This is a genomic window from Noviherbaspirillum malthae (genome assembly GCF_015352985.1).
GTDB classification, from domain to species: Bacteria; Pseudomonadota; Gammaproteobacteria; order Burkholderiales; family Burkholderiaceae_D; genus Noviherbaspirillum; species Noviherbaspirillum malthae.
Window position 1 is genome coordinate 1 of record NZ_JACYXF010000034.1, and the last position, 55,314, is coordinate 55,314.

Annotated in this window: 58 protein-coding genes and 1 pseudogene (1 of these 59 only partly in view); 31 read left to right on the forward strand and 28 right to left on the reverse strand. The window is 63.0% G+C overall.

Annotated elements, in window-relative coordinates; genetic code table 11:
- A pseudogene (locus IGW03_RS38315) lies at positions 1–127 on the forward strand (IS630 family transposase); the annotation flags it as partial.
- Positions 128–136: 9 nt separating this feature from the next.
- Positions 137–1,147 carry a LysR family transcriptional regulator gene (locus tag IGW03_RS24820; RefSeq protein ID WP_194725220.1) on the forward strand — a complete coding sequence of 337 codons (1,011 nt, stop codon included), beginning with the start codon at positions 137–139 and terminating at the stop codon, positions 1,145–1,147.
- A gap of 260 nt (positions 1,148–1,407) precedes the next feature.
- Here the strand turns inward: IGW03_RS24820 and IGW03_RS24825 are convergent, their stop codons facing one another.
- The 16 genes from IGW03_RS24825 to IGW03_RS24900 all read right to left on the reverse strand — a co-directional run bounded on the left by IGW03_RS24825 (position 1,408) and on the right by IGW03_RS24900 (position 15,486).
- Entirely contained in the window at positions 1,408–2,826 is a 1,419-nt protein-coding gene (locus IGW03_RS24825) for a sigma-54 dependent transcriptional regulator (RefSeq protein WP_228536068.1), read from the reverse strand.
- A gap of 320 nt (positions 2,827–3,146) precedes the next feature.
- Positions 3,147–3,824, reverse strand: a complete 678-nt coding sequence (gene trmB / locus IGW03_RS24830; protein WP_194725222.1) for a tRNA (guanine(46)-N(7))-methyltransferase TrmB — start codon at positions 3,822–3,824, stop codon at positions 3,147–3,149.
- Positions 3,825–3,836: 12 nt separating this feature from the next.
- A complete protein-coding gene (locus tag IGW03_RS24835; RefSeq protein WP_194725223.1) occupies positions 3,837–4,739 on the reverse strand; it encodes a LysR family transcriptional regulator in 903 nt (300 codons plus the stop codon).
- Positions 4,740–4,965: 226 nt separating this feature from the next.
- Positions 4,966–5,223 (reverse strand): BTH_I0359 family protein, encoded by a 258-nt coding sequence (locus tag IGW03_RS24840; protein WP_194725224.1) that lies wholly within the window; start codon positions 5,221–5,223, stop codon positions 4,966–4,968.
- A gap of 152 nt (positions 5,224–5,375) precedes the next feature.
- Complete coding sequence (locus tag IGW03_RS24845) at positions 5,376–5,735, reverse strand: GTPase (protein WP_194725225.1); 360 nt, start codon at positions 5,733–5,735, stop codon at positions 5,376–5,378.
- A gap of 3 nt (positions 5,736–5,738) precedes the next feature.
- Positions 5,739–6,461 (reverse strand): response regulator, encoded by a 723-nt coding sequence (locus IGW03_RS24850; protein WP_194725226.1) that lies wholly within the window; start codon positions 6,459–6,461, stop codon positions 5,739–5,741.
- A 56-nt stretch (positions 6,462–6,517) separates the two neighbouring features.
- Positions 6,518–8,875, reverse strand: coding sequence for a sensor histidine kinase (locus IGW03_RS24855; RefSeq protein WP_194725227.1), 2,358 nt, complete (start codon positions 8,873–8,875; stop codon positions 6,518–6,520).
- A 2-nt stretch (positions 8,876–8,877) separates the two neighbouring features.
- The gene (locus tag IGW03_RS24860) at positions 8,878–9,456 is read right to left on the reverse strand and encodes a DUF4390 domain-containing protein (RefSeq protein ID WP_438943677.1); all 579 of its coding nucleotides are present in this window, start codon (positions 9,454–9,456) and stop codon (positions 8,878–8,880) included.
- A gap of 51 nt (positions 9,457–9,507) precedes the next feature.
- Positions 9,508–9,654 carry a hypothetical protein gene (locus IGW03_RS24865; RefSeq protein WP_194725228.1) on the reverse strand — a complete coding sequence of 49 codons (147 nt, stop codon included), beginning with the start codon at positions 9,652–9,654 and terminating at the stop codon, positions 9,508–9,510.
- Positions 9,655–9,694: 40 nt separating this feature from the next.
- The gene (gene rsmB / locus IGW03_RS24870) at positions 9,695–11,002 is read right to left on the reverse strand and encodes a 16S rRNA (cytosine(967)-C(5))-methyltransferase RsmB (RefSeq protein ID WP_194725229.1); all 1,308 of its coding nucleotides are present in this window, start codon (positions 11,000–11,002) and stop codon (positions 9,695–9,697) included.
- 82 nt (positions 11,003–11,084) lie between these two features.
- Positions 11,085–11,720, reverse strand: coding sequence for a LysE family translocator (locus tag IGW03_RS24875; RefSeq protein ID WP_194725274.1), 636 nt, complete (start codon positions 11,718–11,720; stop codon positions 11,085–11,087).
- A gap of 392 nt (positions 11,721–12,112) precedes the next feature.
- Complete coding sequence (locus tag IGW03_RS24880) at positions 12,113–12,457, reverse strand: DUF1840 domain-containing protein (protein WP_194725230.1); 345 nt, start codon at positions 12,455–12,457, stop codon at positions 12,113–12,115.
- A 147-nt stretch (positions 12,458–12,604) separates the two neighbouring features.
- Positions 12,605–13,132, reverse strand: a complete 528-nt coding sequence (locus tag IGW03_RS24885; protein WP_194725231.1) for a hypothetical protein — start codon at positions 13,130–13,132, stop codon at positions 12,605–12,607.
- A gap of 57 nt (positions 13,133–13,189) precedes the next feature.
- Positions 13,190–14,161, reverse strand: a complete 972-nt coding sequence (locus IGW03_RS24890; RefSeq protein ID WP_194725232.1) for a DMT family transporter — start codon at positions 14,159–14,161, stop codon at positions 13,190–13,192.
- A 35-nt stretch (positions 14,162–14,196) separates the two neighbouring features.
- Positions 14,197–15,054 carry an AraC family transcriptional regulator gene (locus IGW03_RS24895; protein ID WP_194725233.1) on the reverse strand — a complete coding sequence of 286 codons (858 nt, stop codon included), beginning with the start codon at positions 15,052–15,054 and terminating at the stop codon, positions 14,197–14,199.
- 96 nt (positions 15,055–15,150) lie between these two features.
- On the reverse strand, positions 15,151–15,486 hold the full coding sequence (locus IGW03_RS24900) for a hypothetical protein (protein ID WP_194725234.1): 336 nt from the start codon (positions 15,484–15,486) through the stop codon (positions 15,151–15,153).
- 178 nt (positions 15,487–15,664) lie between these two features.
- Here IGW03_RS24900 and IGW03_RS24905 point away from each other — a divergent pair, with 178 nt between their 5' ends.
- Complete coding sequence (locus IGW03_RS24905; RefSeq protein ID WP_194725235.1) at positions 15,665–17,113, forward strand: aminotransferase-like domain-containing protein; 1,449 nt, start codon at positions 15,665–15,667, stop codon at positions 17,111–17,113.
- Positions 17,114–17,127: 14 nt separating this feature from the next.
- On the opposite strand, the gene IGW03_RS24910 is transcribed toward IGW03_RS24905, so the two are convergent.
- Both IGW03_RS24910 and IGW03_RS24915 read right to left on the reverse strand, forming a co-directional pair.
- Positions 17,128–18,651, reverse strand: coding sequence for a YifB family Mg chelatase-like AAA ATPase (locus tag IGW03_RS24910; protein ID WP_194725236.1), 1,524 nt, complete (start codon positions 18,649–18,651; stop codon positions 17,128–17,130).
- Between the two features lie 4 nt (positions 18,652–18,655).
- Entirely contained in the window at positions 18,656–18,901 is a 246-nt protein-coding gene (locus IGW03_RS24915) for an accessory factor UbiK family protein (protein WP_194725275.1), read from the reverse strand.
- On the opposite strand from IGW03_RS24915, the gene IGW03_RS24920 reads away from it, so the two are divergent.
- The 9 genes from IGW03_RS24920 to ptsP all read left to right on the forward strand — a co-directional run bounded on the left by IGW03_RS24920 (position 18,894) and on the right by ptsP (position 27,148).
- Positions 18,894–19,058 (forward strand): hypothetical protein, encoded by a 165-nt coding sequence (locus IGW03_RS24920; protein ID WP_194725237.1) that lies wholly within the window; start codon positions 18,894–18,896, stop codon positions 19,056–19,058. The genes IGW03_RS24915 and IGW03_RS24920 overlap by 8 nt on opposite strands.
- Before the next feature lie 81 nt (positions 19,059–19,139).
- Positions 19,140–19,889, forward strand: coding sequence for a TorF family putative porin (locus IGW03_RS24925; RefSeq protein WP_194725238.1), 750 nt, complete (start codon positions 19,140–19,142; stop codon positions 19,887–19,889).
- Positions 19,890–19,907: 18 nt separating this feature from the next.
- Entirely contained in the window at positions 19,908–20,246 is a 339-nt protein-coding gene (locus IGW03_RS24930; protein ID WP_194725239.1) for a P-II family nitrogen regulator, read from the forward strand.
- Between the two features lie 18 nt (positions 20,247–20,264).
- A complete protein-coding gene (locus IGW03_RS24935; protein WP_194725240.1) occupies positions 20,265–21,812 on the forward strand; it encodes an ammonium transporter in 1,548 nt (515 codons plus the stop codon).
- A gap of 507 nt (positions 21,813–22,319) precedes the next feature.
- A complete protein-coding gene (gene gshA / locus IGW03_RS24940) occupies positions 22,320–23,618 on the forward strand; it encodes a glutamate--cysteine ligase (RefSeq protein WP_194725241.1) in 1,299 nt (432 codons plus the stop codon).
- Positions 23,618–24,553, forward strand: coding sequence for a glutathione synthase (gene gshB / locus IGW03_RS24945; protein ID WP_194725242.1), 936 nt, complete (start codon positions 23,618–23,620; stop codon positions 24,551–24,553). The genes gshA and gshB overlap by 1 nt, the downstream gene beginning before the upstream one ends.
- Before the next feature lie 97 nt (positions 24,554–24,650).
- The gene (locus tag IGW03_RS24950) at positions 24,651–25,058 is read left to right on the forward strand and encodes a PTS sugar transporter subunit IIA (protein ID WP_194725243.1); all 408 of its coding nucleotides are present in this window, start codon (positions 24,651–24,653) and stop codon (positions 25,056–25,058) included.
- A gap of 32 nt (positions 25,059–25,090) precedes the next feature.
- Positions 25,091–25,360 (forward strand): HPr family phosphocarrier protein, encoded by a 270-nt coding sequence (locus IGW03_RS24955; RefSeq protein WP_194725244.1) that lies wholly within the window; start codon positions 25,091–25,093, stop codon positions 25,358–25,360.
- Positions 25,361–25,399: 39 nt separating this feature from the next.
- A complete protein-coding gene (ptsP, locus tag IGW03_RS24960; protein ID WP_194725245.1) occupies positions 25,400–27,148 on the forward strand; it encodes a phosphoenolpyruvate--protein phosphotransferase in 1,749 nt (582 codons plus the stop codon).
- A gap of 164 nt (positions 27,149–27,312) precedes the next feature.
- On the opposite strand, the gene IGW03_RS24965 is transcribed toward ptsP, so the two are convergent.
- From IGW03_RS24965 to IGW03_RS24975, 3 genes are all read right to left on the reverse strand, one after another.
- Positions 27,313–28,845 (reverse strand): tripartite tricarboxylate transporter permease, encoded by a 1,533-nt coding sequence (locus IGW03_RS24965; protein WP_194725246.1) that lies wholly within the window; start codon positions 28,843–28,845, stop codon positions 27,313–27,315.
- A 2-nt stretch (positions 28,846–28,847) separates the two neighbouring features.
- Positions 28,848–29,339, reverse strand: a complete 492-nt coding sequence (locus IGW03_RS24970; RefSeq protein WP_194725247.1) for a tripartite tricarboxylate transporter TctB family protein — start codon at positions 29,337–29,339, stop codon at positions 28,848–28,850.
- A 402-nt stretch (positions 29,340–29,741) separates the two neighbouring features.
- Positions 29,742–30,719, reverse strand: a complete 978-nt coding sequence (locus tag IGW03_RS24975) for a Bug family tripartite tricarboxylate transporter substrate binding protein (RefSeq protein WP_194725248.1) — start codon at positions 30,717–30,719, stop codon at positions 29,742–29,744.
- 438 nt (positions 30,720–31,157) lie between these two features.
- On the opposite strand from IGW03_RS24975, the gene metX reads away from it, so the two are divergent.
- Genes metX through IGW03_RS24995 form a run of 4 tightly spaced genes read left to right on the forward strand, consistent with a single transcriptional unit; the run spans position 31,158 to position 35,312 of the window.
- Positions 31,158–32,303: a homoserine O-succinyltransferase MetX gene (gene metX / locus IGW03_RS24980; protein WP_194725249.1), complete on the forward strand. Its 1,146-nt coding sequence runs from the start codon at positions 31,158–31,160 to the stop codon at positions 32,301–32,303.
- Positions 32,300–32,911 (forward strand): methionine biosynthesis protein MetW, encoded by a 612-nt coding sequence (gene metW, locus IGW03_RS24985; protein ID WP_194725250.1) that lies wholly within the window; start codon positions 32,300–32,302, stop codon positions 32,909–32,911. The genes metX and metW overlap by 4 nt, the downstream gene beginning before the upstream one ends.
- The gene (locus IGW03_RS24990) at positions 32,908–34,419 is read left to right on the forward strand and encodes an MFS transporter (protein WP_194725251.1); all 1,512 of its coding nucleotides are present in this window, start codon (positions 32,908–32,910) and stop codon (positions 34,417–34,419) included. Before metW ends, IGW03_RS24990 begins: the two co-directional genes overlap by 4 nt.
- Positions 34,416–35,312: a M48 family metallopeptidase gene (locus tag IGW03_RS24995; protein WP_194725252.1), complete on the forward strand. Its 897-nt coding sequence runs from the start codon at positions 34,416–34,418 to the stop codon at positions 35,310–35,312. Before IGW03_RS24990 ends, IGW03_RS24995 begins: the two co-directional genes overlap by 4 nt.
- Before the next feature lie 30 nt (positions 35,313–35,342).
- On the opposite strand, the gene IGW03_RS25000 is transcribed toward IGW03_RS24995, so the two are convergent.
- Entirely contained in the window at positions 35,343–36,140 is a 798-nt protein-coding gene (locus IGW03_RS25000; RefSeq protein WP_194725253.1) for an exodeoxyribonuclease III, read from the reverse strand.
- A gap of 142 nt (positions 36,141–36,282) precedes the next feature.
- Between IGW03_RS25000 and pyrE the strand changes: the two genes are divergently transcribed.
- Positions 36,283–36,948, forward strand: coding sequence for an orotate phosphoribosyltransferase (gene pyrE, locus IGW03_RS25005; protein ID WP_194725254.1), 666 nt, complete (start codon positions 36,283–36,285; stop codon positions 36,946–36,948).
- Between the two features lie 137 nt (positions 36,949–37,085).
- On the opposite strand, the gene gatB is transcribed toward pyrE, so the two are convergent.
- The 4 genes from gatB to gatC form a co-directional block, all read right to left on the reverse strand.
- A complete protein-coding gene (gene gatB / locus IGW03_RS25010; protein WP_194725255.1) occupies positions 37,086–38,546 on the reverse strand; it encodes an Asp-tRNA(Asn)/Glu-tRNA(Gln) amidotransferase subunit GatB in 1,461 nt (486 codons plus the stop codon).
- Between the two features lie 94 nt (positions 38,547–38,640).
- Positions 38,641–39,144, reverse strand: a complete 504-nt coding sequence (locus tag IGW03_RS25015) for a hypothetical protein (RefSeq protein WP_228536069.1) — start codon at positions 39,142–39,144, stop codon at positions 38,641–38,643.
- Positions 39,141–40,601 carry an Asp-tRNA(Asn)/Glu-tRNA(Gln) amidotransferase subunit GatA gene (gene gatA, locus IGW03_RS25020; protein WP_194725256.1) on the reverse strand — a complete coding sequence of 487 codons (1,461 nt, stop codon included), beginning with the start codon at positions 40,599–40,601 and terminating at the stop codon, positions 39,141–39,143. The genes IGW03_RS25015 and gatA overlap by 4 nt, the downstream gene beginning before the upstream one ends.
- Before the next feature lie 47 nt (positions 40,602–40,648).
- On the reverse strand, positions 40,649–40,951 hold the full coding sequence (gene gatC / locus IGW03_RS25025) for an Asp-tRNA(Asn)/Glu-tRNA(Gln) amidotransferase subunit GatC (RefSeq protein ID WP_194725257.1): 303 nt from the start codon (positions 40,949–40,951) through the stop codon (positions 40,649–40,651).
- On the opposite strand from gatC, the gene IGW03_RS38705 reads away from it, so the two are divergent.
- From IGW03_RS38705 to IGW03_RS25055, 7 genes are all read left to right on the forward strand, one after another.
- The gene (locus tag IGW03_RS38705) at positions 40,950–41,072 is read left to right on the forward strand and encodes a hypothetical protein (protein WP_267253610.1); all 123 of its coding nucleotides are present in this window, start codon (positions 40,950–40,952) and stop codon (positions 41,070–41,072) included. The genes gatC and IGW03_RS38705 overlap by 2 nt on opposite strands.
- Positions 41,073–41,213: 141 nt before the next feature.
- Positions 41,214–42,257, forward strand: a complete 1,044-nt coding sequence (locus IGW03_RS25030) for a rod shape-determining protein (RefSeq protein ID WP_151631771.1) — start codon at positions 41,214–41,216, stop codon at positions 42,255–42,257.
- 98 nt (positions 42,258–42,355) lie between these two features.
- Entirely contained in the window at positions 42,356–43,744 is a 1,389-nt protein-coding gene (gene mreC, locus IGW03_RS25035) for a rod shape-determining protein MreC (RefSeq protein ID WP_194725258.1), read from the forward strand.
- Positions 43,741–44,253 (forward strand): rod shape-determining protein MreD, encoded by a 513-nt coding sequence (gene mreD, locus IGW03_RS25040; protein WP_194725259.1) that lies wholly within the window; start codon positions 43,741–43,743, stop codon positions 44,251–44,253. Before mreC ends, mreD begins: the two co-directional genes overlap by 4 nt.
- Positions 44,254–44,422: 169 nt before the next feature.
- Positions 44,423–46,432, forward strand: a complete 2,010-nt coding sequence (mrdA, locus tag IGW03_RS25045) for a penicillin-binding protein 2 (protein ID WP_194725260.1) — start codon at positions 44,423–44,425, stop codon at positions 46,430–46,432.
- 8 nt (positions 46,433–46,440) lie between these two features.
- Positions 46,441–47,556 carry a rod shape-determining protein RodA gene (rodA, locus tag IGW03_RS25050; RefSeq protein WP_194725261.1) on the forward strand — a complete coding sequence of 372 codons (1,116 nt, stop codon included), beginning with the start codon at positions 46,441–46,443 and terminating at the stop codon, positions 47,554–47,556.
- Positions 47,557–47,824: 268 nt separating this feature from the next.
- Entirely contained in the window at positions 47,825–48,985 is a 1,161-nt protein-coding gene (locus IGW03_RS25055; RefSeq protein WP_194725262.1) for a septal ring lytic transglycosylase RlpA family protein, read from the forward strand.
- A gap of 30 nt (positions 48,986–49,015) precedes the next feature.
- Here IGW03_RS25055 and rsmI read toward each other — a convergent pair whose 3' ends face one another.
- A complete protein-coding gene (gene rsmI, locus IGW03_RS25060) occupies positions 49,016–49,924 on the reverse strand; it encodes a 16S rRNA (cytidine(1402)-2'-O)-methyltransferase (RefSeq protein ID WP_228536070.1) in 909 nt (302 codons plus the stop codon).
- Positions 49,925–49,933: 9 nt separating this feature from the next.
- Here rsmI and IGW03_RS25065 point away from each other — a divergent pair, with 9 nt between their 5' ends.
- The 7 genes from IGW03_RS25065 to IGW03_RS25095 all read left to right on the forward strand — a co-directional run bounded on the left by IGW03_RS25065 (position 49,934) and on the right by IGW03_RS25095 (position 54,827).
- Complete coding sequence (locus IGW03_RS25065; RefSeq protein ID WP_194725263.1) at positions 49,934–51,271, forward strand: penicillin-binding protein activator; 1,338 nt, start codon at positions 49,934–49,936, stop codon at positions 51,269–51,271.
- Positions 51,271–51,642 carry a YraN family protein gene (locus tag IGW03_RS25070; RefSeq protein ID WP_194725264.1) on the forward strand — a complete coding sequence of 124 codons (372 nt, stop codon included), beginning with the start codon at positions 51,271–51,273 and terminating at the stop codon, positions 51,640–51,642. Before IGW03_RS25065 ends, IGW03_RS25070 begins: the two co-directional genes overlap by 1 nt.
- 111 nt (positions 51,643–51,753) lie before the next feature.
- Positions 51,754–52,350 (forward strand): phosphoheptose isomerase, encoded by a 597-nt coding sequence (locus IGW03_RS25075; protein WP_194725265.1) that lies wholly within the window; start codon positions 51,754–51,756, stop codon positions 52,348–52,350.
- Entirely contained in the window at positions 52,343–52,984 is a 642-nt protein-coding gene (locus IGW03_RS25080; protein WP_194725266.1) for a BON domain-containing protein, read from the forward strand. The genes IGW03_RS25075 and IGW03_RS25080 overlap by 8 nt, the downstream gene beginning before the upstream one ends.
- Positions 52,985–53,075: 91 nt before the next feature.
- Positions 53,076–53,642, forward strand: coding sequence for a LemA family protein (locus IGW03_RS25085; protein ID WP_194725267.1), 567 nt, complete (start codon positions 53,076–53,078; stop codon positions 53,640–53,642).
- Positions 53,643–53,792: 150 nt separating this feature from the next.
- Positions 53,793–54,227 (forward strand): DsrE family protein, encoded by a 435-nt coding sequence (locus IGW03_RS25090; protein WP_194725278.1) that lies wholly within the window; start codon positions 53,793–53,795, stop codon positions 54,225–54,227.
- 72 nt (positions 54,228–54,299) lie between these two features.
- The gene (locus IGW03_RS25095) at positions 54,300–54,827 is read left to right on the forward strand and encodes a peroxiredoxin family protein (RefSeq protein WP_194725268.1); all 528 of its coding nucleotides are present in this window, start codon (positions 54,300–54,302) and stop codon (positions 54,825–54,827) included.
- Between the two features lie 98 nt (positions 54,828–54,925).
- Here IGW03_RS25095 and IGW03_RS25100 read toward each other — a convergent pair whose 3' ends face one another.
- Positions 54,926–55,314, reverse strand: the 3' portion of a protein-coding gene (locus IGW03_RS25100; protein WP_194725269.1) for a phosphatase PAP2 family protein. Its footprint extends 274 nt past the window's final position; only the last 389 of its 663 coding nucleotides appear in the window; its start codon lies off the right edge, out of view; its stop codon occupies positions 54,926–54,928.

Below are 55,314 nucleotides of genomic sequence, written 5' to 3' on the forward strand. Positions count from 1 at the left end.
CAAGATCGACAGCTTTGTTGAGCAGTACAACGCCCACTCGCGACCGTTCGTCTGGACTGCAACCGCCGACTCAATACTGCAAAAAGTTGAGCGACTTTGTAAAGTTATTTGCGGGACACCACACTAGATGACGCAATTGAGAACACAGCCCCTGAGTCAGCCGGCCCGGCCGGATGCGCCGCGGGCAACCTTTCGTTCACGGCCACATGACATTCACAATATCTACGTCAGCTTGAAGCAGTGGCGCATCTTCCACGCGGTCATTGATTGCGGCGGATTCGCCGAAGCCGCGAAGTCCCTGCATCTGAGCCAGTCCACTATCAGCTATACCGTCTCCAAGCTGCAGGAGCAGCTTGGCACGTCCCTGTTGCGGATCGAAGGCCGCAAGGCCAACCTGACGCCGGAGGGAAGGGCGCTGCTGGACCGCTCCCGCCACGTGCTCAAGGAAGCCATCGAACTGGAAAACTTCGCCAAGAACCTGGGCCAGGGTTATGGCGGCGAAGTGCGCCTGGTGGTGGACCACAACTTTCCGCCGCATCTGCTGATGCGCGCGCTCAGCGATTTCTCCAAGATCGGAAGAGCGGCAAGCCATGTCAAGCTCAGCGAGGTCGATACCCTGCAGGCAGAAGACGTGCTGCGCGATCTGAACGTGGATCTCGCCATCAGCGAACGCGTGCCGCTGGGCTTCCTGGGCGAGCCGCTGGTCGAGGTCGAACATCTGCCGGTCGCTCATCCGGATCATCCTCTCCTTCGCCTCGGGCGCGACGTCACGGCCGCCGATCTCGCCCAGCATGTCCATGTCGGCATCGGCCATGCCTTCGAACGCGACCGAGGCGCCAGCGCCTCCAAGCCGACGCGGCGCTGGGCAATGAGCAGTCTCGACACCGTCGTTCAGGCGGTCACGGAAAAGCTAGGATATGCATGGCTGCCGGAACACCGCATCCGCCGCTGGCTGGATGAAGGTACGCTGGTACGCTTGCCGTTGGGTGATAAACGCGCCTACAGGACCATGCTATATCTGATACATGGGCGGCCATGGGCTTCGACTGCGGCAGCGGGACGGCTGGCTGAAGTGCTGCGCGGACTGGCCGCAGAAGCACATGGCGGCGCAGGCAGCCATTCATCGGCTGCGAGCCGCGCCATGTAATGCCTTGACTTGATTATCGGAAGCCGGATTGGGCAGGTTCCTTATGCTCTGCGGTCGAAGCTTCCGATTGACTTCCACTTGACTGCCGCAGGTGCATGCACTTCGCAGGCTTAACCCCTGCATTCCATATCGATGGCCGCATCGCGTGATCCAGCCATCATCTAGGCGCCCTGTCATCAGGCCGCCATTCAATTCAATGCGCTGATTGCCTTGCGTGCCGCGAGACCTTACCGGCCTGCGGCAACCGTGGTGCTGCCGGATTATTTATGGAGCTCGAGGTCGGGCTTCGGTCCGCCGACAAAAGGCGGCCTGCCCGCAGCGATGACTTCCGGACGGATGTTGTACTTCTCGATCAGCCGGTAAAGGGTGACCCGCGACACGCCGAGCAGTGTCGCTGCACGCGAGATCTGGTTGCGGGACTGCGATAGCGCACGGCGTATCATGGTGCGCTCCGCAGCGGCACGCGCATCTTCCAGAGACATGAGGGGCGTCTGCTCCGAGCTGCGTTCAAAGCCGAGGTCTTCCGGCTGGATGAAGCGCCCTTCGGCCATGACGGTGGCGCGCTGAACGCGATTGACCAGTTCCCGCACATTGCCCGGCCATGCATGGCTGAGCATGGCATTCATCGCCGCCTTGGAAAAACCGCGCAGGCTGCGGTTGTGCATGACGGCGAATTTCTTGAAGTAGTACTTCGCGATGTCTTCGATGTCCTGTCCGCGATCGGCGAGCTGCGGCATCGAGATGCAGACCACGTTGATGCGGTAATAAAGATCTTCGCGGAAACGGCCCTGGCGCACCGCTTCGCTCAAGTCGACATGGGTTGCAGCGATGACGCGAACATCGATTTCCAGGCTTTCGGTCCCGCCGACTCGCTCGATGGTCTTTTCCTGCAGGAAGCGCAGCAGATTGACCTGCATGTCGAACGGCATGTCGCCGATCTCGTCGAGGAACAGCGTGCCTCCCTGCGCGGCTTCGATCCGCCCGATCTTGCGCTGGCCGGCCCCGGTAAAGGCGCCCTTCTCGTAGCCGAACAGTTCTGACTGGAACAGCTGCGGCGCAATCGCGCCGCAATTGACGGCGACGAAGGGCGCGTTCTTGCGTGCCGACTGCCGGTGTATCGACAATGCGGCCAGCTCCTTGCCGGTGCCGGAAGGACCGGTGACCAGCACGGAAGCATCGGTGCGCGCCACCTTTTGCAACTGGCCGAACAGCTGCAGCATCTGCGGCGTCTTGCCGACCATCGCGAAATCACCGTCGGCAAGAAGCTGCGGCGGCGGGAGCGCTTCCTGGCTGACATCGCGCAGATAAGCCATGCCCCACGCATGACGCAGCGTCAGCACGATGTGGTCGAGCTGGGCCGGCAGCGTGATGAAGTTGAATAGATGTTCGCCGATGAAACTGCGCATGCGCGGCTGCGAAATCAGGTCCTGGGCAACCAGGGCGACCCAGGTGATGCGGTTGTTGCTGATGAAGGGTTCGCACTTGTCGAGAGAGTGCAGGTCGGTTTGCTGGTTGAGAATGAGCAGGCCGACGCGGCATCCGGCCTTCATCGCATCCTGCGCGGCGCCGAAGTCGAAGCACTCGACCAGATTGAGCCCTTGTTTCCTGAGTGTTTCCGAGTAATAGCACGGCTGCCCGTTGCGGCTGGTCAGTCGCAGTACGAGGACCGGTTGGGCCATGGGTGCAGAATTGGACGCGTAAAGCATTTCACAATACCTTCTTGTTGATGCTTGTCGAGGCGTCTGACCAGCGCAGAAATGTTTTGCGTGTCATGCACGCCTGTATGCGACCACACAGCAAACAATTTCAGGGAAGGCCTCGACGACTGTCGTTGGCAAAGGGTCTATTCAAAGCTTTTATCGGTCGAGCTTAGCGTCTTTTATGTGGCCGAACAATGCCATAAATAGGGGATTTCCACAGAACCGGATAGCCGTTTGTTTTCTGTCAAAATAAACTTAAACGGGTGTGATCGCCCCTTTTCAAAGCGAATTTTGCGATGTCATATCCTGCCCGGGAGCGAAGCGCGGCAACGCCAGAGACGATGTCCCGACAGCAGGTATTTCTGTTCGAACGGGGTGATCGGGCTCTGCGGTTCGAAGGTTTCGCAGGCCACCGGAAGGCCGGTCAGGCGGTTGAGTGCAACAGAGAGTTCATCGATATAGATCTGCCAGTTGCTTCGGCACTCCAGTTCGCCGCCGAGCGCCGCGATGGTCGGGAATACCGCATGGCCATGCCAGCGCCGGGCCACATGTCCGATCTTCGGCCATGGATTGGGATAAAGAATGTAGTGGCGTGCCGGCCGTATGCCTTCCAAGTACATCAAGCGCCAGTAGTCGACGAGATCGGCGCGCACCCACATCAGGTTGAAGGGTATCTCGCCTTGCCATGCGGTCATGCGCGCGAGGCGGTCTGCTGATTGGTCGACGCCGATCACGAAATAATCGGGATAGCGTGCAGCCAGGTGCAGCGTGGACAGGCCGACGCCGCATCCGGCATCAAGGATGAGCGGCGCTTCGCCGGCCTGCTTCCAGGTGGACATGCTGAGCTCGAAAGCCTCGCGGTTGTAGTCAAGTATCGGCTTCAGAAATTGCGAGCGGGCGTGCTTGTCGACGAGCGTGAGCAATTGCTCGTGCCTGGCGGTCTGGGCGCTGGTAATGGGGCTGGAATTGGCGTACATCGGAAAGTGAAATTAACTCCAGGCTGGCTGGCGGTAGATATCGGCGGCGAATTCGACGAATGCCTTTACCTTCGCGGACACATGGTGGCTTTGCGGGTAGACGGCATACAGGCTGCGGGAACGCATGGGATATCCGGGCAGCACCTGCACCAGGCTTCCCTGGGCAAGGTCGTTCTGCACGATGAAGGATGCGGTGGTCGCAATGCCTACTCCGCCCAGCGCCGCGAGCCGCAGCGCCACGCCGGTGTTGGCCTGCAGGCTGCCGCGCACGGTGACGGTCTGCAGGTCGCCGTCGGGCAGGGTGAACGTCCATTCCTGCGGGCGGGGAACGATGGTATAGGTCAGGCAGTTATACCGCGCCAGATCGGCAGGTGCCGCCGGCATCCCATGGCGCTGCAGATATTCCGGAGAAGCGACCAGCATGGTGGTCATGCTGGCCAGCTTCCTTGCAACCAGCGTGGAATCGGGCATGTCGCGGGCCAGCCGGATGCCGACGTCGAAGCCGTCCTCGATGAGATCGACATGGCGGTCGTTGCACACCAGTTCGACGTGCAGTTGCGGATAGCGCTCCATGAAGCGCGGCAGCCATACCGCAAGATCGATCGTGCCGAAGGCCATGGGTGCATTGATGCGCAGGCGTCCCGCGGGAGTGGCGTGATGCTGCGCAATGGCAAGATCGGCATCCTGCAGGTCGTCCAGGATGCGCCGCGCCCGCTCGTAGTAGCCGTGTCCTGCTTCGGTCAGCGCGAGCTTGCGCGTGGTGCGGTTGAGCAGTTGCACGCCCAGCCGGTCCTCAAGCTGCCTTACCTGCCTGGAAAAGGCCGTGTGCGACATGTTGACCGCTGCTGCCGCAGCCGTAAAACTGCCGGCTTCCACCACGCGGCAAAATGCCCTCAATTCGCTGAGCTGATCCATTCCCGTCCCGAAGTGACATCCCGCCAATCGAGCAAAAGAAGACCGCACCGCACGGTCGGCGGCGAGGCGAGTTGTAGTTTCTCGATTGGAGGGGTGTCGTTTGAAATGCCGCCATCATGCCATATGGCAGCATTCAGGCACAGGGTCAGGAAAGGCTGGGCGGCGGATGGCCAGGCCACCGGCACGCCAGAGAATGCAGGCATCTCATGGCATGCCCTTGTCCGGTTTAATGCAGAGTCACCGGCTGGCGCATCAGCTCATCATATTTACCGAGGAAGTCGTCGATTTCTTCAACGCTCGGTTCAGTTGCAATCAGGTTTTCCACTTCTTCGCGGAATGATCTTGCCAGCGTACCGCCGATGAAGATCTCACGTTTGCCGGATTTATCCATGATTTCGTATCCGCCAAAGCGCAAGGCATCACGACCGTCGTCAGCACCAAACTCCACGACGCTATACTGCTCGCTGTTGTAGATTAAGTTCATGTTGCGCTCCTTGTTAGGGGAATTATTCTGGTCACCCAGTTCCCTTCAATGCAAAAATGGGGCCACCCCATTTCTTTTCAAGTCATCGGCCCATGAAGTTTGCGCCGGCCGCGGAATCGGTAAATTTCGCGGTGCCGGTGCAGGTAAGTTTTTCATGCGGCGATGTCAGGCGTCAACTTAATAAGCGAGGCGTAGGGAGGCTGTTGCAGGAATGCGCGGATCTGCGCGAGATGCTCGGATGTCGACAGGCCGATATACAGCCGTTCCGGCTTGCGGCGTAGCATGCGGTTGAGCGTCACGCGCATGGTGAGGTTGCCCGTGCAGCAGAGGCAGCCGGGCGCGATGCGGGCGACATGAAGGTCGGACCGGGCATGAAGGTCTTCCAGAGGCTGCATGCCGTCCGGGAGTCCTTCGAGAATGACGGCGACGCTGGACGCGTTGTCCAGTGCTTCGGCGATGGCGGCTTCACGCCGGGAAGAGGTGGATCCGGTGACGAGGGTAGCGGCGATCACCCGTCATTGCCCCTTGCGAGCCGCCTTGCTGGGTTCGACGCCCAGCTGCTTGAGTTTGCGGTAAAGGTGGGTGCGTTCCAGCCCTGTCTTTTCTGCAACGCGCGTCATGCTGCCGCCTTCGCGAACCAGATGATGTTCGAAGTAGGCGCGTTCGAAGGCGTCGCGGGCTTCACGCAGCGGCATGTCGAAGGACACGCCGAACAGCGGCGTTTCCACCGGCGGCGCCGGCTGTGCCAGCGGTGCGGCAGTCACGACTCCGGCCGTCATGGCTTGCGCGTAGGGCGCTGCCACCGCGACTTCCTCCACCGGCGCCAGCACCGGACGGGGCTGATAGACCGGGGGGACGGGCCGGACGGCTTCCGGAGTCCGCGTCAGGCCTTGTTGTACCGCTTTCAGTAATTTTTGCAAGGCGATCGGCTTTTCAAGGAAGTTGAGTGCGCCGATGCGCGTTGCCTCGACGGCGGTATCGATCGTGGCATGCCCGGACATCATGATCACCGGCATGGTCAGCATGCCGTCGCGTTGCCACTCCTTGAGCAGGGTGACGCCGTCGGTGTCGGGCATCCAGATATCGAGGAGGACCAGATCCGGCGTTGCCTGCGCCCGCGCTTCGCGCGCCTGCTGCGCATTCTCCGCCGTAATCACGACATGACCTTCATCGCCCAGGATTTCCGAGAGCAATTCCCGGATGCCCATTTCGTCATCGACCACCAGAATATTTGCCATATGCTTACCTTATCTGCTTACACATTGTCGCTGAATATTGTTGCCCGCATGGCGACTCATGCTGCCGTACCTGCCGGCAAGTTTTCAATGAGGCTGTCTGAACTGGGGGCTAACTTTAACAGCAAAATTGACACTTTGGCACCATTTCCGCCTGTTCGGTTTTTGATGTCGATTTTTCCGCCGTGTTCATCGACAATCTTCTTTACCATCGCCAAACCGAGTCCCGTACCGCGCGCCTTTGAGGTGACGTAAGGTTCGAAGGCGCGTGACATGATCTTCGCGGAGAAGCCTGGACCATTGTCGGTGACCGAGATGCGCACCGCGGTTTGCCGGCCGCCGTCGGAATCCTCGTAATGGACCGTTTCCGTGACGACTTCGATGCGCGGCGCTTCTTCCGCCGGCCCGCGGTCCGCGATGGCGTCCTGGGCGTTCTGGAGCAGGTTGTGAATCACCTGCCGCAGCTGGGTTTCGTCACCCATGACGCCCGGCAACTCCGTCGCCAGCGAGGCATGAATGACATCGCGCTCGTCGCCGTTCATGTAGAGATGCAGGATTTCCTCGACCAGCTCATTGAGGTTGAGCGGCGACAGCACGGCCGGCGGCGTCTTTGCATAGTCGCGGAAATCGTCGACCATGCGCTTCATCGCCGCGACCTGGTTGACGATGGTGGTGGTGCTTCTCGTCAGCATCGCGGCATCGGTTTCGCCCAGCTTGGCCTCGAGCTTCATCTGCAGGCGCTCGGCCGACAGCTGGATCGGCGTCAGCGGATTCTTGATTTCATGCGCCAGGCGCCGCGCAACCTCGCCCCAGGCGATGGAGCGCTGCGCGGAGATCACTTCCGAGATGTCGTCGAAGACGACGATGTAGCCCTTGCCGCCGGTGATCGGCAGGTAGGAGCCGCGCGTCAGCAGCGTGATGTCGCTATCGGCCTCCGACACCCCGGCGCGGCGCGGCACCTCGATCTGCTTCTGCCAGTGCAGCTCGCCCGCATGCTCGGCGGCCCCCGCCAGCTGCGCGCGCCGCTCCGAGAACGACTTGGTGATCGCATTGGCCATCGGCTCCAGTCCTTCGATTGCCGACAGCGGCTTGCCGATATGCGTATTGAAATCCTGGTGCAGGATGCGTTCCACCGATTCATTGCAGGTCACCAGCCTGAACTGCCCGTCGAGCACCATCACGCCCGCCGACATGTTGGCCAGCACCGATTCCAGGTAGGCTTTCGCGTTTTCCAGCGCCGCGCGGTTGCGTTCGACCGAGGCGCGCGCTTCGGACAGCTGGCGCGTCATGGTATTGAAGGACTGGGTCAGCGTGCCGAGCTCATCGGATGTGGCCACGATGGGACGCGGCGAGAGATTGCCCTCGGCGACCGCCTTGGTGCCTTCGGCCAGCACCAGCAGCGGCTGGGCCAGGTCGCCGGCGATCAGGAATGCCGCCGCGATGGCGCCGAAGATCGCCAGCAGCAGGGTAAGCGTCAGCGTGACGATATAGATCTTGCGCAGGCCGGTGCGGGCCAGCGAGCGTTCCTGGTATTCGCTGTAGGCGGCGCGCAGGGCCTCGGCGTTGGTCGCCAGGTGCGTGGGGGCCGGCTGCAGCAGCTGCAGATAGCGCGACTCGGACTGCAGACTCATTCCTTCGCTGGAGGAAGGCAGGGCGACGACCACGCGCAGGCGCAGGTCGCCGGCCGCGCCGGCTGAATTCGAGTTTGCGTCCGGTTGCTGTGCATTGCCGCTCTGGTTTTCCTTGGCCGTGGGATCGTGCAGGTCGGGGCCGCCCTCGATGGCGGTGTAACCCCGCGTGATGCGCGCCTGGCGCAGCATCGCGGCAGTGGGCAGGTCCGGGATCAATGCGCCGATGCGTCCGCCGACAGTCGCGACGATTTGACCGCTGGAGGTAACGATGGTTGCTTCCTGGGTTTGCGTTTGGTCACGCAGACGCGACAATTGGGTCACCTGGGTGGCTTCCGACATTTCGGACAGTTCCAGCGCCATGCTGCGCGCCTTGGCATGCAGGTCGGTAAGCGAGGCATCGAGGGCGGTGCGGCCCAGGGTGAGTCCGGCTTCCAGCGCCGATTCCACCCGCACGTCGAACCAGGATTCGATGGAGCGCGACACGAACTGCACCGACACCGTATAGATCACCGCGCCGGGCAGGATGCCGATGACGGCAAACAGCAGCACCAGCCGGGCCATCAGGCGCGAGCCGAACTCGCGCCGCTTGTATCCCTTGTAGAGGCGCATCAGCAGCAGCGCAACCAGCACCAGAAGGGAAACCGCGATGACGCCGTTGAGTACGAGCAACTCCGGATAGTGGCGATCGAAGAATGCCGAGTTTTCCGACGCGGATGCGAGCAGGAACAGCAGGATGCTGACGATCGCGCCGCCAACTACCAAGAAATATCGAAGAAAACGCTGCACGCTTATTCAGCCTTGAAAGTGAACTGATGCCAGTCCGAGGAGAAGCGCCAGTCGGAGCTGTTGAGCGCATGCACCTGGAACGGCTTGGGCAGGCGGGCCACGTCCAAGCCCATGCGGACCGCGACATGGTAGACCTCGCCCGGCTTGAGCGCGCCTTTCTCCGCGATGATCCAGCGGCTGGGACGCCGCACCAGCGACAGCGCATCGTCGAGCGTGCTGAAGCTTTGCTGCAGGAGCCCGCTGATCGAGGCATGGTACTGGTGCGTCAGTACATTGTAGGAGATGCGGATGGTCTGCGAGGCATTGATGGTTTTTTCATCAAACCAGTACCAGCGCGGGCGCGTCAGCTGAACGTCGGTCGTGAAATACAGGGGAATGCCGCGCGTGACCGCATCTTCGAGCCCGCGCGTCAGCTCGAAGGAAAACGCCAGCGACAGGCGATAGCCGTCTTCGGTGCTTTCGAGGCTGGCGCGGGTGATGTCGACGCCCTCCGCCGCGTGCACGGAAGGAAATGCAAGCGGCGACAGCAGCAGTAGGGCAATGCACCAGCCGGCCAGGAGTCGGAAGAAGCGATGAGTCACTCGAATTGCGCCGCAGTCAGAAATGGAAGGGAAAACGCATGCCTGTCGCCATCAGCGCAGGTCTGGCATTGTAGCAACGCCGGGCGTCCGCCATGTTTCCCGGAGCATCCTGCCTGCCTGTTCCCTAGCGGCGCCGGTTTCCGCGCCAATGCCGTCAAAGCTGCCAAAGCCGCCGAAGCCGCAATTGTTTGTATTCATGCATCCTTCCGGGAAAGACCATTTCTTGTCAAAGAGTCTATCAGAGGCCACTCTTTTGGAATAGCGCATAGAACAAGCCGTCGTGATCCTGCCCTTCCTGCGCAACAGGCAGCAGCTGTCCCGGCGCGTCGAGCCGCTGCGCTCCGTTTCTCTTGGCAAAGGCGGCCGCCTGCATTTCCGACTCCTGCGGCCACAGCGAGCACGTCACGAACAGCAGCTTGCCGTCCGGGCGCAGCATGCTCCAGAGATTGTCGAGGATGCGCGCCGACAGCGTGGCCAGCTGCAGGGCATCGCCCTTGCGCCGCAGCCAGCGAATGTCCGGGTGCCGGCGCACGATGCCGGACGCGGTGCAGGGCACGTCGGCCAGGATGCGGTCAAACGGCTGGCCGTTCCACCACTGCCGGCCCGCGGCATCGCCTTGCTGCAGCGCTGCCCTGAGCTGCAGGCGCTGCAGATTCTCGTCGATGCGCTTGAGGCGCAGGGCGTCGCTGTCGAGCGCGAGCAGATCGATGTCGGCCTGTTCCAGCAGATGGCCGGTCTTGCCGCCCGGCGCGGCGCAGGCATCCAGCACGCGCATGCCGTCCTGCACATCCAGCAGCGGCGCGGCCAGCTGGGCCGCCGCGTCCTGCACCGACACCATGCCCTCGGCAAAACCCGGGATCTGCGCCACGGGCACGGGGCGTTCAAGCTTCACCGCCCAAGGGCCGAGCGCACTCGCGGCGATGCCTTGTTCGGCGAGCATTCGCAGGTAGTCGTCCCGCCCGGTCTTGCGGCGGTTGACGCGCAGGGTCAGCGGCGGCGCGCTGTTGCCGGCGGCGAGTATGGCTTCCCATTGCGAAGGATAGGCTTGCCGGACCGTCTCGATCCACCAGTTCGGATAATTCCATCGTGCCGCCGGCTGGTTGCCGATCTGCTGCAGCAGGCCGGCGCGCTCGCGCAGGAAACGGCGCAGCACCGCATTCACCATGCCTTTCGCATGAGCGATGGCGGGGTCGGAGTCGGCGGCGGTCACGGCCTGGTCGACCACGGTAAAGTCTTCATACGGCGCATCGGCATCGTCATTGAGCATCAAGGCCAGCGCGCAGCAGAGCAGGCCGTGGAGTTCGGCCGGCGACGGCGGCTTGCTGGCCAGGATCGAGAGGAGGGCCTCGGCCTGGCCGAGGCGGCGCATCGTGCGGTAAGCGATGTCCTGCATTGCGCCCCGGGCCTGCAGCGGCGGATTGAGCTGGCCGAAGATCGCGGCGAGGGCCTGCGGCAGGGCGTTACCGGCCTTCACCTTGGCGACCGCGCGCGCGGCGCCGAGCAGGCTATAGGCAAGGGAATCGTTTTTCAGAGAGGATTTCGGCACGAATGTACAGGCAATGGCAAAAACAATAAGAAAGGCGATGGCGCAGCAGTTTGCGCGCTGCGCGTGGTTCGAGTAAGCGGCTTTACTGGCGCGTCAAGGCCAGCTTGACGCCGAGTCCGACGAAGGCGGCGCCGACGGTGCGTTCCAGCCAGAGCCGCATTCGCGGGCTGCGGCCAGCGCGGCGTGCCAGCGTTCCGGCGAGGAAAGCGGTTCCGCTGTTCCATACCGTGCTGATCAGCGTGAACACGATCCCCAGCAGCAGGAATCCCCAGGTCTTCTGGCTTGCATCGGCCCGCACGAACTGCGGAATGAATGCCAGGAAAAACAGGACTACCTTGGGGTTGAGCACATTGGTGAGCATGGCTTGCCAGAAGATGGTGCTCAGCGAACGGGTGTTCTCGGGCATCGTTTCGCCGGCGGTTTCGGCGCCGGATCTGCTCAGCATCATGCGCAGGCCGAGATAGACGAGATAAGCGCCGCCCGCCAGCTTGACCGCGGTGAAGGCGGTGGCCGACGCCGCGATGATGGCGCTCAGTCCGATCGCCGAAGCCAGCGCATGGACGCAGCAGCCCGCGGAAATGCCGAGCGCCGACAGGAGCCCGGCGGTGCGTCCCTGTGCAATGCTGCGCCCGACGATATAGGCGGTGTCAGGGCCGGGTGTTGCATTGAGAAGCAGCACGGCCATGATAAACAGGCCGAAATTGTAAATGCCGAACAGATCCATGATGGGGGTGCGCCTTGCCTGATGTCGAAGGAATAAGACGTTTGCGATGCCGAAGGAAGAATTGTAGCCGCAATGGCGGCGGGCGCCGGAAAGGCTTAGCTCAGGGGATGTTCATGACGCCTTCGGGACCGGGGCCGATAGAAGGCATGCTCACCGGAGGCTGGACGTCGGAAGGCAAACGCCGGCTCCAACCGGAACGGCTTGCCGTTTTCGCAAGGCCGCATGCGATCGCATGAATCTTCATGCGGCAGCAGGCGGTCGTGCGACAGCGCGTAACGTGGCGTTACGTGTTGTCATGCAGGCGCCGGCAGTCTGCCATCAAACGACGCACGCCATCGCAAGCCGGATGGCGGCATCTTGTCTTGTTCCTGGATACATATCAGCCCCTATACACCCCACATGACATCCTGCTTCTCCTGCTTGGCCGCGCGCAGCATGGCCAGCAAGGGATAAGCCCGTGTTGCGAAGGTGACAAATTCGACGGGTTCATGCTCGTTGTCGTCGCCCTTCTCGTTGTGATGAGCGGCAACATCGCGCTGCACCTCCTCCGTCATCGGATGCAGCCGGCTTTCCGCAATTTCCGCCTCGAGCTTGGCGACGGCCTGCGGCGCTTCCTCGGCGGTAATGACGCCACGCTTGACGTCCTTGTGGAACAAATCAAGTATGCGCTTTGCATGCTCTTCATACATCAGCACTTCGGCGGCGGCCTTTGATTTGAATGTCACCAGCATGGAACCTCCATTGTTCGTACGTTCTTACGATTAAAACATAGCATGAGTTTTTTCTTTTGCTATCTGCCAAATCAGACTGCCTTCAGATTGCGCGGTTCATTTTGCGCTTTTTCATGACTCCGGCGCATGGCGCGAAAGGAATCACGATCAGCCCGGCTTGAACGACGTAAGAAAGGTATCGATGGCCTCGCGGGAAACGTCCTTTTCCTTGCCGACCACGACGGCCTGGTACACCCTGCGGTCGCGCGCGGCGAAGCGCGCCACCATCAGGCGGCCCTGGCCGGCGACTTCGATTTCCGACATGACCGGGACGGCAGGCGCGGCAAGCTGCCGTTCCTGCTTGATCGAGCCGCCAAGGTTGCGCACCATCGCGGTTTTCATCGCGGCCAGTGCGGTCGCCGCCTGCGCTGCATCAGGCAATTCCGCGGTGCCGACGGCGAAGGTGACGCCGTCGACCTCCGCGGCGGTCATGGTCATGGTGACCTTGATGCCGTCGAGATCGATCGGGCGCGAATGCGAGGAGGGCTTGGCCGGCATCAGCACCACGTAGGGCGCATCCGGTCCGCGCGTCTCGCGCCAGTTGTAGGTGGGATTGCAAGCCTGCAGCAAGGCCAGGCTTGCAAGAAGAAGCGCCTTGCGCGCCAGTGACAGAGGAAAAAATGAAATGAATGCCATGAGCGACATGGTAACAGGTCGGCCATGCCGGCCCTGCACCTTGCCGCCCGACAAAATCTATCCCGCGACCGCTTCCGCGGCGGCACCGCCGCGTGCCTGCTGGAAAGTCCGCACGCCCAGCATCACGCCGATGCAAAGCAGGGCAATGCCCGTCAGCACCGCCGCGCCCGGCGCCGCACCGCGCCAGATGAAGGCATACAGCAAGGCCGACAGCGTCTCGAACACGATCAGCTGTCCGGCTAGCGAGGTCGGCAGGCGCTGGCTGGCCTTGTTCCACAACATGGTGCCGAGCCAGGAAGCGCAGAAGCCGAGCGTGAGCATGAGGCCGATGAAGGGCAGCGGACGCGGGCCGAGGGGGAAGTCGTAGCCCTGGCCCTGCACCGCATTGAAGATGCCGTAGCCGATGAAGCCCGCCAGCGCCAGCGGCAATGTGGCCAGGCCCTGCGCGGTCGACCAGGTCGAGGAACGGATGTGCGGATGCCGTTTCATGTGACGCGCATTCATGATCGGATACCAGGTCCACGAGGCCAGCGCGATCAGCGCGATCAGGCAGCCCAGCGCATAGTCCGCCGTCGACCGGGAGCCGTCGAGATGCGCGAGTTCGCTGGCATTGACCAGCATGAGGCCGGCGAAGATGATCACCAGCGAAGGCGCGAGGCGGCGCCATGCCACCGCTTCCGAAGGATGGCCGGGCGACCAGTTGGAGAAGATCGAGATGATCACCGGCAGGGTGCCGATCAGCATCGCCGGCAGCGGCGCATCGGCCAGCTGGATCGCAGTGGCCAGCGCCGCGTAATACAGGATGTTGCCGACCAGGGACAGCTTGAGCGCCGCGGTCCAGTCGGCCCTGGTCAGGGACAGGATGCGCGCGCGGTCGAACCAGGCCGGCACCAGCGCGATCAGGCCGAAGCCGAGATAGCGTCCGAAGGAAAGGATCAGGCCGGGATAATCGCCCAGCATCAGGGGAGCGACGAAGACCAGGCCCCACAACAGCCCGGCGCCGAGCGCGCACAGCAAACCGATGAACATGATACGAGTGACAGCAGGATGACAGGAGCCGTCGATTATCGTCGCGCCGCCGCCTGCGGTCTTGTACCGATTTGCTGTTGATACTGCGCCGGCGTGACGCCGTAGGTGCGCTTGAACCAGCGGTTGAGATGGCTCTGGTCGGTCAGCCCGGCCGCCGCCGCGGCTTCCGACGGCGATACGCGGCGCGCCAGCAGCTGCTTGGCGCGCGCGGCCCGGCGCGCCTGCACATACTGATGCGGCGTGACATGAAAGGCCGCCGTGAAGCTGCGCACGAAGTGGAATACCGACAGGCCCGCTTCCGCCGCCAGCGTCTCGACGCTCAGCGTTTCATCCAGCCTGTCCTCGATGCAGTCGAGCACGCGCCGCATCGACGCCATGCGCTGCCGCTCGCGTGCCGACACCTGCTGCTCGTTGCGCACATTGCACGCGTTGCGACCGTAGCGGGCGACGATGGCATCGACCAGCGGCGTGAAGCCCGATACGAAGGCGAGGTCGTCGGTTGCGGTCCACATCTGCCGGAAGACCCGATGAAACGCATCCGCCAGCGCCGGGTCGTGCACCGCGGCGTCAGGGAAAAAGGCTTCGCTGCCGGCCAGCGCATGCAGCGCGTCCGGCTCGATGTAGAGCATCTGGTAAGTCCAGCCGGCCTCGATCTCGGCTTCGCCGGTGTGCATCTCATCTGGATTGAGCATCACCAGCGTCCCGGCCGGCGCCAGATGCTCCGTGCCCTGATAGCGGAAACGCTCGACCCCGGCTTCGATGGCGCCGATCGAATAGCCGTCGTGCACGTGCGGCGCAAACGCATGGTCGATCAGGCGTGCGGAATACAGCTCCACGCCCGGAAGATGCGGGCTTGCCTTGAAGGTAACGAATTCGGAGGGATGCTGGAACATGGCGGAGTCCTTGCTGCATCCGCATTGCAGGCCTGCAATGCGGATGCAGCACGATATCACGCGATGATAAATCTTTGTCCGTCCCCATGCCGGAGTTCATGCGCGGCGTCCGGAAAGGCGGCGCCATAGTCCGAGCGCGGCCGCCATGTGCCGCGGCAACGCCAGCCATGCCGGCATGCGGCGTCTGCGCGGCAGGGCGATGATCTCGGCCGGCGCCAGCGCGGTCAGGCTGATCCAGCCGCCATCGTCGATCGCATGCGCCTGTCCTTCCGTCAATGCGATCGAAGACGACAGCAGCTGCTCTCCCAGCCATTGCGGCGCTTGCGTCAATGAAAGCCTGCCGCCGGCAATGACGATGGCGGCGGCCTGGCCGGCGTGCAGGTGCAGGGTTTGCCCGCGTTGCAGGCAATATCGTTCGGCGGCGCGTTCCATGATGGCTGTCCTTTCCTGGCTGTTGAACTGCCTCCATCGTAGGCGCCGAGGCTTGGCCGCAACAGGCACAGGAAACGCCGCGGTGCATCGTAACAGGGAAGCGCTTGCGCATCTGTTATCGTACGATTTGTCGACATCTATATCTGTTCAGGCAGCGCCTGGCGGATCATCATGCGGTATGGACGTCCCACCTCTCTATCGCCGGCTGGCAGACCATTATCTCGGCGCCATCAAGGCCGGTACGCTGCCGCGCGGCGAGCGCATGCCTTCGGTGCGCGCGATGATGCGCCTGCATCAGGTCAGCCTGTCGACGGCGCTGCAGACCTGCCGCGTGCTGGAAAGCGAGGGCTGGATAGAAGCGCGGCCGCGCTCCGGCTACTTCGTGCGCCAGCCGCAGCGCGCCGCCATCCTGCCGCTGGAGGAACCCAGCATCCTGAAGCCGCCGGACCCGGCGCAGTATGTCGGCATGCATGCGCGCGTCTCCGAATTCATCGCGCGCGGCCGCAGCCATCCCGTCGCCGTCAATTTTTCCGGTGCGCGCGCCGCGCCGGAATACTATCCGGCCGAGCAGCTGAAGAATGCGGCGATCCGCGCGGTGCGCCGCCATCCCGAAATGCTGGTGCGGGCATCGCCTCCCGGGGGCAACGCCTATTTCCGCGCCGTGCTCGCCAAGCGTGCGATGGCCGGCGGCATGGTGCTGTCGGCAGATGAAATCACCATCACCCACGGCTGCATCGAGGCACTCAATCTGGCGCTGCGCGCCGTCACCCAGCCCGGCGACACGGTGGCCGTCGAATCCCCGACCTTCTACGGCCTGCTGCAGATACTGGAAAGCCTCGGGCTGCGAGCACTCGAAATTCCGACCAGCGCCACGCGCGGCATCTCGGTCGATGCGCTCGACATGGCGATACAGGCGTATGGCAACATCAGGGCGGTGGTGGTGGTGCCGCACCTGCAGAATCCGCTCGGCAGCATCATGTCGGATGCCGACAAGGAGCGGCTGGTGCTGCTGTGCGAGCGGCACGGCATTCCGCTCATCGAGGACGACACCTATACCTCGCTTGCCGACGGCGATGCGCCGCTGCAGGCGCTCAAGGCATGGGACCGCAGCGGCAACGTGATTCACTGCGCCTCGCTGCACAAGATACTTGCACCCGGCATGCGGCTGGGATGGATGGTGGCGGGCAAGTGGCAGGCGCGGGTGGCAATGCTCAAGTATGCGCAGACGCGCGACAACGAGGAATGGTCGCAGATCGCGGCAGCGGAGTTTCTGTCTTCGCCCGACTACGACAGGCACTTGCGGAAACTGCGCGCCGCATTGCGGCCGCAACGAGAACGCATCGCCGAAACCATCGCCGCCAGCTTCCCGGCCGGGACGCGGCTCACGGTGCCGCAGGGAGGCATCACGATGTGGCTGGAACTGCCCGGCGGCCTGCCTTCATCTTTGCTGTTCGACGCGGCACTGAGGCAGGGCATACTGATCGCGCCGGGTTCGATGTTTTCCAACTCCGGCCGCTTCGATGCCTTCGTGCGCCTGAGCTGCGGCGCGCGGCATACGCCGGAGGTGGAGAATGCCGTGCGCAGCCTCGGGCAGATTGTGGGCGGCTTGCTGCGCGAGGCGGCTTAACGGGTTGTTTAGATTTACTGCTCGCGCAGCGCACGTCGATACTGGATCGCCTCGGCCACATGCGGCTGCGCAATCGCATCCGCTCCCGCCAGGTCGGCAATCGTGCGCGCCACTTTCAGCACCCGGTGGTACGCCCGCGCCGACCAGTTCAGCCGCGTCATCGCGGTGCGCAGCAATTGTTCGCCGCCGGCATCGGGCCGGCACAGCTCATCGATCTCTGATGTGGTCAGCGCCTGGTTGTATTTGCCTTGCCGCTTCAGCTGGCGTTCACACGCCTGGTTCACACGGGCGGCGATGGTCTGCGAGCTTTCGCCTTCGGCTTTCTTCAGCAATTCCTCGTGCGGAAGCGCGCCGACCTGGATCTGCAAATCGATGCGGTCGAGCAGCGGTCCGGAGATCTTGTCCTGGTAGCGCGCCACCATGTCGGGCGTGCAGCGGCAGCGGTTGGCGGCGTGGCCGAGATAGCCGCAGGGGCAGGGGTTCATCGCCGCGATCAGCTGGAAGCGCGCCGGGAAATCGGATTGCCGCGCCGCGCGCGAAATCGTGATATGGCCCGACTCCAGCGGTTCGCGCAGCACTTCCAGCACCTTGCGGTCGAACTCGGGCAGCTCGTCGAGGAAGAGCACGCCGCGATGCGCGAGCGAAATCTCGCCCGGACGCGGGGTGCCTCCGCCGCCCACCAAGGCAACCCCGGACGCGGTGTGATGCGGCGCGCGGAACGGGCGGGCCTTCCAGCGCGAGATGGAAAAGCCGCTGGTCAGTGACTGTACCGCGGCCGACTCCAGCGCCTCGTCATCGGTCATCGGCGGCAGGATGCCGGCGAAGCGCTGCGCGAGCATCGACTTGCCGGTGCCGGGCGGACCCACCATCAATGCGCTGTGCCCGCCTGCGGCCGCGACCTCCAGTGCCCGCTTGGCCTGCGCCTGGCCTTTCACATCGGAAAAGTCAGGATAGACCGGACGCGCCTCGTTCGCCTGCGCACGATGGCGGCCGAGCTTGGCTTCGCTGTCCCTGGCGGCGAAATGGGCGCAGACCTGCAGCAGCGAGTCGGCCGGATAAATCACGGCGTCGCTCACCAGCGCCGCTTCGTCGGCATTGGCGCGCGGCAGGATGAATGCGCGCCGCTTTCCCGAGGCATGTTCGGCGCGGTGCATCGCAAAGGTCATCGCCAGCGCGCCGCGGATGGGGCGCAGTTCGCCAGACAACGACAGCTCGCCGGCGAATTCATAGTTGCCGAGTTCGTCGGCCGGCATCTGTTCGGAAGCGGCGAGAATGCCGAGTGCGATCGGCAGGTCGAAGCGGCCGGATTCCTTGGGCAGGTCGGCGGGGGCGAGGTTGACCGTGATGCGGCGTGCGGGAAATTCGAAACGGGCATTCTGCAGCGCCGCCCGCACCCGGTCCTTCGATTCCTTCACTTCCGTTTCCGGAAGCCCGACGATGGTGAAGCTCGGCAGCCCGTTGGCAAGATGCACTTCCACCGTGACTTCGGGCGCGTGCATGCCTGCCAGCGCCCGGCTTTTCAGAACGGCAAGCGTCATCGGCTTATTTCGGCGTCTTCAGCAGGACTTCCAGTTCGGCGACGCGCGCTTCGAGCGCTTCCAGCTTGGCCCGGGTGCGCGCCAGCACCTGTGCCTGGATGTCGAATTCCTCGCGCGTGACCAGGTCGAGCTTCGAAAAGCCCTGGCTCATCATGGCCTTTACGTTCTTCTCGACATCCTTCATCGGCGAGTTTTCGATGACCTGGCTGATCTTGCTTTGCAGGTCATTAAAGAAGTTGTTCTTGTCCATCATCAATCCTTGTCTTAAAAAATCGCACCCGCGTGGTGCGCATGGAATGGAGCGCTTCAGCGTGGTGCATCTCAAATGGTGCGAGGCTCCAAATGCGGTGCATTCCTTGGCCAAGCAGGGGAGAAATGTAAAAAAAGATAACGCAATTGTGGCATGAAAACGATGGCATGAGTCCTGCTAAGTAGTTGGAAAAATGCAATACCAGTGTCTGTCCAACTCACAACAAAAGGGATTCGCAATGAAAAAAATGATTCTTGCTGCCGCCGTATTCGCCGCCTGCGCAACATCCGCTTCGGCACAGCAAGCAGCCGCCACCCCGGAGCACAGCTTCACCGGCAACCTGACCCTGGCAAGCGACTATCGTTTCCGCGGCATTTCCCAGACTTATCGCCGGCCTGCGATCCAGGGCGGCTTCGATTATGCGCACAGCAGCGGCTTCTATGTCGGCAACTGGAACTCCAACGTCAGCGGCAACCAGTTCCCCGACGGCGCCAGCCTCGAGATGGACTTCTACGGCGGCTACAAGTTTGAAGTCATGCCCGACCTGACCGCCGACGTCGGCCTGCTCAAGTACTACTACCCGGGCGCCTCCATCGCCGGCGTCAAGCCCGATGCACTGGAGTTCTACGTGGGCGCGACCTACAAGTGGTTCTCCGCCAAGTACAGCCACGGCATCAGCGACGATTACTTCGGCTTCACCAATGCCGACGGTTCCTACTACCTCGACCTGAACGCCAACTTCGAGATCGCCGAGAAGACCACGCTGGGCCTGCACGTCGGCCGCCAGAAATTCAAGAACTACGGCGCCTTCGATTACACCGACTACAAGGTCGGCGTCTCGCGCGACTTCGGTTTCGCCACCGTCGGCCTGGCGTATGTCGGTTCGAATGCCGATTCCGGTTCGTACACCTATTCGAACGCCAGCGGCACGCGTTCGAAGGATGTGAGCAAGAGCACCGTCGTTCTCTCGCTCTCCAAGACTTTCTAAATCTCCTGGAGGCTCATCATGAAACTGATCACTGCGATCATCAAGCCTTTCAAGCTGGACGAGGTGCGCGAGTCGCTCTCCGCCATCGGCGTGCAAGGCATCACCGTGACCGAGGTCAAGGGTTTCGGTCGCCAGAAAGGCCACACCGAGCTGTATCGCGGCGCGGAATACGTGGTCGATTTCCTGCCCAAGACCAAGATCGAAGCGGCCGTCGACGATGCGATCGTCGACCGCGCCATCGAAGCCATCGAAAGCGCCGCCCGCACCGGCAAGATCGGCGACGGCAAGATCTTCGTCTACGACTTGCAGCAAGTCGTCCGTATCCGCACGGGCGAAACCGGCAAAGACGCCCTCTAAGGATCCAAGGAGATTTCAATGAAGAAATTACTCGCCAGCTTCCTCGCGACCAGCACGCTGCTGTTCGCGGTAGGCTTCGCCCAGCCCGCGCTGGCCGCGGATGAACCCGCCAAACCCGAGGCAACCGCAACCGTCGTGGCGCAGGCCGCGGCGCCGGCTGCCGAAGCCGCAGCACCGGCGGCCGCAGCTCCCGCCGCCGCGGCAACGCCTGCTGCGGCAGCACCCGCAGCCCCGGCCGCAGCCGCGCCGGCGCCCGTCCCCAACAAGGGCGATACCGCCTGGATGATGACGGCCACCGTCCTCGTCATCCTGATGACCATCCCGGGCCTGGCCCTGTTCTACGGCGGCCTGGTCCGTTCGAAGAACATGCTGTCGATCCTGATGCAGGTGTTCATGATCTTCTCGCTGATCACGGTCCTGTGGGCGATCTACGGCTACTCGCTCGCCTTCACCACCGGCGGAAGCTTCATCGGCTCCTTCGACAGGCTGTTCCTGAAAGGGATCAACCTGGAATCGGTGGCGGCGACCTTCAGCAAGGGCGTGGTCATTCCCGAGTACGTGTTCGTGGCCTTCCAGGCGACCTTCGCAGCCATCACCTGCGGCCTGATCGTCGGCGCATTCGCCGAGCGCATCAAGTTCTCCGCCGTGCTGCTGTTCATCGTGCTGTGGTTCACCTTCTCCTACCTGCCGATCGCGCACATGGTCTGGTTCTGGGCCGGTCCGGATGCCTACACGGATGCCGCCGCCGCAGAAGCCGCGACCGCAACCGCAGGCTGGCTGTTCCAGAAGGGCGCGCTCGACTTCGCGGGCGGCACCGTGGTTCACATCAATGCCGCAGTCGCCGGCCTGGTGGGTGCCTACGTGATCGGCAAGCGCGTCGGCTACGGCAAGGAATCGATGGCCCCGCACTCCCTGACCATGACCATGATCGGCGCATCGCTGCTGTGGGTGGGCTGGTTCGGCTTCAACGCGGGTTCGGCCTACGAGTCCACTTCCGCTGCAGCCCTGGCCATGGTCAACACCATCCTCGCCACGTCCGCCGCAACCCTGTCCTGGTCCTTCGGCGAATGGATGGGCAAGGGCAAGCCGTCGATGCTCGGCGCTGCTTCCGGTGCCGTCGCCGGCCTGGTGGCCGTCACGCCGGCCGCTGGTTTCGTCGGTCCGATGGGCGCACTGGTGATCGGCCTGCTGGGCGGCATCATCTGCCTGTGGGGCGTCAACGGCCTCAAGCGCATGCTCGGCGCTGACGACTCGCTCGACGTGTTCGGCGTGCACGGCGTCGGCGGTATCCTCGGCGCGCTGCTGACCGGCGTGTTCGCATCGCCGTCGCTCGGCGGCACGGGCATCTATGACTATGTCGCCAACAAGGTTGCAGAAGACTACTCGATCGCAGGCCAGGTCTGGATCCAGCTCGAAGGCGTGCTGGTCACCGCAATCTGGTCCGGCATCGTCGCCTTCGTGGCCTTCAAGCTGGTCGACCTGATCGTCGGTCTGCGCGTGCCGGAAGAGGAAGAGCGCGAAGGTCTGGACATCTCCAGCCACGGCGAATCCGCTTACCACATGTAAGCATACCGGCAACAATCGCTTGTTTCCCCGGCTCGCATGCGAGCATTGAAAACGCCTCTCCGGAGGCGCTTTTTTATTTCCGGTCGGATAAATCCAACCTGCGCCGCGGCCGGCACCCCCGCTCATGCTTGGCAGTCATGCAACAAGGAAGGCGCTGCCGGGCGATCACGGACATTAACCCCCACAAACCGTGATGTTATTGCCCATTCGGCGCCAAGCCGACCACGCGCTTCGGGGATTACCATTAGAATCAATATCGTTCCGAAACGGCAAAACCGCGACGGCGAGTTGAAAAGCGCCGTGCCGCCCCGATATGGGGTGTGCGCGCGGCAGCCTGACATACGTCTCGGATTACGCTTGAAACACCGGCATGCCGCGTCCAGCCGCTTTTTGCCGCCCTCTGCCGACGTTCGCGGCAGACGCGCCGCGGACAAATGGGAGAAGGGCCTGGCGTCAAGGCCATCGGCCAGCCGGTGAAACAGAGCACCTCATACTTGGAAGGTTTATATGGTTCCGCACCTAGTCACGGCCCTTAACGGTCCGCTACTCGATCTCGAAAAGAAAATCCTGGCTGCGACTCCGGCCATCGAACGCTGGTTCCGCCTCGAGTGGCAGGAACATACGCCGCCGTTCTATTGCTCGGTGGACCTGCGCAACGCCGGCTTCAAGCTGGCCCCGGTCGACACCAACCTGTTTCCCGGCGGCTTCAACAACCTCTCTCCGGAAATGCTGCCGCTGGCCGTGCAGGCCGCCATGGCCGCGATCGAGAAATATTGTCCGGACGCCAAGAACCTTCTGCTGATCCCCGAGCGCCATACCCGCAACACCTTCTACCTGCAGAACGTCGCCCGCCTGATCCAGATCTTCCGCCAGACCGGCCTCAACGTGCGCCTCGGCTCGCTCTCGGAAGACGTGAAGGAGCCGACCAACATCGACCTGCCCGACGGCAGCACGCTGACGCTGGAGCCGCTGGAGCGTTCGTCCAACGGCCGCCGCCTCGGCCTGAAGAATTTCGATCCCTGCACCGTGCTGCTCAACAACGACCTGTCGTCCGGCATTCCCTCGGTGCTCGAAGGCCTGCACGAGCAGACGCTGCTGCCGCCGCTGCATGCCGGCTGGGCGGTGCGCCGCAAGACCAATCACTTCGCCGCCTACGATGAAGTGGTGAAGAAGTTCGCCAAGCTGATCGACGTCGACGGCTGGATGCTCAATCCCTATTTCGCCCGCTGCGGCGAAATCAATTTCCAAGAGCGCACCGGCGAGGAATGCCTGGCGACCAACGTCGACATGCTGCTCACCAAGATCCGCAAGAAGTACAAGGAATACGGCATCAAGGAAACGCCGTTCGTGATCGTCAAGGCCGACGCCGGCACCTACGGCATGGGCATCATGACGGTTCGGGACGCGAGCGAAGTGCGCGACCTCAACCGCAAGCAGCGCAACAAGATGTCGGTGGTGAAGGAAGGCCTGGAAGTGTCCGACGTTATCATCCAGGAAGGCGTGCATACCTTCGAGCACATCAACGAGGCGGTGGCCGAGCCGGTGGTCTACATGATCGACCGCTACGTGGTGGGCGGCTTCTACCGCGTGCATTCCGAGCGCGGCGTGGACGAAAACCTCAATTCGCCGGGCGCGCATTTCGTGCCGCTGGCCTTCGCCCAGCAGCATGCGCTGCCCGACCTGCAGGCCAAGCCGGGCACCGCGCCGCCGAACCGCTTCTACATGTACGGCGTGGTGGCGCGCATGGCCCTGCTGGCGGCTTCCATCGAGCTCGAGAAGACCGACCCCAACCCGGAAGTCTACTGATGAAATTCGCTTTCCTCGCCGACCCGCTCGACCAATTCAAGATCTACAAGGACACGACGTTCTCGATGATGGCCGAGGCCGCGCGCCGCGGCCATGAAGTCTATGCCTTCCAGCAGAAGGACATGGCCTTCGAGGGCGACCGCGTGACGGCCAACGTGGCGCGCATCACCATGACCGGCGATCCCGACGAGTGGTACCGCGCCGATCCGGCGGCTTCCGTGTCGCTGGACATGTTCGACGCGGTGCTGGTGCGCAAGGACCCGCCGTTCAACATGGAATACATCTACCTGACCTATCTGCTCGAAATCGCGGAGAAGCAGGGCGCGCGTGTGTTCAACCGGCCGGAGGCGATCCGCAGCCACAACGAGAAGCTGTCGATCGCGCAGTTCCCGCAGTTCACCTCGCCCACGCTGGTGACCAGCGATGCGAAGCGGTTGAAGGCCTTCCATGCAGAGCACAAGGATGTGATCCTCAAGCCGCTCGACGGCATGGGCGGCACCGGCATCTTCCGGGTCAGGGAAGACGGCATGAACCTCGGTTCCATCATCGAGACGCTGACCTTCAACGGCGTGCATTCCATCATGGCGCAGCGCTACATTCCCGACATCGTCAAGGGCGACAAGCGGGTGCTGCTGATCGGCGGGCAGGTTGTGCCGTATTGCCTGGCGCGCATTCCCCAGGGCGGGGAAGTGCGCGGCAACCTCGCCGCCGGCGGCCTCGGCGTGGCCCAGCCGATCTCCGAGCGGGACCGGGAAATCGGCGAGACGCTCGCACCGATCCTGTTCGGGCGCGGCCTGCTGCTGGTAGGGTTGGATGTCATCGGCGACAAGCTGACCGAAATCAACGTCACCAGCCCGACCTGTTTCCAGGAAATCACGCAGCAGACCGGGTTCAACGTTCCCGGCATGTTCATCGACACACTGGAAAAGCAATGACAACCACAGGTGCCGAAAACCTCGGCAGCCACCGGCAAAGACCGCAACAAGGGACCAGGCCGCAAGCCAACATCAATACGGGCCTGCAAGAGCAACCATGATCGGGATTCTCCTTTTAACCCATGCGCCGCTGGGCAATGCCTTCATCGATGCGGCGACCCATGTGTTCCGCGCCCGGCCCGAACGCATGGAAGCCATCGACGTGCGCGCCGACCAGGACACGGCCGAAGTCAACCGCGTCGCCCAGGAAGCCATCATCCGGCTCGACGACGGCTCGGGCGTGCTGGTGATCACCGACGTCATGGGCGGCACGCCGTCCAACTGCACGCTGAAACTGTGCAGCCCCGGCCATGTGGAAGTGATCGCCGGCATCAGCCTGCCGATGCTGCTGCGGGCGCTGACCTACCGCAATGATACGATTGACGTTGTTGTCGAAATGGCGCTCGCGGGAGGGCAGAGCGGCGCCGTGCGGGTCGACAACCGCGTCCGCCTTTCTCCCAACTGAACCACTGACAAAAGAAGAAGACCACCCGAGACATGATTCAACAGGAAATCGAAATCGTCAACAAGCTGGGCCTGCATGCGCGCGCATCGGCAAAACTCACCCAGCTTGCGGCAAAATACAAGAGCGAAATCTGGATCAGCCGCAATTCCCGGCGGGTCAATGCCAAATCCATCATGGGAGTGATGATGCTGGCGGCCGGCAAGGGCGCCAAGGTGACGCTCGAAACCGACGGCGCGGACGAGAAGGAAGCGTTCGATGCCTTGGCCGAGCTGATCCGCAACCGGTTCGGCGAAGGCGAATAAGCCGGTTCGACCGGCACACGATCAGGGACAGGTACACCGATGGCTTCCTTCACGCTCCATGGCATTCCGGTATCGCGCGGCATCGCGATCGGCCGCGCCCATCTTCTCGCGCCCGCGGCGCTCGACGTCAAGCACTACCTGGTGTCGGAAGAGCAGGTCGAAGCGGAAGTGCAGCGGCTGCAGAAGGCCATCGCCACCGTCCACCGCGAGCTGCAGACCATCTGGAACGAGCTGCCCAAGGATTCCCCGGCCGAACTCGGCGCCTTCATCGACGTGCATGCGCTGATCCTGTCGGACCCGATGATCGCCGAAGTGCCGCTCGACATCATCCGCTCCCGCCATTACAACGCCGAATGGGCGCTGGTGACGCAGATCGACGAATTGTCGGCGCAGTTCGACGAGATCGAGGATGCCTACCTGCGCGAGCGCAAGAGCGACATCCAGCAGGTTGGCGAGCGCGTGCTGAAGGTGCTGACCGGTACTGCATCGCCCTTGCCGCAGACCGACAGTGAGGAAACCGCCGGGCGCATGATCGTTGTCGCCCACGACATCTCGCCGGCCGACATGCTGCAGTTCAAGGACCGCGCCTTCGGCGGCTTCGTCACCGATCTCGGCGGCCAGAATTCGCACACCGCGATCGTCGCCCGCAGCCTCGACATTCCGGCGGCGGTCGGCATGTACAACGCCTCGGCGCTGATCCAGCAGGACGACTGGGTGGTGATCGACGGCGATGCCGGCGTGGTCATCGTCGATCCGGCGCCGAATGTGCTGGAGCAGTACCGCGAGCGCCAGGCGCGCCTGCTGCGCGACCGCAAAAAGCTCAGCAAGCTCAGGAAAACCCCGGCCGTCACCAGGGACGGCACCGCCATCACCCTCTTGGCCAACATCGAACTGCCCGAAGACTGCCCGCCCGCGCTTGAAGCCGGCGCGATGGGCGTGGGCCTGTTCCGTTCCGAATTCCTGTTCATGGGCCGCACCGGCCCTGCGCACAAGCTGCCGTCCGAAGATGAGCAGTTCGAGTCCTACCGCAAGGCCGTAACGGCAATGAAAGGCCGTCCGGTGACCATCCGCACGCTCGACATCGGCGCCGACAAGCCGCTCGACACGGTCGAGCACACCGCGCTCAATCCTGCCCTCGGCCTGCGCGCCATCCGCTTCTGCCTGGCCGAGCCGCAGATGTTCCTGGCGCAGCTGCGCGCGATCCTGCGCGCATCGGCCTACGGTCCGATCAAGCTGCTCATTCCGATGCTGGCGCATGCCTTCGAGATCGACCAGTCGCTGGCCATGGTCGAGCAGGCCAAGGCGCAGCTGCGCGATGCGGGCAAGAAGTTCGATCCGCTGATCCAGGTCGGCGCGATGATCGAGATCCCGGCGGCGGCATTGACGCTGCCGCTGTTCGTCAAGCGCATGGATTTCCTGTCCATCGGCACCAATGACCTGATTCAGTACACGCTGGCGATCGACCGCGCCGACCACGAGGTCGCGCATCTCTACAATCCACTGCACCCGGCGGTGATCTACCTGCTGGCCAGCACCATCGCCACCGCATCCAAATCCGGCGTGCCGGTGTCGGTGTGCGGCGAAATGGCCGGCGACACCAAGCTCACGCGCCTGCTGCTGGGCATGGGTCTGCGCGAGTTCTCGATGCATCCCACCCAATTGCTGGCGGTGAAGCAGGAAATCCTCAACAGCGATCTCAACGAGATCGCGCCGCACATGAAGAAGATCCTGAAAACGATGGAACCGGCGGCGATCGCGGCTGCCGTGGAGCAGCTGCGCAGCATCTGAAGCTTGCAGCCTGAGGCCTGAAGCGTGACAGCCGCAGGCGCGCAGGGCGGGCGCTACCGTTTCCCAATCCGCAAATGAAAAGAGGGCCGAAAGGCCCTCTTCGTGTTTCTCGTTTTCTTTTGCATCGGCTGCTGCTCAGCCGATGCATTCCTCGAACGATAGCGTCACGTCGAGGTTGATGCCGGCGCCTCGCTTGCAGGCAGGCTGGCCTGCTTCTTCGCCTGCATCCGCTTCCACAGCATCGGTGCAAACAGCAGCACCGCAGTCAGTCCCAGCACGCTGGCCGAGATCGGATGCGTGAAGAAGATGCTGGCATCGCCCTGGCTGATCGACAGCGCGCGGCGCAGCTGCTGTTCCGCCACCGGACCGAGGATCATGCCGACGATGGTGGGTGCGACCGGGATGTCGTAACGGCGCATCAGGAAGCCGATCAGGCCGATGATGTAGAGCAGCAGCAGGTCGAACCAGGAATTGCGCAGGCCGTAGGCGCCGAGCGTGGCGAAGATCAGGATGCCGCCGTAGAGCAGCGGGCGCGGGATCGACAGCAGCTTGATCCACAGGCCGACCAGCGGCAGGTTCAGCACCAGCAGCAGGACGTTGCCGATATACATCGAAGCGATCAGGCCCCAGACCAGCAGCGGCTGGGTTTCGAACAGCAGCGGACCCGGCTGCAGGCCGTACTGCTGGAAGGCCGCCAGCACGATGGCTGCGGTCGCCGAGGTCGGCAGGCCGATGGTCAGGAGCATCGCCAGCGTGCCGGTGCTGGCCGCGTTGTTGGCCGCTTCCGGTCCGGCCACGCCCTCGATCGCGCCCTTGCCGAATTCCTCGGGATGCTTGCTCAGCTTCTTCTCGATCGCATAGGACAGGAAGGTCGGGATCTCGGCGCCGCCGGCCGGCATCGCGCCGATCGGGAAGCCGAGGAAGGTGCCGCGGATCCAGGGCTTCCAGGAGCGTGCCCAGTCCGACTTCGACATCCAGATCGAGCCCTTGATCTGCTCCAGCTTGTCTTCGCCCTTGTTCAGGTAAGTCGCCAGGTAAAGCGTTTCGCCGACGGCGAACAGACCCACCGCCGCCACCACGACGTCGATGCCGTCGAGCAGCTCGGGAATGCCCATGGTGAAGCGCGCCTGGCCGGTCTGGCCGTCGATGCCGATCAGGCCGATCCACAGGCCGAAGAACAGGCTGGCGAGGCCGCGCGCAACGGAGGAGCCGAGCAGGGTCGACACGGTCACGAAAGCCAGCACCATCACCGAGAAGTATTCGGTGGGGCCGAACTTCAGCGCCACGTTCACGACCAGCGGCGCCACCGCCGTCAGCAGCACCACCGAGATGGTGCCGGCGACGAAGGAGCCGATCGCCGAGGTCGACAGCGCCGGGCCGGCGCGGCCGCGCTTGGCCATCATGTTGCCTTCCAGCGCGGTGACGATGGTGGCCGATTCGCCCGGGGTGTTGAGCAGGATGGAGGTGGTCGAGCCGCCGTACATCGCGCCGTAGTAGATGCCGGCGAACATGATCAGCGCGCCGGTCGGATCGAAGCTGCCGGTGGCGGGCAGCAGCAGGGCCACCGTCAGGGCCGGGCCGACGCCGGGCAGCACGCCGACCAGGGTGCCGAGGGTGACGCCGATGAAGCCGAGCAGCAGGTTCTGCAGGGTCATTGCCACTGCAAAACCGGATAACAGGGAGTTCAGGATGTCCATGCTTATGCGCCTCCCAGGAAGCCGAGGAGACCGGCCGGCAGATTGAGGCCGAGGCCGAGGGTGAAGATGAAATAGGCGGCGGTCGACAGGATCAGTCCGACCACGATGTCGCGCACCAGCTTGCGGCTGCCGAAGCCGCGCGCGATCAGGATGAACAGGAAGGTCGAGGCGAGGATGAAGCCGGCCCAGGCAATGGCGGCCATGTGTACCAGCACCGCTGCCGACAGGATGCCGAAGGCCAGCCAGTCCGGCGTGTGATGGGCTTCCTCGTCAGGCACGTTGCGCCAGCCGCCGGAAACCGCCTGCCAGGTCAGGATGCCGCCGAAAATCAGCAGTCCGGCGCCGATCAGGTTGGGAAAGGCGCGCGGCCCGATTTGGGAGTATCCGCCGCCGGCGGAAATGTCCTGCGTTCCGACCAGCGTGAAGATCCCCAGGCCGATCAGGCCGAGCGAGACCAGCAGCTCTCCGAAAACGATAGGAGAACGAGATGTCATGTTGTCACCTAGGAGTGAGGGTATCTGAGGTTTAGACCAAGGTTGCCGCAACGGCAAGGGTTATCGGCATGCGCTCTGATGTAAGTACGGACGCAATACTGTCGTGCATGTAATGAATCGCTTTTACAGGCGGAGAACGTCACCAACAAATTGGCAAGTCCCCCGGCGCTCCTTCCCCTTCAAGGGGAAGGTTGGGATGGGGATGGGTTATAGCAGCACCCGTTTCAAACCCATCCCCACCCTAACCCTCCCCTTGAAGGGGAGGGAATTTCGAGGTCTTGACGAATTGCAGATGGATCTTGGCTTTAGAAGACAATGCAATTCATTGAAGGCCGAAAACGACGAAGCCTAGATAATGGCGAGCCGGCAGCCCGTAACATTGAGTGCCAGCCCGCCATCCGCTTACTTCTTCGCCAGACCGAGGCTGCTGATGATCTTCTCGGTCTTGGTGATCTCGCTGTCGAGATAGGTCTTGAAGGCGTCGCCGGGCAGGTAGGCGTCGCTCCAGCCGTTCTTGGCCAGCGCGTCCTGCCAGGACTTGCTGCGCACCGCCTTGTCGACGACCATCATCAGGTCCTTCTTCTGCTGGTCGTTGATGCCGGGAGCCGCGAAGACCGCGCGCCAGTTCGACAGCTCGACGTCCACGCCCTCTTCCTTCAGGGTCGGCACTTCGATGCCCGGCAGGCGCTTGCCGGAGGTCACGGCGATCGGGCGCAGTTTCTTGGCTTCGATCTGGCCGGCGAACTCGTTGTAGCCGGACAGGCCGACAGTCACGTGGCCGCCCATGATGGCCGCCTGCGCTTCGCCGCCGCCGGCGAACGGGATGTAGTTGATCTTGCCGACGTCGACGCCGGTCGCCTGCGCGATCATCGCCACGATGATGTGATCAGTGCCGCCGGCGGAGCCGCCGCCCCAGGACACGCTGCCCGGATTGGCCTTGAACTGGGCGATCAGGTCCTTGACCGACTTGATCGGCGAGCTGGCGGGAACCACCAGCACGTCGTACTCGCCGGTCAGGCGTGCGATCGGGGTCACCTGCGACAGGTTGACCGGCGACTTGTTGAGGGCGATGCCGCCCACCATCACGCTGCCGCCGATCAGCATCGCGCCGCCGTCGCCCTTGGCGGAATTGACGAACTGCGCCAGGCCGATGGTGCCTGCGGCGCCGCCCTTGTTGTCGACCTGGACTTTCTTGACGTCACCGGCCTGCTGGACCGCTGCCTGCAAGGCACGGCCGGTCTGGTCCCAGCCGCCGCCCGGATTGGCGGGCACCAGAATCTTGACGGCGTCGACGGCAAGGGCGGGGGCGCTGGCGATGAAGCCGAGCGCGGTGACGGAAGTGAGCAGCCAGCGGCTGAGGGAATGCTTTCCTGCTTTCATGTGAATCTCCTTGTTTAGACTGGTAACCCCGGTGGTAGGTAGCCGAGTGCCCGGGTTTGTGCACCTTTTTCTACTTTAAACGACCTTAGCTTGCAATTTGCTTTCGATGTCCAAAGTTTGGCTTATATCCAGAATGCTCGACGCCCAATCCGGCTTTCCGGCAAAGATTCGGCAGACGGTTCGCTTTCCCGGTCTCCCGCTTGCTACGCGGGTTTGACGCCTCAGGCCGACTTAGTTATTCTTATGCAAGGCGCCGATTTGATAATCAGCTTGCGGGCGCGTAATAAATACGGCTAAAGCGTGCCCTACTATGCGCCCCAATTAGCCCGATAAGCTGTCCGCTTCTCGGGCTTTTTTGTGTTTGCGCGCGCAGCAGTGCGCTGGGGCACAGGAATTCACTTGCCGCGGACCCGGTCCGCGGCTTTCTTCTGGAACCCTATGTCATCTGTTGGAATCGTTACGCCGCAATCGATGCATTTCGCCGAGCCGCTGCCGCTGTCCGGCGGCGCCTCGCTGTCCGGCTACACGCTGGTCTACGAGACCTACGGCAAGCTCAATGCCGACCGCTCGAATGCGGTGCTGGTCTGCCACGCACTCAATGCCTCCCATCATGTCGCCGGCATGTACGAAGGCGCCGACGGCAGCAAGAACGTCGGCTGGTGGGACAACATGGTCGGCCCCGGCAAGCCGCTCGACACCGACCGTTTCTTCGTCATCGGCGTCAACAATCTCGGCTCCTGCTTCGGCTCGACCGGCCCGATGCACACCAATCCCGCCACCGGCAAGCCCTACGGCGCCGATTTTCCGGTAGTCACCGTCGAAGACTGGGTGCATGCCCAGGCGCGCCTGGCCGATGCGCTCGGCATCCGTCAATTCGCCGCGGTCATGGGCGGCTCGCTCGGCGGCATGCAGGCCTTTTCCTGGAGCATGATTTATCCGGAACGGCTGCGCCACTGCATCGTGATCGCCTCGACGCCCAAGCTGTCGGCGCAGAACATCGCCTTCAACGACGTCGCCCGCCAAGCCATCCTGACCGATCCGGATTTCCACGGCGGCGACTTCTACGCGCACGGCGTGGTGCCCAAGCGCGGCCTGCGGGTGGCGCGCATGGTCGGCCACATCACCTACCTGTCCGACGACAGCATGGCCGAGAAATTCGGCCGCGACCTGCGCAACGGCGGCTACCAGTTCGGCTTCGGCATCGACTTCGAGATCGAATCCTACCTGCGCTACCAGGGCGACAAGTTCTCCGAATACTTCGACGCCAACACCTATCTGCTGATCACCAAGGCGCTCGACTACTTCGATCCGGCCAGGGATTACGGCGACGACCTGGCCAGGGCATTGGAACCGACGCAGGCGCAGTTCCTGGTGGTGTCCTTCACCACCGACTGGCGCTTCTCGCCGGAACGCAGCCGCGAAATCGTGCAGGCGCTGGTCAAGAACAAGCGCAAGGTCTCGTATGCGGAAATCGCCGCGCCGCACGGCCACGACGCCTTCCTGCTGGAAGATCCGCGCTACATGAATACGGTGCGCGCCTATTACGACAGGGTATGGCAGGACATTGAAGGGAGGCCGGCATGAATTTCCATGAACTCAACGTATTGCGCGCCGACCTTGCCTTTATCGCACACTGGGTCAACCCGGCCTCGCATGTGCTGGATCTGGGCTGCGGCGACGGCGTGATGCTGCAATACCTGCAGACCGACAAGCACTGCATCGGCTACGGCGTGGAAATCGATGACGCCAAGATCCCGCTGTGCATCGAGCGCGGCGTGGCCGTGATCCAGCAGGACCTGGAAACCGGCCTGGCCATGTTTGTCGATAATGCATTCGATACCGTGCTGTGCCTGTCGGCGCTGCAGATGATGAAAAACGTGGAAGGCGTGCTGCGCGACATCGCCCGGGTGGGCCGCGAAGCCATCGTTTCCTTCCCCAACTTTGCATACTGGCCACACCGGCTGGCGCTGATCGGCGGCCGCATGCCGGTGTCGAAATCGCTGCCGTACGAGTGGTATGACACGCCGAATGTCCGCTGCGCAACTATTTACGATTTTCAGGAACTTGCCAACCAAGTGGGGCTCGAAGTGCTCGAGTGCATAGCGTTGCACGACGGCAAGCCCGTGACGTTTCTTCCGAACTGGCGTGGTAGCCTTGCCGTGTTCCGTTTACGTAAGAAATCTCCCGCATGAGCGTTCCCGCAAGCCAGGCTGCCACTGCCGCCGCACCCCCCAAGCTTCTCCGTTCCAAGCTGTTCTGGATCAGCCTGATGTATTTTTCGGAAGGCTTTCCGCTTGGGTTGTTCTTCGACCTGTTCCCCGTGTATTTCCGGCAACAAGGCATCGAATTGTCGAAGATCGGCCTGCTCAGCCTGCTTGGCCTGTCCTGGACGCTCAAGTTCCTGTGGGCGCCGCTGATCGACTTCACCCGCCGCCACCGTTACTGGATGGCGGCCGCCGATGTCGGCATGGGCATCGTCATGATCATCTGCGCCAAGGAGGCCGGCTTCGGTCCCTGGGTCTGGTTCGCCATCGGCACCTTCACCGCGCTGTCGGCGACCAATGACATCGCCATCGACGGCTATACCATCGAGCAGCTCGACAAGCGCGAGCTCGGTCTGGCCAACGGCTTCCGCATCGGCTTCTACCGGGTCGGCATGCTGGCGGCCGGCATCCTGCTCTGGTTCTCGGACGTGGCCGGCTGGACTTCGACCTACGGCCTGGCGTCGGTGCTGTTCTTCATCATCGCCGCGTTCAGCATCTTCGCGCCCAAGGAGCCGCCGCGTCCGGCGCGCGAAGCGCCGTCCAGCCTCGGCAGCGAACTGTCGGCGCTGGCGCAGCAGCCGCTCCTGATCGTCGCGCTGCTGCTGTTCATCGCCGGCCTGCTGTGGCCGGTGCTCGGCGCGCTGGATGCCGAATGGCTCAAGTCCTACAAGGGCGCATGGTGGTTCAAGGGCGGCGCGCCGGTCGGGCTGATCCTGCTGTCGGCGCTGCTGTTTACCAAGGGCATCCGCGGCCAGTCGGACCAGCTGGCGGCGGCCTCGGCCAAGGGGCCGATGTTCGGCGCCATCGTCTCCCTGCTCAACAAGCCGCATGCGCTGCTGCTGATCGGCTTCATCCTGATCTTCAAGCTGGCCGATTCCTCGATCGGTTTCATGATCAAGCCCTTCTGGGTCGACAGCGGCTTCACCAACACCCAGATCGGCCTGGTCTCGGTCAATCTCGGCCTCGGCCTGTCGATCGCCGGCGGCATCATCGGCGGCTGGTACACCGACCGCGCCGGCATCTTCAAGGCGCTCTGGGTGCTCGGCCTGTGGCAGGCCCTGTCCAACGTCGGCTACGTGGCGGCTGCCTATTTCATTCCGCGCGCGGCCCAGGGCGCCGACATCGCCGTCGCCCACCAGGCGCTGATGTACAGCGCCAGCGCGATCGAGTCGTTTACCGGCGGCCTCGGCACCGCGGCCTTCCTCGCCTTTCTGATGGCGATCGTCGACAAATCGCGCGCGACGACGGAATATGCGATCCTGTCTTCCATCTTTGCCTTTTCCCGTTCCATCGCAGGATGGGCCGGCGGTATCGGTGCGCAGGAAATGGGATACGCTGCCTACTTCGCGCTGACCTTCGTCCTCGCCTTCCCGGCCTATGCCTTGCTGCCATGGATCAAGTCCGTGCTGAAGTCTACCGAGGAGTCTCCGCCATGAACCTGTCCGCACCCCTGAGTTTCGCTCTCGCGGCGCTGCTGTCTTTCGCGCCGCCGGTCTTCGCCAAGGACGAAGTCAGTCCGGACGGTGTCAAGGTCGACAAGATGTCGCCCCTGCGCAATCTTGTCCCGGAGGAAGAACTGGAAGCGGCGGCGGTGCAGCAGTACACCAGCATCAAGCAGCAGGCCAGCCAGCAGCGTGCGCTGGCGCCGGACGATCACCCGCAAGTGCAGCGCCTGCGCAAGATCGCCAAGGATCTGATCCCCCACGCGGTCCGCTGGAACGAGCGCTCGGCCCAGTGGAAATGGGAAGTCAACCTGATCGGCTCGAAGGAAATCAATGCCTTCTGCATGCCGGGCGGGAAGATCGCCTTCTTCACCGGCATCCTCGACAATCTCAAGCTGACCGACGACGAAGTTGCCATCGTGATGGGCCATGAAATCGCGCATGCGCTGCGCGAGCACGGGCGCGAGCGCGCCGCCAAGTCGGGGCTGGCCAGCGCCGGCGCGAAGATCGCCGGTCTCGGCCTGTCGGCCTTCCTCGGCATCGATCCCAACCTGGCCGGCGCAGCCACCGGCGGCATCGCCAACCTGACCATGCTGAAATTTTCCCGCGACGACGAAACCGAAGCGGATCTCGTCGGCCTCGATATCGTCGCCCGCGCCGGCTACGATCCGCGCGCCGGCGTCGCGCTCTGGCGCAAGATGGGCATGGTCAGCCAGAGCAGCACGCCGCAATGGTTTTCCACCCACCCGGCCGGCAAGAGCCGCATCGCCGAAATGGAGAAGCACCTGCCGTCGGTCATGCCGCTGTATGCGAAGGCCAAAGGCGTGCAGCCGACCGCGCTGCCCCCGTATCAGACCAATGTGAAGGGGATTGCGCCGATCCGCTGATACCGTGGACCGGCGCAGGGGCGACCGGCCTCAGGCCGTCAGGAATGCCGAAGCGCCGTTGTACTCGACGGTCAGCGGCGCATGGTCGGAAAAGCGCTCGTCCTTGTAGATGCTGGCGGCGCTGGCCTTGGCCGCGACGCCCGGGGTCGACACATGGTAGTCGATGCGCCATCCCACATTGTTGGCCCAGGCCTGGCCGCGATTGCTCCACCAGGTATAGGCTTCGCCGGTGGTTTCCGGGTGCAGCGCGCGGTACACGTCCACCCAGCCGGTCTCGCCCAGCACGCGGCTCATCCATGCGCGTTCTTCCGGCAGGAAGCCGCTGTTCTTCTGATTCGATTTCCAGTTCTTCAGATCGATTTCCTTGTGCGCGATGTTCCAGTCGCCGCAGATCACCACTTCCTGGCCGCAGGCGCGCAGCTTCTGCAGATGCGGCAGGAAGACTTCCATGAATCGGAACTTGGCCTGCTGGCGTTCTTCGCTCGACGAGCCGGACGGGCAGTACACCGAGATCACGCTCAGCTTGCCGAAATCGCATTGCACATAGCGGCCTTCGGCATCGAACTCGTCGCAGCCGAAGCCGATGGTCACCGCATCGGGTTCATAGCGCGAATACACGCCGACGCCGGAATAGCCTTTCTTCTCGGCGTAATGGAAATGGCCATGGAAGCCGTGCGGACGGAGGAAATCGGGCGTCATGTCGGCGGCCTGCGCCTTCAGTTCCTGGACGCAGACGAAGTCGGCCGACTGCCTGTCCATCCAGTCGAAAAAGCCCTTCTTGCTGGCGGAGCGGATGCCGTTGAGATTGGCGGAAATGATCTTGAGCATGATTCTTTGCGTGACGATGAGGCGGTTAGGATAACTTATCCGGGGGCGGGATGATAAGGCCTTAAAATGTCGTTTTTCCGGCCGTGCAAACCTAGCTCGTAAGCCGCCGGGCTTGTCATTTCTTTCATTTTCGAGGTTCATCTTGAGCACACTGCGCCAGGAATTCATTGCCTTTTCCGTCTCGACCGGCGTCCTGCGTTTCGGCGATTTCGTCACCAAGGCCGGCCGCAACTCGCCTTACTTCTTCAACGCCGGACTGTTCAATGAAGGCGCCACGCTCGGCAAGCTGGCCGATTTCTATGCGCAGACGCTGATCGATTCCGGCGTCGAGTTCGACATGCTGTTCGGGCCTGCGTACAAGGGCATCACGCTGGCGGCGGCCACGTCGGTGGCGCTCGCTGCCAAGGGGCGCAACGTGCCTTTCGCCTACAACCGCAAGGAAGCCAAGGACCACGGCGAAGGCGGCACGATCGTCGGCGCCAAGCTGCAGGGCAGGGTGGTGATCATCGACGACGTGATTTCGGCGGGGACGTCGGTGCGGGAATCGGTGGACATGATCCGCGCGGCGGGTGCGACGCCTTGCGCGGTGCTGATTGCGCTGGACCGGATGGAGCGCTCGGGCAAGGATGGGGCGCTGTCGGAGAGTTCGGCGGTGCAGGAGGTGACGAAGGCTTACGGGATGCCGGTGGTGTCGATTGGGAATCTGAACGACTTGCTGGAGTATATTTCTGCGGCGGGTGAGGGTGGAGAGTTGGCTCGGTATAGGGAGGCGGTTGCGGCTTATCGTGAGCGGTATGGGGTTTTGTGATTTCTTTGGCCTTCTCTTCGGTGGCCCGGTGCGGTAGGTTCTCCGTTGATGCTTGCCGGGGCCAGACCCGGCAAGCATCAACGGAGTGACTGCCGCACCGAATCACCGAAGAGAGATCAGAAACCTCTCTCCAAACCTCACCCCGCCAACTTCTTCTTCAACAACTCTGTCAACTGCGCCGGATTCGCCTTTCCCTTGGTAGCCTTCATCGCCTGACCAATAATTGCATTGAATGCCTTCTCCTTGCCGGAACGGTACTCTTCAACCGACTTCGCATTGGCGGCCAAGACTTCATCGACAATCTTCTCCAGCGCGCCGCTGTCCGAAATCTGCTTCAAGCCCTTGGACTCGATAATTTCGTCAGCCAGCGCGGCATTGGAAGACTTCGCCTCCCACATCCCGCCAAACACTTCCTTGGCGATCTTGTTGGAAATCGTGCCATCGGCGATGCGCTGCAGCAGCAAGGCAAGCTGTTCCGCCTTGACCGGCGAATCGGCAATATCCACACCCTCGCGGTTGAGGGTCGAGGACACGTCGCCCATCAGCCAGTTCGCCGCCGGCTTGGCCTGCTCCTTGCCGGCCTTGGCCACCACCGCCTCGAAATAGGAGGCCATCGCCTTCGACTGCGTCAGCACCGCCGCATCGTATTCCGGCAGGCCGTAGTCGTTGACGAAGCGCTCGCGCATCGCGCCCGGTAGTTCCGGCATGGTGGCTCGTACGCGCTCGATCCAGTCCTGCGCGATCACCAGCGGCGGCAGGTCGGGATCGGGGAAGTAGCGGTAATCCTGCGCGTCTTCCTTGCTGCGCATGGAGCGGGTTTCCTTGCGGTCCGGGTCATACAGGCGGGTTTCCTGCACCACCTTGCCGCCGTCCTCGATCAGCTCGATCTGGCGCCGCACTTCGAAATTGATCGCCTCTTCCAGGAAGCGGAAGGAGTTCAGGTTCTTGATCTCGCAGCGGGTGCCGTATTCCTTCTGGCCGGCGGGACGCACCGAAACGTTGGCGTCGCAGCGGAACGAGCCTTCCTGCATGTTGCCGTCGCAGATGCCCAGCCACATCACCAGCGAATGCAGTGCCTTGGCATACGCCACCGCCTCGGCGGCGCTGCGCATGTCGGGTTCGGTGACGATCTCGAGCAGCGGCGTGCCGGCGCGGTTGAGGTCGATGCCGGACATGCCGTGATAGTCCTCGTGCAGCGACTTGCCCGCATCCTCTTCCAGGTGGGCGCGCGTCAGTTGCACGGTCTTCATCTCGGCCTTGCCGTCCTTTTCCAGCACGAAGGAAATCGTGCCGCCCTGGACCACCGGGATCTCGTACTGGCTGATCTGGTAACCCTTGGGCAGGTCGGGATAGAAGTAATTCTTGCGCGCGAAGATCGACTGCGGAGCAACTTTGGCGCCGATGGCCAGGCCAAACTGGATCGCACGCTCCACCGCGCCCTTGTTCATCACCGGCAGCACGCCGGGCAGGGCCAGGTCCACCGGGGAGGCCTGAGTGTTGGGCTCGGCGCCGAAGCGCGTCGATGCGCCGCTGAAGATCTTGGATTGGGTCGAGAGCTGGGTGTGGGTCTCAAGACCGATTACGACTTCCCATTGCATGGTGTTGTCCTCTTGATAGCTGGTGACTGGCGCCTTGTCTTTGCTGCATGCGCTTGCCGGCGAGGCAAGGGCAGGGCATCCATGTCATCCGTGTTTATTCGTCATACCGGCATTTCCCGGTTTTCAGGTTGACCGACAGTTCGGTGAAATTCGGCCGCGATCCGCACAGCGCAGGACAGGTCGGCCTGATGCTGAGCGAATCGCCTTCGCGCTCCAGCCGTATCGTGCAGTTAAGCCTGCGGCCGAAATCGTAGCCGCGCTGAAAGCGCGCTTCCGCCGCGTCCTTCAGGCTGACGCGCCAAGTCACGCGCGGGGTTTCATCGCGCACTTCGGCCTGCAGGCCGTCTTCCGTGTCGATGCTGCAGTCGAAGCCGTGGGTGCTGCGAAACAGCGACGACTCCCAGCGGAATGCCTGAATCGCATCGCCGTTGAGCTTGAACTCGCCGCTGTCGGCGTAAATGAGCTTTTCATTCATCTCGCTGCGCGTGTCGCTGCAGGAAAAGCGGGTGTCGAGCTGCTGCGCCGATACGGCGGCAGACATGCCCGACAGCAGCAGTGCCAGAGATGCCAGGGTGGCGGCGCGCAGCGAACTCATCATGCGCCCGCCGGTGCGCGCCGATGCCAGTCGGTCGCCTGCTGGTACTGGTGGGCGACGTTGAGCAGCTTCGCTTCCTGAAAATAATTGCCGATGATCTGCAGGCCGACCGGGCGCCTGCCGTTCTTGTCGCCCTGGCCGAAGCCGCAGGGAATCGACATGCCGGGCAGGCCGGCGAGACTGGTCGACAGCGTGAAGATGTCGGCCAGATAATTCGCCACAGGATCGTCGGCCTTGTCGCCGAGATCCCATGCCACCGTCGGCGACACCGGTCCCATGATCACGTCGCACTGCCGGAACGCGTCCTGGAAATCCTGCGCGATCAGGCGGCGGATCTTCTGCGCCTGCAGGTAGTAGGCATCGTAGTAGCCATGCGACAGCACGTAGGCGCCGACCAGGATGCGGCGCTTGACCTCGTCGCCGAAGCCTTCGGCGCGCGACTTGCGGTACATGTCGCCCAGGTCCTTGTATTCGGCGGCGCGATGGCCGTAGCGCACGCCGTCGAAGCGGCTCAGGTTGGACGAGGCTTCCGCCGGCGCGATCACGTAGTACACGGGAATCGACAGCTCGGTCTTCGGCAGCGAGATGTCGACCAGCGTCGCGCCCAGCTTTTCATATTCGGCAAGCGCGGCGCGCACCGCCTGTTCGACATCGGGCGCCAGGCCCTTGCCGAAATACTCGCGCGGGATGCCGATGCGCAGGCCCTGCAGCTTGTTGTTCAGATCACGGGTGAAATCCTCCTGCGGACGCTCCAGGCTGGTGGAGTCGCGCGGATCGAAGCCGGCCATCGCGTTGAGCAGCAGGCCGCAGTCTTCCGCGGTCTGCGCCATCGGGCCGCCCTGGTCGAGCGATGATGCAAAAGCGATCATGCCGAAGCGGGACACGCGGCCGTAGGTCGGCTTGATGCCGGTGACGCCGCACAGCGATGCCGGCTGGCGGATCGAGCCGCCGGTGTCGGTCGCGGTGGCCGCAGGCGCCAGGCGCGCGGCGATCGCCGCCGCCGAACCGCCGGAGGAGCCGCCCGGAATGGCGGTCTTGTCCCACGGGTTCTTCACCGCGCCGAAGTGGCTGTTTTCATTCGACGAGCCCATCGCGAATTCATCGCAGTTGAGCTTGCCGAGCGTGACCATACCTGCCGCATGGAACTGTTGGACCACAGTTGCATCGAAGGGGCTTACGTAATTCGAGAGCATCTTCGAGCCGGCGGTGGAACGCCAGCCGCGCGTGACGAAAATGTCCTTGTGCGCGATCGGAATGCCGGTCAGCGGCGTCGTGTCGTTTTTGGCAATGCGCGCATCAGCCTCGGCGGCCTGCTGCAGTGTCAGAGTGTCATCGACATGGATGAAGGCGTTGAGGTCGCTCTGCTTGATGCGGTCGAGGAACAGCTTCGCCAGTTCGGTAGCGGAAATCTGTTTTGCCTGCAGCAGTGCGGAAAGTTCTTTGAGAGTCTTGGTATGCATGGTTGGCTGGCCGGTTCGCTGCGAACCGGCGGATGATCCGGCAAGAGTTATTCGATGACTTTCGGCACGAGGTAGAGGCCGTCCTGTGTTGCCGGAGCAACTTGCTGGTAGTCCTCGCGGCGGTTCGGTTCGGAGACTTCGTCCTCGCGCAGGCGCAGGGCAACGTCGTTCTGGTAGGCCGCGATCGGGTGATTCAGCGGTTCGACGCCGCTGGTGTCGACGGCCCGCATCTGCTCGACGAGCGAGAAGATGCCGTTGAGCTTGTCGAGGGTCTTGCCGGCCTGGGCTTCTTCCAGATCGAGCTGCGCGAGGCGGGCCAGGCGCTTAACATCGTTGAGATCGAGTGACATGATTGACAGTGGAGAACAAGCCGTTGTCGGCGAGTATTTTCAGGAAAACAAGAGTGTTTTTGTTGTGGCAAAACCTTGCCAAAAAGCCGTGGCAAATGCGTGTATCACGCCCGCTTTTTGAAGTTTCCCGCAACTAATTTCGGTTAAATTATAAGGTAGAATCACGGGTTGATACCTCGCTGGCGGGCAGGCTTCGCCCTCATGCCGAAAGGGGTTCTTACCACAATGACCATCGCGCCATCGTTGCGCTTCAGGACAATACATGTTTGGATTTTTACGCAGTTATTTTTCTAACGACCTGGCGATCGATCTGGGCACTGCCAATACACTGATCTACGTACGCAACATGGGCATCGTGCTGGACGAGCCCTCGGTCGTGGCGATCCGCCAGCAGGGCGGCCCCAACGGCAAGAAGACCATCCAGGCGGTGGGCAAGGAAGCCAAGCAGATGCTGGGCAAGGTCCCGGGCAACATCGAAGCCATCCGTCCCATGAAGGACGGCGTGATTGCCGACTTCACCGTGACCGAGCAGATGCTCAAGCAGTTCATCCGCATGGTCCACGATTCCAAACTGTTCAAGCCTTCCCCGCGCATCATCATCTGCGTTCCTTGCGGCTCCACGCAGGTCGAGCGCCGCGCGATCCGCGAATCCGCGCTCGGCGCGGGCGCATCCCAGGTCTACCTGATCGAGGAGCCGATGGCCGCCGCGATCGGCGCCGGCCTGCCGGTCTCGGACGCCACCGGTTCCATGGTCGTCGACATCGGCGGCGGCACCACCGAAGTCGGCATCATTTCGCTGGGCGGCATGGTGTACAAGGGTTCGGTGCGCGTCGGCGGCGACAAGTTCGACGAAGCTATCGTCAACTACATCCGCCGCAACTACGGCATGCTGATCGGCGAACAGACCGCCGAACTGATCAAGAAGGAAATCGGTTCCGCCTTCCCCGGCTCCGAGATCAAGGAAATGGAAGTCAAGGGCCGCAACCTGTCCGAAGGCATTCCGCGCTCCTTCACCATCTCCAGCAACGAGATCCTCGAAGCGCTGACCGATCCGCTCAACAACATCGTCTCCGCCGTCAAGAACGCGCTCGAGCAGACGCCGCCCGAACTCGGCGCCGACATCGCCGAGAAGGGCATGATGCTGACCGGCGGCGGCGCGCTGCTGCGCGACCTCGACCGCCTGCTGATGGAAGAGACCGGCCTGCCGGTGATCGTCGCCGAAGACCCGCTGACCTGCGTCGTGCGCGGCTCCGGCATGGCGCTCGAGCGCATGGACAAGCTGGGCTCCATCTTCTCCTACGAGTAATGCTTTACCTGCGTGTCCTGTCCGCATGCAACGCTTGCGCAGGACACGCCGGCGGACAGACGCTTCTTGTCATTTCCCCGGAACATAGTTAGCCCCTGATGGAATACAGTCCACCGCCACTCTTCAAGCAAGGCGCCTCCGCGCGCGTCAAAGTGGTGTTCTTCTCCCTGATCGCACTGGTCTTGCTCATTGCCGATGCGCGCTTTCGCACGATGGGCACCATCCGCCAGCTGGTCGGCACCGGCCTCTATCCCCTGCAGGTCGTGGCGCTGCTGCCGCGCGATGCAATCTACATGGCCGGCAACTATTTCTCGACCCTGTCGGCGGTGCAGCGCGAAAACAACGCCCTCAAGGAAGAACAGGTCGCCAATGCCCAGACGCTGCAGCAGGTGCACCAGCTGCAGGCGGAGAACGCGCAGCTGCGCAAGCTGCTTGACGCCAGCGAGCGCCTGCCGGGCAAGTCGGTCCTGGGCGAGATTCTCTACGACGCGCGCGACGCCTTCACCCGCAAGGTCATTCTCGACCGCGGCAGCCGCAGCGGCGTGCGTCCGGGGCAGCCGGTGATCGACGATATCGGCGTGGTCGGACAGGTGACGCGGGTCTTTCCGTTCACGTCGGAAGTGACGCTGCTGACCGACAAGGAGCAGGCCATTCCGGTGCAGGTGGTGCGCACCGGCCTGCGCAGCGTCGTCTACGGCCAGGGCCACTCCGGTTCGCTCGACCTGCGTTTCATGCCCGTCAATGCCGATATCAAGAACGGCGACGTTCTGGTCACTTCCGGCATCGACGGCATCTATCCGGCCGGGCTCGCGGTCGCCAAGGTGGTGCAGGTGGAGAGCAAGTCCTCGGATGCATTCGCCCGCATCATCTGTTTGCCGATTGCCGGCGTCGACCGCAACCGCCAGCTGCTGGTGCTGCTGACCGAGCAGAATCTGGCGCCGCGCCCCGAGCCTGAGAATCCGAAGGAAAAGGGCAAGGCGGCCAAGCGCCCGGCTGAAGCCGGCAAGGAGCAGGCCCCGGCGGATACCGCGAAAGAAGCGGCCAAGCCGGCAGCAGGCCAGAATACCGCAGTGCCTGCCGCCGCTCCTGCACCTGCCGCACCAGCCGCAGCGTCGGCTGCAGCCAAGCAGACAGCGCCCGAGCAGAAGACTGCGGCGCCCGCAGCGCAGGCTCCGCAAGGTGCAATGCCCGCCAAGCCGGCAAACGGCAATGTCCAGCAAGCCGCCGGTCCGGCCGCCGGCAGAACCGCGCCGAACCAGGCGGCGCCTGCCGCAACGCCGCCGAACCGGCCCGCTGCGGCGGCCCCGGCCAATGCTCCGACAGGTGCCGCAGCTTCGGCAGCCGCGGCGGCGGTACCAAAAGCTGTGCCCGCACCAGCAGGCGCAGGCGCGAACACAGCGAACACAAATACGAACACCAACCCGACGGCGCCGACCCCCGGCGCGCAGCCCAAGACCGACGCTCCGGCGCAGAAGGCCACGCCATGAACAGTCCGCATTACATCCTGCTGCCGGCCAACCCGCTGTTCATCGCCTCCAGCATCGCCCTGGCCTTCCTGCTGAATATGCTGCCCTGGGGGCATTGGGTCGGCGTGCCGGATTTCGTCGCGCTGGTGCTGGTGTTCTGGAGCATCCATCAGCCGCGCAGGGTCGGCATCGGCATCGCCTTCATGATGGGTCTGCTGATGGACGTGCACGACGCCACGCTGCTCGGCGAAAACGCCCTGTCCTATACCCTGCTGTCTTATTTTTCGATCATGATCCATCGGCGCGTGCTGTGGTTCAAGATGGGAACGCAAGCCGCCCATGTGCTGCCGCTGCTTTTATTTATGCAGGCGGTGCAACTTGTCATCCGCATGCTGGTCAGTGGAAAGTTTCCGGGATGGACGTATTTCCTTGAAAGCCTGGTCGCCGCCGCATTGTGGCCCGTGGTATCGGCCATCCTGCTGGCGCCGCAGCGTCGCGCCGTCAACCGCGACGATACGCGGCCGATCTGAGGCGTGGACTGCCTGACGGACCTGGCGGCCCGTTCCGGATGTTGAAGCATTGAATGTAGCGGCGCTCCCGCGGGCGCCTTCCTCGCCGCAGCATTGCCGCCAGCAATGCATGTGAAAGAGGCAAGTGTGATGATGCGGATGGCGCGACGGCATCCGTACAAGATGGAACATGACCGAATTCAAAAACACTGAACGTGAAGTGCACCTTTTCCGCCTGCGGCTCTCGGCCGCCGGCGTATTCGTGCTGATCTGTTTCAGCCTGCTGGTCGCGCGCTTCGTCTGGCTGCAGGTGGTGCGCCATAACCACTACCAGGCGCAGGCCGAAGACAACCGCATCTCGGTGGTGCCGGTTGTGCCCAACCGCGGCCTCATCCTCGACCGCAACGGCGTCGTCCTGGCGCGCAACTTCTCCGCGTACACGCTGGAGATCACGCCATCCAAGCTGGTCGAGCCGCTCGACACCGTGATCACCAACCTCTCCGCGCTGGTCGACATCCAGCCCAAGGACCGCCGCCGCTTCCGCAGATTGCAGGAAGAAGCGAAGAACTTCGAAAGCGTGCCGATCCGCACCCGCCTGACCGATGAAGAGGTCGCCCGCTTCACGGCCCAGCGCTATCGCTTCCCCGGCGTCGAGATCCAGGCGCGCCTGTTCCGCCAGTATCCGCTCGGCGAAACCGCCTCTCATGTCATCGGCTACATCGGCCGCATCAACCGGCGCGACGCGGAAAGAATCGCCGATTCGGAAGATGCCGCCAACTACATGGGTACCGACTACATCGGCAAGGAAGGCGTCGAAAAGAAATACGAAAACGTCCTGCACGGCATCACCGGCTATGAAGAGGTGGAAGTCTCCGCCGGCGGACGTGCCGTGCGCACGCTGTCGCGCACGCCGGCCACGCCGGGCAGTAACCTGGTTCTCTCCATCGACATCGAACTGCAGAAGATCGTCGAGGAAGCCTTCGGCGACCGCCGCGGCGCGCTGGTGGCGATCGAGCCGTCGACCGGTGACGTGCTGGCCTATGTCTCCAAGCCGACCTACGATCCCAACCTGTTCGTCGACGGCATCGACCAACTCAGCTGGGACGAACTGAACACGTCCATCGACCGCCCGCTGCTGAACCGTCCGCTGATCGGCACCTATCCGCCGGGCTCGACCTACAAGCCCTTCATGGCGCTGGCGGCGCTGGAGACCGGCAAGCGCACCCCGGCCAACGCGATTTCCGATCCGGGCTATTTCTGGTTCGGCAATCACAAGTTCCGCGACGACAAGGTGGACGGCCATGGCACGGTCGACATGTACAAGTCGATCGTCCAGTCATGCAATACCTACTACTACAACCTCGCCAACGATCTCGGCGTCGATACCATTCATGACTTCATGAAACCCTTCGGCTTCGGCCGCCTGACCGGCATCGATCTCGACAACGAGCGCGCCGGCACCCTGCCGTCCACAGCATGGAAGCGGGCGGCCTACAAGCGCCCCGAGCAGCAAAAATGGTATGCCGGCGAAACCATTTCCATCGGGATCGGCCAGGGCTACAACGCCTTCACGCCGCTGCAGCTTGCGCACGCGACGGCGACGCTGGCCAACGACGGCGTCGTGATGAAGCCGCACCTGGTCAAGAGCATCGAAAACAGCGTGACCAAGGAAAAGGTGCCGGTGGTCAACGGCGAGAGCGCACGGATCAAGCTGAAGCAGGAGAACATCGACTTCGTCAAGAAGGCGCTGGTGGGCGTGACCCGCGAGGGAACCTCGGCCCGCGTGTTCGCCGGCGCCCAGTATGTCTCGGCCGGCAAGACCGGCACGGCGCAGGCGATCGGCATCAAGAAGAACGAGAAATACGATGCGAAGAAAATGGCGGAGCACCATCGCGACCATTCCTGGTACATGACCTTCGCGCCCGCCGACAATCCGCGCATCGCGCTGGCCGTGATCGTGGAAAACGCAGGCTTCGGCGCGCAGGCGGCGGCGCCGATCGCGCGCATCGTGCTCGACTACCACCTGCTCGGCAAGCGCCCGGAAGACAAGACGGCGCCGGTCCTCAACGATGCCGCGGCGCCGGCTGCACCTGCGCCGCAGCCCGCCCGGCAGCAGGCCAGGCCCGACCAGTCGGTCCAGCGCAATGCGCCGGCTGCGGTCATTCCCGTATCGGCGACAGCCAAGGAGCACGTGCACTAATGGCGACCATGCAATTCAGTAATGAAAGGCCGGCGGTCTGGCCCATCATCAAGCGCTACATCACGGTCTTCGACGTGCCGCTGGCGCTCACGCTTTTCCTGATCCTGTCGGTCAGCTGCTTCACCATGTTCTCGGCCGGCATGGATGCGCCCGGCCGCTTCGAAGACCATCTGCGCAATACCATCATCGCATTCGTGGTGATGTGGATCGCCGCCTGCATACCGCCGCAGCTGCTGATGCGTTTCGCCTTGCCGCTCTATACGGTCGGCGTCGCGCTGCTGGTCGCAGTGGCCATGTTCGGCATCGTCAAGAAAGGCGCGCGCCGCTGGGTCAATGTCGGCGTCGTCATCCAGCCGTCGGAAATCATGAAGATCGCCGTGCCGCTGATGCTGGCCTGGTTCTTCCAGAAGCGCGAGGGCGCGCTGCGCTGGCAGGAATTCCTGCTCGCCGCCATCCTGCTCGCCATTCCGGCGGCCCTGATCATGAAGCAGCCTGACCTGGGAACCGCGGTGCTGGTGATGGCCGCCGGCTTCTACGTGATCTTCCTCGCCGGCCTGTCGTGGAAGATCATCTTCGGGCTGGGGATTGCAGGGCTGGCCAGCCTGCCGGTGGTATGGTCGGTGCTGCACGACTACCAGCGCCAGCGCGTCATGACCCTGATCGATCCCACCACGGACCCGCTGGGCAAGGGTTTCCACATCATTCAATCGATGATCGCCATCGGCTCCGGCGGCATCGCCGGAAAAGGCTGGCGCAGCGGCACGCAGGCCCACCTCGAATTCATACCCGAGCGTACCAGCGACTTCCTGTTCGCCGTGTTTTCCGAGGAGTTCGGGCTGATCGGCAACTGCATCCTGCTCACGCTGTACCTGATGCTGATCGCGCGCGGGCTGTTCATCGCCGCCAATGCGCCGACGGTGTTCAGCCGCCTGATGGCCGGTGCGATCACGATGATTTTCTTCACCTATGCCTTCGTCAACATGGGCATGGTCAGCGGCATCCTGCCGGTAGTCGGCGTGCCCTTGCCGTTCATGAGCTACGGCGGCACGGCGTTCATGACGCTGGGTCTCGGCGTCGGCATCCTGATGAGCATCCAGCGACACCGCAAGCTGGTGCAAAGCTGACAACTGCGCCCCGTATACCGAGCAAGACAAACCGGCCGCCTGACGGCCGGTTTTCCTTTCAAAAGCAACAAAAATATTCCGCCCTTGCAGCAAATGCATTGCCGAGGCAAACTGTTGCCGATTTGCAGTGACATGCCGACATGTCACCGCTTCGGCGACAGACCTCCGCCTCCGCAATGCCAGTCCGAGCGCAGCTGCATACCTCAGCGCTCCATCCGCTGGCTTCGGTCGTCGCCCCCCTTCAATAAAATGCTTCAGGGAGAAAGCGATGGACCCGCGAACGCCGCATCCTCGTTACCGACGTCTTGCCCAATTCATTGCCGGCTGCGTGCCGCCGCTGCTGCTCATCGGATGCAGCAGCACCCCCATCAACACACCGCCGGCAGCCGACGCGCCCGGCAAGCCCCAAGCCACCGCGCGCAACAGCACGCCGCTGCCGAACCTGCCGCGCGCCGGCTCCGGCCGGGGCGGCTATTACCAGGATGACGGCCCCGGCGATTCGCCGCCGGACGGCCTGCTCGACACGCCCGACGCCGAGCCCAAGATCGAACCCTATTACGCGCGCAACCTGCGTCCCTATGTCGTCTTCGGCAAGACCTATGTGCCGATCTCCGATGAAAAACCGTTCAAGCAGCGCGGCGTCGGCAGCTGGTACGGCAAGAAGTTTCACGGCCAGAAGACCTCGTCCGGCGAACCTTACGACATGTACAAGATGACGGCGGCGCATCCCACGCTGCCGATTCCCTCTTATGTGCGGGTCACCAATCTGTCGAACGGCAAGCAGGTGATCGTCAGGGTGAATGACCGGGGACCGTTTCATTCGAGCCGCATCATCGATCTTTCCTATACGGCGGCCTTGAAGCTCGGGTATCTGGGCAGCGGCAGCAGCGAGCTTGAAGTGGAGCGCCTGCTGCCGGAAGAGATCCTGCGCATGGCGGCCGAAAGGAACAATCCGGTTCCGCAGGCGAGCAGTGCCCCGGTCACGCAAGCCGTCAGCTATGCCGCCGCTGCGCCGGCAGCAGCAATGGCGCCGGAAGCGCGTCCCGTGTCGGTGTCGAACAGTATTTCCACTTTTGCCTTGCCGGACGTGCCGGCAGCGGCTGCAGCACCGGCGTCCGGTATCGTCCCGGTTGCGGCAACTGCGGCGGGTGCGCCGGCAGCTGCAGCCAATGCCGCGACGCAGGGGGGTACAAACGGCGCATCCGGTTATTACCTGCAGATTGGCGCGTATTCACAGGCATCCAATGCCGAATCGGCGCGCACGCGGCTGACACAGGGACCTGCGGCCGGCATGCCGATGGAAGTCATCAACAGCGGCAATGTCCATCGCCTCTACAGCGGCCCCTTCGCCAGCAGGATGGAAGCCGCGGCGGCGGCGGTTCGGGTGCAGGAGAGCGCCGGCATCAAGGCCATGATCGTGCAGCGCTGATGCATCGGCCCAGCGGCCGCTTCGGCGGCTTTACGTCTCCTGCTTCAATTGCAGCGCGCGCTCGTAGAGCGCATTTTTCTTCTTTCCGCTGATCTGCGCCGCCAGTGCGGCAGCCTGCTTCACCGGGAGTTCTGCGATCAGGATGGAAAGAATCCGGTCGGCTTCGGCATCGTCTGCCGAAGCCGCGGCGGTAGCGCCTTCCACCAGCAACACGTACTCGCCTTTTTCCCGGTTCGAGTCGGCCGCAATCCAGGCTTCGGCCTCCTGCAGGGGGCAGCGGTGAATTTCCTCGAACAGCTTCGTCAATTCGCGCGCAAACACGATCTGCCGATGCGGTCCGAACACCTTCGCAAGAGCGGCGGTCGTTTCCGCGATCCGGTGCGGCGCCTCGTAGAACACCAACGTCGCCGGCACGGCCAGCAAGTCTTCCAGCACCTGTTCCCGCTGCCTGGCCTTCACCGGGAGGAAACCGACGAAGTAAAAGCGGTCATGCAGCAGGCCGCCCGCCGACAGCGCGCTCACCGCCGCCGACGCGCCGGGCAGGGGCATGACCCGCAAGCCTGCCGCGCGCACCGCATCGACGATGCGCGCGCCAGGATCGGACACGGCAGGCGTGCCCGCATCCGACACCAGCGCAATGCGCTGCCCGGACTGCAGGCGGGACACCAGCTTGGCAGCCGCCTCGCGCTCATTGTGTTCGTGGGCGGCGATCAGTTCCTTGGACAGGCCGTAGCGGTGCAGAAGCTGGGCGGTGTTGCGCGTGTCTTCACAGGCCACCGCGTCCGCGATTGAAAGCACATTGAGGGCGCGCAACGTGATGTCGCCCGTATTTCCGATGGGAGTGGCCACCACATATAATGTAGACAAAGGATAAACTTGCTGCGACACCTCCTGCATGATGGACGGGAAAGGCGGCGAATTGGGCAGGGTAGACGTCATGGGGGAAGGATGTTGAGCCGTTGGGCGGGAATGGGCGTGCTGGCATGGATGCTGGGTGGATTTTGCCTGCCCCTGTCGGCAAATACAACCGCCGCGCCTGCCGGCAACGCCGCGCAACCCGCCCCGCCGGCTCACGAGCGGACGCCTCCGCTCCGACTCGCGCAGACCGATCTGTCGATTCCCCGCAATCCGCCACCCATGCCGCAGCCCAAAGCGCTGCAGATTGCTCTGTTTCTTCCGATCTCGTCCGACGTGTTCCGCCAGGCGGCCGATGCCGTGCGCGCCGGCATGCAGGCCGCGCATGAGCAGGAGCCTGACGGCGTCGACATGCATGTCGTCGACAGCGGCGATGCTGCGCAGGATGTCGCGGAACGCTACCGCATCGCGGCCGAGCAGGCCGATCTCGTCATCGGTCCCTTGTCGCGCAGCGCTGTCGCCGCTGTCGCGCAGGCAGGCCGTATCGACAAGCCGACCATTGCACTTGCCGCACCCGAACTTCCGCCAGATGCATCGTTTCCCATGCCGCCGCAGCTGCTGGTTCTCGGACTGGCCATCGAAGACGAAGCGCGCCAGATCGCCGACTGGGCCGGCCGCGACCATCGCGGCAGCAATGCGGTGGTCTTGCATGCAGGTGCGCCGTGGCAGCGGCGGGCTGCCGCGGCCTTCGAACTGCAGTGGCAGGAGCAGGAGAGGCAACTGAAGCAAATGAAGCAAATGAAGCAACTGAAGCAACTGAAGCAACTGAAGCAACTGAAGCAACAGAAGCCGCAGGGGCAACAGAAGCAGCGCGGCTTGCAGACGATCGAGCTTGCCGCGGCCGACGGCTTTCTCAACGGCCGTACGCTGCTGCAGCTGAAAAAGGATCTTGCCGACATGCCGGCTGTCATTTTCGCGGCCCTCGATGCGCAGCAGGCGCGGCAGGTACGTGCCGTCATCGGACCGCAGGTGCCGCTCTACGGCACATCGCAGCTCAATCCTGTCCCTGCTCCCGGCCGCGACGCCGCCGAGCGCATGACGGACATGGACGGCGTTCGACTGGTTGATATGCCCTGGCAGCTCGACCCGGAAAGTCCGACAGTCTCGGCTCATTTCCGGCCCGCCGCTGCCGGTATGCGGCCCGCCAACGCCGACATGGAGCGCCTGTATGCGCTCGGCATCGACGCCTACCGTGTCGCGCGGGAAGTGGCGGCGCAGCAGGGCGAGTTCGAACTCGACGGCGTTACCGGCCGGCTGATGGTGCAAGCAGGCAAGCAGCAGGCCAGGCTGCAGCGCATTGCCGAACGCGCCGTGTACCGCAACGGCATCGCTGTGCCGCTGGAGATGCAACAACGGGAGGCGCAGCACTGATGCCGTTGTTCAAGAACACCGCTTCCCGCACCGCAAAGCAGTTGGCAGGAGATGCCGGTGAAGATCGTGCGCTGGCTTATTTGGAGCAGCAGGGACTGTCGCTGCTGCAACGCAATTTCCGCTGCAAGGGCGGGGAGATCGACCTGATCATGAAGCACGGGTCGGCCATCGTATTCGTTGAAGTCAGGAAACGCGCACCCAGCCGCTTCGGCGACGCAGCCGCCAGCGTTGGGACGCAAAAACAGGCGCGGCTGGCGGTGGCGGCGCAGGTGTATCTTCAGTCGCTGCGCACAGTGCCGCCCTGCCGTTTCGACGTGGTGGCCATCGACGGCGAGCAGCTGAACTGGATACGCAATGCCATCCAGCCTTGATACCGATCCCAAGCCGTCTTTGCAGTTTCATATCACTCCCTATAAAGCGAGCATTTCCATCACCTTTGTGCCGGGACTCTGCTTCCTGCCTGCACTATAATCCCCTGCATCATGACAAACCAACGCATCCAGGCGCACTTCCAGGAAAGTGCCGAACTCAAGCAGCGCGCCGCCGCCGCGCTTTCGCAACCGATTGCCGAAGCCGTGGAACTCATGTTCTCCGCATTGTCTAACGGCAATAAGATACTTGCCTGCGGGAATGGAGGCTCGGCAGCGGATTGCCAGCACTTCGCCGCTGAACTGGTCGGCCGCTTCGAACGGGAGCGCCTACCGTTGCCGGCGCTGGCGCTGACGACCGACACCTCGATCATGACGGCGGTCGGCAACGACTACAGCTTCAATGACATTTTCACCAAGCAGGTACAGGCGTTTGGCCAGGCCGGCGATATTCTTCTGGCATTGTCGACTTCCGGCAATTCCGCCAATGTGCTGGCGGCGGTGGAAGCGGCGCTGGAGCGCGACATGCGCGTCGTTGCCCTGACCGGCAAGGGCGGCGGCGCGATCGGCAGGCTACTGACCGACGCCGACGTGCACATCTGCGTGCCGCACGACCGCACCGCGCGCATCCAGGAAGTGCATTTGTTGACGATTCATTGTTTGTGCGACGGTATCGATGTCGCTTTATTTGGGGAGGAACCGGATGAATAACTGGACGCGCTTCACACGTCCGCTCGCCACGCTCGCATTGTGCGGCACCGTGGCAATCAGCTTGCAGGGCTGTATCGAAATGGCCGTCGGCAGCGCCGTCGTCGGCACGCTGGCGGCAACCGATCGCCGCACCTTCGGCGCGCAGACCGAGGACAAGTCCATCGTGCTCAAGGGCGAGGGCCGCGTGTCCAGCCTGGTCGGCGGTGCGGGGCATGTCAATGTCACCAGCTTCAACCGCAAGGTACTGCTCACCGGCGAAGTCCGCGACGAAGCCATGAAATCCGCGGTCGAACGCGAAGTCACCGCCATCGAAGGCGTGCAGTCGGTGGTCAATGACCTGGAAATCGCAGGCGTCTCCAGCTTCACGTCGCGCTCCAACGACTCGCTGCTGACAGGCCGGGTCAAGGCAGCCTTCGTCGATACCCGCGACCTGTATGCCAATTCCATCAAGGTGGTGACCGAACGCGGCATCGTCTATTTGATGGGCCGCGTCACGCAGCGCGAAGGCCAGCTGGCCGCCGAAGTCGCTAGCAACATCAGCGGCGTGCAGAAGGTGGTCAAGGTCTTCGAATACATCTCCGATGATGACTACCGCCAGCTGACCAGATCCTCCGATACGCAAGGCAGCAAATAAGATCTGAACACGGCAATGCGTTTTTCCGGCACCCGCCGCAGCAAGCCGCAGATCATTCCGCTCTGCGGCTTTTTTCTTTCACAGGACTGACATGGAAAGCATTATCGTCGGCATACTCCTGGCGCTCTTCATCCTGTCTTGGGCTGTGGGCGCCTACAAGCGCCTGCTCCTGCTCCAGCGGCAGGTCAGGCAGGCATTCGGCAAACTGGAGATCCCCCTGAAGCAGCGGCATGAAGAGGTGCCGGTCGTCGTTGAGGCCGCGCGCGCCTACCTGAAGGAAGAGCGCGAACTGCTGGAAGCAGTCATCGAGGCGCGCAACCGGGCACAGGAGGCGCTGGCTTTGCCTGCTGCATCTCCGTTCAGCCGCGATGCCGTGCAGCGCCTGGCCGCAGCCGAAGGCGAACTCGATCTTGCGCTGGCCGGGCTGTTTACCGCGTGCAGGAGCAAGGGACATCTTGCCGTGAATGCGTCGCTGGCTGCCCTGGTCGACCAGATCGCAGCCTTGAATACGCAGATCGGTTTCCTGCGTGACGCCTACAACGACACCACGCGGCAATACAACGTCGTGCGCAAGCTGATTCCCGGCATCCTAGTGGCTGTTATTTTCGCCTTCATCCCCGCCGTTCCCATGGGGATGTTGCCGGTTCGCCGCAACTAGTGCGATTTTCGTCTGTATTCGACTAACGGAGTGTTAAACCGACCACTAGGTTTGATGTTCGGCTTGCCGCCGGCGCGCTTTCGCAAACCGGCTTATCATCTGCCTGACTCAGTAACCAGGCGAAGTCTCCCTGATCCAATTCCCATCATGATGCGACGTCAACTGCTCAAAATGCTTGCCGGCCTGGCGCCGGTGCTTCTCTTCACCGCCATCCCCGCGCACGCGGCCGAAGACGTCAAGGTGGTTTATCACCTGGCCGACGGCATCGACCAGGCGACGCGGGCCATGGGCAATATCCGCAATCACTTGCGCGCCGAGCCCAACACGAAGATCGCAGTCGTTGCCAACGGCGACGGCATCCGTTTCCTGCTGGCCGGCGCCAAGGAGCGCAGCGGCAGGCCTTTCGATGCCCAGGTCAAGGCGCTGGCCGAGCAGGGCGTGGAATTCCGCGTCTGCGGCAATACGCTGGCCGCGCATGAAGTGCCGGTATCGCAGCTGTTGCCCGAAGCCAAGATCGTGACGGCGGGCGTGGTGGAACTGGCACGCCTGCAGGCCAAGGAAGGCTACGTTTACATCCGTCCTTGATCCGTTGACGTACGGCCGGACGGGCACAGGACTATAATCTTCCTGTTTTCAAACGCACCGATGGTAACTGCCATGCAAGCTGCACCCTCTTCCCCGCCGCGCAACCGCACCTGGATCAAGATCCTGGCCGCGTTGGTGATCGCGGCCCTCGCCCTGACCGGTTATTTCTCCCTGTCCGGCAAGAAGTCTGCGCCGGATGTGACCTTCCAGTCCATCAACGGCCAGCAGCTCTCGATGCAGAGTCTGCGCGGCAAGGTCGTCATGGTGAATTTCTGGGCCACCAGCTGCACCACCTGCGTCAAGGAAATGCCGCACATGGTGCAGACCTATGAGAAATACAAGGACAAGGGGCTGGACTTCGTGGCGGTGGCCATGAGCTACGATCCGCCGAACTATGTGCTCAACTATGCACAGACGCGCAACCTGCCTTTCCATGTTGCGCTCGACAGCAAGGGCGACGTGGCCAAGTCATTCGAAGACGTCAAGCTGACGCCGACGACCTATGTGATCGACAAGAAGGGCAATATCATCAAGCGGTATGTGGGCGAACCCGATTTCGCCGCCCTGCATCAGCTGCTGGAAAAGGCGCTGGCCGCCTGATGCCTTTCATTCGCTGGTGTTTCGGCACCGATCATTCTCAAAAAGAAAAGCGCCGTAAGGCGCTTTTCTTTTTTGTGCTGCCAGTTTTCCTTGTCTTTCTATTCCGTGACTTTCTCGGCCGCAGCCGAAGCGGTGCCGAACCGCGGTTTCAGTTGCTGCCACTCCCTCCGCGGAAAAGGCTCTTCGTAGCCGCTGAAATAAAGCGTCAGCGAAGTCAGCCATTGCTGGGTCGGCGCGGGATGCACATAGGGTGCAGTCAGCAGGGCCAGCGCGCTGAGCACCACGCGTACCGGATTGAACACCTGCTTGCGCAGCATCGTGCCCGCCACCCAGATGAAGCTGATGCTGACGGCCGCGCCCAGCATGCAGCCTGCGATCACTTCCGATGCGGAATGCGCATGCACTGCGATGCGTGAAATGCCAACCACGGCGCCGAAGACCAGGCCGAAGATGGCACCGAATGCGCGCAAGGGACGGGGCGCCTTTT

Excerpts from the sequence above, each read along its gene's own strand:
- IGW03_RS24825 (WP_228536068.1), bottom strand. The coding sequence starts at position 2,826 with ATGGCCCAACCGGTCCTCGTACTGCGACTGACCAGCCGCAACGGGCAG.
- trmB (WP_194725222.1), bottom strand. The coding sequence starts at position 3,824 with ATGTACGCCAATTCCAGCCCCATTACCAGCGCCCAGACCGCCAGGCAC.
- IGW03_RS24835 (WP_194725223.1), bottom strand. The coding sequence starts at position 4,739 with ATGGATCAGCTCAGCGAATTGAGGGCATTTTGCCGCGTGGTGGAAGCC.
- IGW03_RS24840 (WP_194725224.1), bottom strand. The coding sequence starts at position 5,223 with ATGAACTTAATCTACAACAGCGAGCAGTATAGCGTCGTGGAGTTTGGT.
- IGW03_RS24850 (WP_194725226.1), bottom strand. The coding sequence starts at position 6,461 with ATGGCAAATATTCTGGTGGTCGATGACGAAATGGGCATCCGGGAATTG.
- IGW03_RS24865 (WP_194725228.1), bottom strand. The coding sequence starts at position 9,654 with ATGAATACAAACAATTGCGGCTTCGGCGGCTTTGGCAGCTTTGACGGC.
- IGW03_RS24880 (WP_194725230.1), bottom strand. The coding sequence starts at position 12,457 with ATGCTGGTGACATTCAAATCAAAGGCCGCCGCCGAAGTGCTGATGTAT.
- IGW03_RS24885 (WP_194725231.1), bottom strand. The coding sequence starts at position 13,132 with ATGGCATTCATTTCATTTTTTCCTCTGTCACTGGCGCGCAAGGCGCTT.
- IGW03_RS24890 (WP_194725232.1), bottom strand. The coding sequence starts at position 14,161 with ATGTTCATCGGTTTGCTGTGCGCGCTCGGCGCCGGGCTGTTGTGGGGC.
- IGW03_RS24895 (WP_194725233.1), bottom strand. The coding sequence starts at position 15,054 with ATGTTCCAGCATCCCTCCGAATTCGTTACCTTCAAGGCAAGCCCGCAT.
- IGW03_RS24900 (WP_194725234.1), bottom strand. The coding sequence starts at position 15,486 with ATGGAACGCGCCGCCGAACGATATTGCCTGCAACGCGGGCAAACCCTG.
- IGW03_RS24905 (WP_194725235.1), top strand. The coding sequence starts at position 15,665 with ATGGACGTCCCACCTCTCTATCGCCGGCTGGCAGACCATTATCTCGGC.
- IGW03_RS24910 (WP_194725236.1), bottom strand. The coding sequence starts at position 18,651 with ATGACGCTTGCCGTTCTGAAAAGCCGGGCGCTGGCAGGCATGCACGCG.
- IGW03_RS24915 (WP_194725275.1), bottom strand. The coding sequence starts at position 18,901 with ATGGACAAGAACAACTTCTTTAATGACCTGCAAAGCAAGATCAGCCAG.
- IGW03_RS24925 (WP_194725238.1), top strand. The coding sequence starts at position 19,140 with ATGAAAAAAATGATTCTTGCTGCCGCCGTATTCGCCGCCTGCGCAACA.
- IGW03_RS24930 (WP_194725239.1), top strand. The coding sequence starts at position 19,908 with ATGAAACTGATCACTGCGATCATCAAGCCTTTCAAGCTGGACGAGGTG.
- IGW03_RS24935 (WP_194725240.1), top strand. The coding sequence starts at position 20,265 with ATGAAGAAATTACTCGCCAGCTTCCTCGCGACCAGCACGCTGCTGTTC.
- gshA (WP_194725241.1), top strand. The coding sequence starts at position 22,320 with ATGGTTCCGCACCTAGTCACGGCCCTTAACGGTCCGCTACTCGATCTC.
- gshB (WP_194725242.1), top strand. The coding sequence starts at position 23,618 with ATGAAATTCGCTTTCCTCGCCGACCCGCTCGACCAATTCAAGATCTAC.
- IGW03_RS24950 (WP_194725243.1), top strand. The coding sequence starts at position 24,651 with ATGATCGGGATTCTCCTTTTAACCCATGCGCCGCTGGGCAATGCCTTC.
- IGW03_RS24955 (WP_194725244.1), top strand. The coding sequence starts at position 25,091 with ATGATTCAACAGGAAATCGAAATCGTCAACAAGCTGGGCCTGCATGCG.
- ptsP (WP_194725245.1), top strand. The coding sequence starts at position 25,400 with ATGGCTTCCTTCACGCTCCATGGCATTCCGGTATCGCGCGGCATCGCG.
- IGW03_RS24965 (WP_194725246.1), bottom strand. The coding sequence starts at position 28,845 with ATGGACATCCTGAACTCCCTGTTATCCGGTTTTGCAGTGGCAATGACC.
- IGW03_RS24970 (WP_194725247.1), bottom strand. The coding sequence starts at position 29,339 with ATGACATCTCGTTCTCCTATCGTTTTCGGAGAGCTGCTGGTCTCGCTC.
- IGW03_RS24975 (WP_194725248.1), bottom strand. The coding sequence starts at position 30,719 with ATGAAAGCAGGAAAGCATTCCCTCAGCCGCTGGCTGCTCACTTCCGTC.
- metX (WP_194725249.1), top strand. The coding sequence starts at position 31,158 with ATGTCATCTGTTGGAATCGTTACGCCGCAATCGATGCATTTCGCCGAG.
- metW (WP_194725250.1), top strand. The coding sequence starts at position 32,300 with ATGAATTTCCATGAACTCAACGTATTGCGCGCCGACCTTGCCTTTATC.
- IGW03_RS24990 (WP_194725251.1), top strand. The coding sequence starts at position 32,908 with ATGAGCGTTCCCGCAAGCCAGGCTGCCACTGCCGCCGCACCCCCCAAG.
- IGW03_RS24995 (WP_194725252.1), top strand. The coding sequence starts at position 34,416 with ATGAACCTGTCCGCACCCCTGAGTTTCGCTCTCGCGGCGCTGCTGTCT.
- IGW03_RS25000 (WP_194725253.1), bottom strand. The coding sequence starts at position 36,140 with ATGCTCAAGATCATTTCCGCCAATCTCAACGGCATCCGCTCCGCCAGC.
- gatB (WP_194725255.1), bottom strand. The coding sequence starts at position 38,546 with ATGCAATGGGAAGTCGTAATCGGTCTTGAGACCCACACCCAGCTCTCG.
- IGW03_RS25015 (WP_228536069.1), bottom strand. The coding sequence starts at position 39,144 with ATGATGAGTTCGCTGCGCGCCGCCACCCTGGCATCTCTGGCACTGCTG.
- gatA (WP_194725256.1), bottom strand. The coding sequence starts at position 40,601 with ATGCATACCAAGACTCTCAAAGAACTTTCCGCACTGCTGCAGGCAAAA.
- IGW03_RS38705 (WP_267253610.1), top strand. The coding sequence starts at position 40,950 with ATGATTGACAGTGGAGAACAAGCCGTTGTCGGCGAGTATTTTCAGGAA.
- gatC (WP_194725257.1), bottom strand. The coding sequence starts at position 40,951 with ATGTCACTCGATCTCAACGATGTTAAGCGCCTGGCCCGCCTCGCGCAG.
- IGW03_RS25030 (WP_151631771.1), top strand. The coding sequence starts at position 41,214 with ATGTTTGGATTTTTACGCAGTTATTTTTCTAACGACCTGGCGATCGAT.
- mreC (WP_194725258.1), top strand. The coding sequence starts at position 42,356 with ATGGAATACAGTCCACCGCCACTCTTCAAGCAAGGCGCCTCCGCGCGC.
- mreD (WP_194725259.1), top strand. The coding sequence starts at position 43,741 with ATGAACAGTCCGCATTACATCCTGCTGCCGGCCAACCCGCTGTTCATC.
- mrdA (WP_194725260.1), top strand. The coding sequence starts at position 44,423 with ATGACCGAATTCAAAAACACTGAACGTGAAGTGCACCTTTTCCGCCTG.
- rodA (WP_194725261.1), top strand. The coding sequence starts at position 46,441 with ATGCAATTCAGTAATGAAAGGCCGGCGGTCTGGCCCATCATCAAGCGC.
- IGW03_RS25055 (WP_194725262.1), top strand. The coding sequence starts at position 47,825 with ATGGACCCGCGAACGCCGCATCCTCGTTACCGACGTCTTGCCCAATTC.
- rsmI (WP_228536070.1), bottom strand. The coding sequence starts at position 49,924 with ATGACGTCTACCCTGCCCAATTCGCCGCCTTTCCCGTCCATCATGCAG.
- IGW03_RS25065 (WP_194725263.1), top strand. The coding sequence starts at position 49,934 with ATGTTGAGCCGTTGGGCGGGAATGGGCGTGCTGGCATGGATGCTGGGT.
- IGW03_RS25070 (WP_194725264.1), top strand. The coding sequence starts at position 51,271 with ATGCCGTTGTTCAAGAACACCGCTTCCCGCACCGCAAAGCAGTTGGCA.
- IGW03_RS25075 (WP_194725265.1), top strand. The coding sequence starts at position 51,754 with ATGACAAACCAACGCATCCAGGCGCACTTCCAGGAAAGTGCCGAACTC.
- IGW03_RS25080 (WP_194725266.1), top strand. The coding sequence starts at position 52,343 with ATGAATAACTGGACGCGCTTCACACGTCCGCTCGCCACGCTCGCATTG.
- IGW03_RS25085 (WP_194725267.1), top strand. The coding sequence starts at position 53,076 with ATGGAAAGCATTATCGTCGGCATACTCCTGGCGCTCTTCATCCTGTCT.
- IGW03_RS25090 (WP_194725278.1), top strand. The coding sequence starts at position 53,793 with ATGCGACGTCAACTGCTCAAAATGCTTGCCGGCCTGGCGCCGGTGCTT.
- IGW03_RS25095 (WP_194725268.1), top strand. The coding sequence starts at position 54,300 with ATGCAAGCTGCACCCTCTTCCCCGCCGCGCAACCGCACCTGGATCAAG.